We start from the raw sequence: 57,671 nt of genomic DNA, 5'->3' as shown, positions 1-57,671 counted from the left end.
AACCTGAATGTCTGTCGAACTTTTTAATAAACTTTTATGCTCTGCTTCCACGTCCGTCTGGTAGATTGGCAAAGCTGTAGTCGTTTTTCCTTGTCTAATAATGCTAAGTTCTTCCTTGCTAAACTTTTGGCCAAAAGCTATATTAAGGCTTATTAGCAGACTAAATAATAAAAATCTCATCATATAAAATTGGTGTATTAGAATTTTGTTTTTTTAAAATATTTAAAATTAAGAATTTATCCATGACAAAATCAAAAAAACTAGAACAAAGCCTATTTCTAAAATCAAGAAATTAAACTTAAATTTGTATTTAGATAAATTAGAACATGAACCACAAACTAAATAAAAAGGTACGTTTCGAAGATTTGGGCACTCGAGATTATATGCCAGCTTGGGATTACCAAGAGGAATTGATGAAAGAAAACCTCGATATCAAAGTAAAAAACAGAGATACCGCACCTGAAGAACAAACAGAAACCAAGAATCATTTACTTTTTGTTGAACATCCACATGTCTATACTTTAGGAAAAAGTGGTCACGAGGAAAACATGTTGGCCAATGCCGAAAAACTTAAAGAAATTGAGGCTACTTATGTAAAAGTCAACCGCGGCGGCGACATTACCTATCACGGATTCGGGCAGATTGTAGGTTATCCGGTTTTGGATTTGGAAAATTTCTATACAGACATCCACCGTTATATGCGCGATTTGGAAGAAGTTATCATCAGAACAATTGCAGAATATGGACTTCACGGCACGAGATCGGAAGGCGAAACTGGCGTTTGGCTAGACGTCGGAAAACCTTACGCCAGAAAGATTTGTGCCATGGGCGTGAAGGCATCACGCTGGGTAACCATCCATGGATTTGCGCTTAACGTCAACACCAATATGAAGTATTTCGATTACATCGTACCTTGTGGAATTACCGACAAACAGGTAACTTCTCTTAAAAACGAGCTGGAACACGAAGTCGATGTGGAAGAAGTAAAACAAAAAATTAAAAAACACTTCGTGGAGGTTTTCGGTTGCGAATTGGTTTAAAAAACAAAAACGACTTCTATTCTGAAGTCGTTTTTATTTATAATGTATTAAATGTCTAAACCGTCATTCCAATATCAATACCTTTGATTTTTCTGTAAAGATCCGTTGCGTAATTATCCGTCATCCCAGACACAAAATCGAGAACGCCCAAGACTTTGTCATAAGCACTTCCCTCTTCATAGACAAATTGTTTTGGAATAAGTTTCAGTGCCATTTTATCATAATTTTTACGCGCTGGTTTTTCTAAAATAATGGATGGAATAAAATGATCCAACAACTCATACATCACATTGTAACCCGCATTTTCTATTTCGATAACGGCTTTATGGTTGTAAATTTTATCAATGGAAAAACGTTCGATTTCTGTTAAAGAAGAACTTTCTTGTTTGAAAATATCCAACAAAGCCATGTCCATATTGCCCGCAATAATCTTATCAAAATTCGACTGATAAACCGAAACCGATTTATTAATTAAAGAATTAATGACTTTTGCTCTTAGATAAGAAACACGCTCATTTGGGTTCGAAATAATATCGAGTTTGTCCTTCACGCGTTTCAGATCGTCAGGATTTACAGATTTTATCAAATCAATAAACAATTCTTCACAATCTTTGGAGTTAACAATTCCCAAACGGTGTGCATCTTCCATATCGATAATGCTGTAACAGATGTCGTCCGCCGCCTCTACCAACCAAACAAAAGGATGTCTTTTGTGGATAATAGGCTCGTCGCTTTCGCGTTGCATTCCTGTAGATGTTGCAATATCTAGAAAAGTGGATTTTGAGTTTTGGAAGAAACCAAACTTCTTACGATGGATAATTGTTTTTTTTCTTGCAATCGCTTCGCAAGGATATTTGGCAATACTCGCTAAAGTAGAATAAGTTAACTGCAGCCCGCCTTCATCTTTGCCTTGCTGTTGATGTGTCAACACGCGAATGGCATTGGCATTGCCTTCAAAATTGACAAGATCTGCCCATTCTTTTTCATTGAAAAGCGATTTTATAGAGGTTTCATTTTGTTCAAAATAACTGGCAATAGCATCTTCGCCAGAATGTCCAAAAGCGGGATTCCCGATGTCATGGCAAAGGCAAGCTGCCGCAATAACGTCACTTAGTTGGTATTGGTAAAAGTTGGTCGAAACCTCCGACAGATCGTTTTGGTATTTTTTTGAAATAAAATCGCCAATCAAACTTCCCAAACTACGACCAACCGAGGCAACCTCCAGAGAATGTGTCAAACGGTTGTGTACAAAGACGCTTCCTGGCAGAGGAAAAACTTGGGTTTTGTTTTGCAATCTTCGAAAAGCCGACGAAAAAATAATACGGTCAAAATCTCTTTGGAAATCTGTTCTCGAAACAAAATTCGATTGGTGATTCCCTGTACGCTGGTTGGTAAAAAGTTGGTTAAGATCCATAAGGCAAAAATACAGAAACCTCTTTCAAAAAGCTAAGAATGTGTTAAAATTTAATTCATTTAAAAATAAATCCCTATCATTGTAGCCCTAAATTTAAATTTATGAAAAAGTTTTATGTTTTAGCAGCACTTTCTGTTGCAAGTTTAGCATTTTCGCAAAATGCAATTTCTTTCGAAGCCGCAGAAGGTTTTGCATTAGGTGATATCAATGGACAAAATGGTTGGGAGGTAACACTTAATAATGACAATCAACCCATTGCTAATCAAGTCATCTCTAACGAAAAAGCAACTCAAGGACAAAATTCTGTAAAAATCGCAGTTGATCTGAATGAGGATTTCGGGTGGTTTCCAATTTATGGTGTTGCAAAGCAACTTGATAATGAATTCACATACAATGCTCAAAAATCTTTAACTGTAGAATTCGACACTTTTATCACTGAAACTGATGGTTCTACATTCGAATTTGGAGCTTGGGGTATTTCGGGTGAAGAATTTGTTCCGTTATATTTTTATTCTTTCAATTACACTGGAAACTTAGAAATCGTCAATAGTATTGATTTTGATTATGATAATGCTAACTTTACATGGGAAGCTAACAAATGGTATACTTTAAAAACTGAGATTACCCCTTCGGAGATAAAATACTATATCAACGGGGATCTTGTACATACGGGCTCCAACTATTCTAATGTAAGTGCTTTAGGCTTTAATTTTTTACATGATAACTTTGATGGTGCGGCATACATTGACAATATCAAAATCAATAATGTTGATCTAGCAACGTATGAAGCACAGGTTTCAAAATCTTTAAAAATTTATCCTAATCCTGCAAAAGATGTTGTAACAATCGAAACTAAAGAGAAAGTTGAAACTTATACTATCTTCAATATGGCTGGACAAAAAGTTCTTTCTGGAACAACGTCTGGAACAATTAATATTGAATCTTTATCAAAAGGCAACTACATACTAAATGTAAAAACTATCGATAGCAAATCCCACTCAAGCAAGTTGATTAAAAACTAAAATGAATAAAGGCTGTTTCTTTTGAGACAGCCTTTTATGTTTATCAAACAAATTTAAATTAGATCAATCGAATTTGTTTGGGTGCAATTTTTTAATATCATCTACCGTTCCCAATACTTTTTCTTTTAAAGTATCTTGGTAGTTTTGTATTTTCTTAGCAATATTTTCGTCTGCTGCGCCTAAGATTTTTGCGGCCAGAATCCCGGCATTCAGCGCGCCATTTAACGCGACTGTCGCTACAGGAATACCGCCTGGCATTTGCAAAATTGACAATACAGAATCCCAACCATCTATAGAATTGCTGGACAAAATAGGAACGCCGATTACGGGAAGTGTGGTGCAACTCGCGACCATTCCTGGCAAATGTGCCGCGCCACCTGCGCCTGCGATGATGACTTTCAGGCCACGTTCTTTTGCGGTTTTTGCATAATCGAACATTCTTTCTGGTGTTCTGTGCGCCGACACCACGGTCAATTCGTAAGGGATGTCTAGACTTTGTAGGAAGTTTGCGGCTTGCTCCATAATTGGAAGATCGCTTTGGCTTCCCATAATTATTCCTATCATGTTTAATTTTTATTAGAACGTCAAAGATACAGAAATTGCAGAATGCTTACATCAATTGCTCTACGCCAAGTTTTAATTTGTTGGAGATATGTAACAGTGGTAGCACATTTTGTTTTCTGGTAATAAAAAACTGGTAAGAGTCGCCCAAAGTATTCATTTGCATAAGTTCAAAACCGCGTTCCGCTAATGCTTTTTGGACATAAGGAAATAAATCGTCACCATAAGTTTCTTCGGGATATTGGAACGTCCAATCTTCTTCATTCAAAATATGGGCAACTATGTCTTCCAAATCTTCGGGATCGAATTTCCAATCGCTATGCCATGTATTATCGTCATTAAAAAATTCGAATCTCAAAGGAAAATAAGCGTCATCGTAATAAGTATCTTCTTCAAAAAGTTCCGACCAATCTTTCGTCCATTGCTCATAAAACTTTTGTGCCTTCTCCTCGACATCTGCTAATTTCCAAAAATTAAGATAATCCAAAGCTTCTAAAAAATCTTTCTTTAAAACCTCAGATGACAACAAAGCTTTTGGATGCTTCTTCAAAATTTCAGAATTTATTTCCACTTCGGTTTTAGTAGCCAGCGCCGCGACAAGTTTCTCTAATTCTGCAATATAAAATTCATCTTTTAAGTCAGGATTGTTAATATTTACTAAAAATTGAGCGTCCAACAAATCACTAATTCTGTAATCAAGCCCTTTTGAATAAAAAATTCTAAAAGCATTAACTTCCTCGGCTTCGTTTTCGCAAACAAAAAATAAATAAAAACTGCATTTTATACTTTTAAAAAAAGATTTTTCTTCGCCTGTTGGAGGAACATAATAATTGAAAATCATCAAATTATATTGTTCATTAACTTCGATATCCCGATTAATATCGACTGGACTGATTCCCGCTTTTTCGTGGAGCACATTTAGTAATTCATAAAAATTCTTGAAGCCGCGTTCTTTCAAAACTTTTTTATCATCATCAGAATCTTCATAAGAACCTGGGAACTCATACCAAGTCATTTCCGATTCTCCTTCCTGCCCATCGACTAAGACTACTACAGGATTTTCTTCATTTTGAAGGTGGTTAAATAAATTCTTAAATGTCTGAAAATCAAAATCAAACTTCATTTTATTTTTTCGTTTAAATGGATTCCACATATTAATATAAAGAACTTTAAATTTAGAATTTTTAACTGATTTTATCTAGCTATCTTACACCTGAAAGTTTTAGAAAAAATTAACATTATCTATAATTCTTTGTAACCTCCCATCTTAAAAACTATAACAAATTAATAATAAAAAAAGATAAAAATATTAGTACGTAGGGGAATTAATCTAGTTGTTGTTAGAAGATATTACCGAATGTTGAAATTCGAAAAACTTTCCGTGGTTTATGTACGGTGTTACTTTTTTGGCTGTTTTTCAGCATTGCCATATCAAAACACCACAATGTTTAGGCTCTATTTTCCAAAGACCAGAATCGAAGGCTTTACATTATGCGAAAGCTGTGCATGCCTATAATTATTCGGATTTATCTTTATTTAATCGCAATTAAAGATTACATCAAATTTTCCAAATATTCTTTTAAAACCAAAGGATGACCATGTTTTTCATCTTTGGCAGCGTAAACTAATGTTACAATTTCTTGTTGTTGTAAACGTTTTAGAAAATCTGGACCAAAATTATTGTCTTGAAGTTCTTTTAAATATTTTTCAGAAAACGCTTCCCAATGAGAAACATCGTGATGAAACCACAAACGCAATTCTGTAGAAGGTGCCAAATCTTTGTTCCATTCATCAATATAGGCACGTTCTTTAGACATTCCTCTTGGCCACAATCTGTCCACCAAAACTCGATAACCATCTTGCGGTGAAGCATCTTCGTAAACTCTTTTGAGAAGAATTTTCATGATTGTTTAATATTTATTCTTTTTTGTAAACAGCTTTTCCATCAATGTATAAAGTAGATTCCGAAGAATTATATACATATTTTCCAGTTGTAAAATTTCCGTCTTGAATTTTATTCAAAATTACATTCGGTTTATCAGATAAAAACAATTCAGCTTTGGATTGATCATCATTAAAAACCAAAAATACACTGATAACAGCTTCATCTTTTTGAAAATCAATAGGATTCAGTCTTGTTCCTTCGTTAAAAACCTGAACACAATTTTGTTTCAACTCGCTCCAAGTTTGTCCTGCAGAAGCTTTGCAACCGTGACTATCTTTATCGTTTCCTATCATTTTTGGTGTACTACAAGCAGCTAAGCTTCCTAAAGCCAACATCAATACAAGATTTTTCATAACTCGTTTATTTTTTTTAAGTATTCAAAAATAATACTAATTAATCACCAACCTATAACAATTGAACTATCAAAAAATAAAATTTACTTCCAAAATTCGTCCTGATAATCATCTTTTTCCTGAGAATGAATTTCTTGTAAAGCTTTTCCAATTTCTGAAAGTTGATTTTCATTGAGGTTTTTCTCCAAATGCGGAAACCATTCTCGTTCTTCGAAACGGATATGCTTTTCTAAAACCTCAGCGAGATTTTCAAAATGGGAAACTTCATTTTCGTTGACAATTTTCTGAACCAAATTTTTAATTTCCAAATGTTCGTGGGCAATACGCTCCGACCTTTCGTCTTTTAAATAAGGAAAAAGGATTTCTTCTTCCTCACGGAAATGTTCTTTTAAATTGTTATTCCAAAAATAGTCGATATATTTTTTTATACGTTCTGCATCAATATTTTTCTTTAAGCCTTGTCGGATTTTCCATGAACAAAGCAATCCAAAATGATGGTCGCGAGACAGCTCAACGATGTTTTCGTTTCTTTTCATTTTTTTTAAATTTTATAGAATTAAAAACCCCATCATTTCCTAAAAAACGATGGGGTAACAAATTAAATTTAAATTATCTTTTTTCTTTATTTGACCAACCGAATTTTAATCCGATGATGAAAATTACGAGTAATAATTCACCCAAGGCCAGTAAAATATCTCCTGGAACACGCATCCATCTTAGGAAATGCATGATTTCGGTTTGCATAAATTCTGCGGAACGTGCGTACCAATATCCTTCTTGAATAGAAGCTACCGCCTGCATAATTCCGATTGGGAGAATACTAATGGTAGTCATCACAAACAATCCGATATTTGTCAGCCAAAATGCCCATCCAATTAATTTATCATTCCATTCTCTATCTGGGTACAACCCTCTCAAGATGAAAAGCATTAAACCAATTCCTAGAATTCCGTACACTCCAAATAATGCGGCGTGACCGTGAACTGCGGTGGTATTTAAGCCTTGAATATAATACAATGCAATGGGTGGGTTAATGGCAAATCCGAAGATTCCTGCCCCTAAGAAGTTCCAAAAACACATCGCGATGAAACAATAGATTGGCCATTTATAAGCTTTAATCCATTTTGTAGATTTTGAAATTTGATAGTTATGATAAGCTTCGTAACCAATTAATACCAAAGGAACAATTTCTAATGCACTGAAAGTAGCTCCCAAAGCTAAAACCGCTGTTGGTGTAGCACTGAAATACAAATGGTGGAACGTTCCCAAAATACCTCCTGCAAGGAAAATAATGGTGGAGAATAATACCGAAACTGTTGCCGATTTAATTCTTAATAAACCTAATCTTGTGAATAAGAATGCTGCTACAACGGTCGCAAAAACCTCGAAGAAACCTTCTACCCAAAGGTGAACCACCCACCATCTCCAATATTCTGCAATGGCTAAGTGCGTTTGTCTTCCGTACATTAATCCAGATGCGTAGAATACTGCAATAGCAACAGAAGCAATTACGAATAAGGTAAGCATGTGGCGGTTTTCATCTTTGCGTTTTAACGCTGGCATCAAAGCTCTCAGCATTAAAATTAACCAAAGAACTAAACCAACCAGCAATAAAATTTGCCAAACTCTACCCAGTTCAATATACTCATATCCTGCATGTCCCCAAAGGAAATTATCTACATATCCTAATTTTTGCATCACACCAAACCATTGTCCCGTTAATGATCCAAAAACAACAATTAACAACGCTCCGAATAGAATATTGACACCTAATTTTTGATATTTTGGTTCATAACCAGAAACTGCAGGTGCAATGTACAATCCTGTTGCCAGCCAAGAAGTTGCAATCCAGAAAATAGCCAACTGAACGTGCCAGCTTCGGGAAACCTGTTGCGGCAAAATTTCATCCAAAGGAAGTCCATAAAATGCGCTTCCTTCCACACCATAATGCGCTGTTACAACGCCCGCCAACATTTGAACAAGAATCAATAAAGCAACTACCCAAATATATTTTAAAGTAGCACGCATGGAAGGCGTAGGCTTCATATTTCTCATTGGATCTTCCAAAGGAAGTACTTCAGATATTTCTTCTTCTCTGTTTTTAGCATGATAGAAAACCAAAGCGCCAACACCCACTAACAGCATTAAAACACTGAAACCAGACCATAAATGCAATGAACTAGAAGGAATATTCCCTACCGTTGGATCGTGTGGCCAGTTGTTGGTGTAGGACACATCATCGTTAGGACGATTGGTGATACACACCCAAGTGGTCCAAGAGAAGAAGGCGTTCATTTTGTCCATTCTTTCCTTGTCTTTCACGGTATTTTTCGGAATCGCATAATTATCACGAAGTTCAGCCATAGAAGCATCATCCATGAAAAGTTTGGTATAATAATCTGCTAATTTTGCTTGAACTTTAGCACGTTCTGGTGAGAACGTAATGGTATTCGTAGTTTCGTCTAAAGTATTGGTACGAAGCTCTTTTTTAAGTAAGTGTTGATACTTCACTTGCTCCTCATCGGGAAGGTCTTTGTAAACTTTTCCGTCTTTAAGAGCCAATTCATCAAGAAGAAGCAAGGATTCGCGGTGAAGATAATCGGCGTTCCAGTCGGGAGCGATATAAGCCCCGTGTCCCCAGATACTACCAACAGTTTGTCCACCAATAGATTGCCAGACATTTTGACCATCTTTAACATCTTGTCCAGTGTAGAGTAATGTCCCGTCTGTGGTAACCACTTTTTCTGGTACTGGCGGCACTTTTCGGTAAATATCGACGCCATAGAAGATAAGCACGGCAAAGGAAGCAATAATGACAAATGCTAACCAGCCCCATAGTTTTTTAGGTGTCATAGTTTTTATTTTTTAGTTAGCTACTGAAAACTGTTTTTCAAGTTCTATAGATTTTGGAAAAAGAATATTATTTTCTAAATGAATATGCGTATGCAAGTCGTTTTCAAAATCTTGAAGCATAGCAAAAGTGACACGATAAGTATTACAAGCATCTGCTGGAGGTGTATAGCCATCCGTTAATGTTGCAATTTTTTCTAATCTTTCTCCTTCTACTGTGTGCTCGTGCTTCATCATTTCTACAGGATTTTCTACCGTTCCGAAATGAGGTTGTTCAATAGCTTGACCAGAAATTTTTGCATTCACCATTTTTCTAATGAAAGGGAACAAAATCATTTCTTCTTTCTTTAAATGCGCTGCTAAATCTTGTGCAGAAGCATTGAAAAGATTGGTTATTTCGAACAATTCTGGGTGTCTTCCACCGTGTACTTTACAAAGTTTGTCTAAAAACTGTTGAATAATGGGTGTTTTTTCCTCTACATAACGGTGGTGTGTTTTTTCCACATAATCCGCTAATAAATCCAAAGGCCAAGATTTAAAATCGATGCCAGAAGCGCCTGCTTTTGGAAGGCTTTCCAATTCAGCATAAATTTTATTTTGGTCTAAATCTTTTTTCTCACAAGCTTCTTCGATGGTTCTGCCACCTTTGCAACAAAAATCGATACCATACTTTTTAAAAACAGCTGCTGTTCTAAAATCTTCAGCAACCATATCCCCTATTAAATCTGTTTTTGTGTTCATAATAAAATACTTTTTTATCCTTTATTGTTGTAAAATTTTTTAAGCGAAAAAAGCTGCTCTAGATCTTAAAAAATAAACATAGTTGGAGTATGTTAACCTAAAAAACCAAGTTCTAGAACAGCTAAGTTAATTATTTTTTTTGTGATAGAATATATTTCACCATCAATTTTGCGTTTTCTGGACTTAATCCTGCGTGAGGAGTCATTGGGATTTCCCCCCAATTTCCTTTTCCTCCTTCAATAATTTTATTGGCTAACATATCGATGTCGGCTTCAGTATATTTAGCTGCGACATCATGGTAAGAAGGACCTACTAATTTGGAATCTATCTTATGACAAGACATACAATCTGTTCCTTCCACCAATTGTTTTCCTTCTTCTTCTGGTGACATTGCTACAGCAGCTTCTGCTTTTTCAGTTGGTTCTTCTAACATAACGTTAGATTCTTGTTGGGGTGCTTCTGCAACAGTCGCTTCTTTTTTTGAACAAGACACAATAACTAAAGATGCTAACATTCCTGTTAAGATTAATTTTTTCATGACGTTTTTGTTATTATATGTTACTATTTAATTTTAATTATTCAATTCTTTTTTAATGGCATTTACTGTATTATCGATATCGATATTAAGACCTTCTTTTTGATGAACCAAAAGTCCATCTTTTGAGTAAACGCTGATGATATTGGAGTGCGAAAAATCTAATGGTGAAATTTGTTTGTATTTCATCGCCAACACGTTGGCAAGTTCGCGGGTATTGGCTTCGCTGCTTCGTAAGAAAAGCCATTGTTTTCCGTCTAGCTTATAAGTTTTCAAAAACTCTTGCATTTTTTCTGGTGTATCATGTTCCGGATCAATAGAAATAAAAACATAGCGCAAATCATCTGGATTTTTGTGAGCTACCTTGGCTTCAATTTGTTTCATGTCTAAGGTTAATTTCGGACATGCCGTTTTGCAAGAGGTGTAAACCATGACCATTGTAAGAACTTTACCCTTCAAATCTTCCAGTTGAATTTTTGTTCCGTCAGGTTGCTCCCATTTTGAACTTAAATTGAAAATAGAATTGGGATCTAAGTTTTCAGTTTTTTGCTTGCTGCAGCTTCCCAAAATAAGGACTGAAATACAAGCTATTGCGATGGTTTTAAATATATTTTTCATGATTTCTTACTTTTCAATATTATCTTTTGCACAACGGAATCCGAGGTTGTTAACCGTATAATTGGCTTGCATACTTCCTCGCATTGCAAAGCGAACAAAGGCTGCATAATTCCTAAGATCTGAAGAGGTTACCGACGCACCTGCACAAAACAAAGTTTCGTTGGCGGCATTGTCTTTTCGGGATTCTCCTGTAATCATCACCGAGCTGAAATCTTCTGTCCATTCCCAAATGGTTCCATACATATCGTAAATTCCCCAAGCGTTTGGTGCATGCTGTTTTACAGGTTTTTTATACCACAATTTTTGTTGATAGAGATTCAAAATCTTCACTGTAAAATCAGGATCTTCGGTTGCATCTTTTAGATTTTCGCTGGCTCTGGCTGCATATTCCCATTCATCTACTGTTGGTAATCGTTTTCCGACACTTTCGGCGTAAGCTTTTGCGGCGTACCAAGAAACATTGGTAACTGGTGCATCGGGACTTACATCGTCTGGCAACTCATAATCCCCTTTCCAATGATGGAGATATGTGCTGTCTGCATAGAGTTTAATAATTTTACTTTTGACCCATTGAGGATTCGCTTTTAAAAATTCTAAGTATTCATTGTTAGTTATGGCTGTTTCGTCCAGATAAAAGGATTTCACGTAGGTTAGGCTATCGTTTTCTTTTCCAACAAATGCTTTGTAGTAACCGCCGTCAATTTTTTGCATTTTTTTATGGCTGGAAATGAATGCCAACTTAGGCTGCTCTTGCTTTTGTTGTGAAGATTTAGACGACTCTCCGCAAGAAAACAATAACAAAACAAATACTATGTAAATCCAATTTTTCATTTTAAAAGTGAACCACTCAATGGTTATCAAAAGTTTAAAAAACTATTACTATGGAACTATTTATTTGATTTAAAAACCTTATGGTTGTCTGGCCCAGTAATTTTAATTTTACCCAAAGCGCCTTTGTTGAAAGCTCTGAAAATAGCGTGGTCAACAATCACATATTCACCAGGAACAGTTGCTTTAAACTCTGCAATGGCAGCGCCTCCAGGAGGAATTACAGTAGTTTGCACGTTTTCATTAATTAAGCTTCCACCTTCAACATATACTCTATCGAAAATTTCCCCGATTAAATGGAAAGAAGACGTCATGTTTGGACCACCGTTTCCTACAAAGAATCTTACTGTTTCGCCTACTTTGGCTTCCAATTCTCCTTTACCTAGCAAAGCACCTGTATGTCCGTTGAACACTACATAATCTGGATGTTCTGCAATGGCTTTATCCATATCAAATTCTTGCAATCCTTTGTCTCCAAATTTTCCTTTGGTATAGAAATCACCTTGCATAATGTAGAATTCTTTATCCACTTTTGGAAGACCTCCTTCAGGTTCAATTAAAATCAAACCATACATTCCGTTGGCGATGTGCATTCCAACGGGTGCAGTGGCACAATGGTACACATACAATCCAGGATTTAAAGCTTTAAAATTAAACACCGCTTCTTTTCCGGGTGCCACGAAAGTAGCTTCTGCACCACCTCCAGGACCATTTACCGCATGAAGGTCGATATTATGAGGGAAAACTGAGTTTTCATTATTTTTAAGGTGAAATTCAATTTCGTCACCTACTCTTGCACGGATAAAACTTCCTGGAACCGAACCACCGAATGTCCAGAAATTGTATTGCGTTCCGTCCGCTAACTCTCCTGTTTTCTCAATAGTTTCAAGACGAACGATGAGTTTTTTGGCAGCACGATCTCCGATGGGAGCAGGAACGTTGGGAGCTTCTGTTAATTTTGCTTCTTCTGCTTCTCCTGCAACTGCGATATTTTCTGTATCGGCAGATTTCGAAGATGGGCCTGATGTATTCTCTTTACATGCATTAATCGAAAGTCCTGCAAGTAAAATGGCTAAGGGGAAAATGTACTTTTTCATGATGGTTTACATTTAATAGTGAACGGTTGTAATTTTTATTTTATTTATTTGAATTAAGCTTAATAAAGGATAACTGAACTTTAATTTATTTAATTAAATACTATAATATATTTTTATCTTTTTTAATGTAAAAAATAGATTTCTCTCTATCTTCTTAAAAATATTTTCTGAGCTTCTAATTGGCTAACAAAATCTCCAATTTTCATTTCATTCAGCATATTTTGCAAATTATTTCTGATATGCCTAAACTCATTATGAACTGGACAAGGATGCGATTCTGAACATTCTTTCAATCCTAAGGCGCAACCTGTAAAAATTTTGTCACCATCCATTTCTTTTACAATTTCTGCTAAAGAACGGTTAAGACTAATACTATCTAAATAAAAACCGCCTGTTGGTCCTTTTGCAGATTGTACGAAACCTTTTCTGCTGAGATCCTGCAATATTTTTGCGATAAAATATTCAGGAGAATCTATTCCGCTTGCAATATCCTTAATACCAATTCTTCCGCCATCTTTCGTCTGCTGAGTGATGTAGATTAAGGCTCTCAAAGCGTATTCACAAGTTTTGGAAAACATATTCTTTCTTTTTTCTATGACAAAGTTAAATCTAATTCTCCAATAAAAGATAAAAAACTCTTTTATTTGGATATGACTTTAATCAGCTTTATTTTTTGCGGGAATAATATACTTCACTCCCAATTGGATATTGGCCAAATTAGCTTCCATATTGAAACGATTTTTACTAGCATCGCTCTCTTTATAATTCGTATTGAAATATCCAATTTCACCGATACTTGCCGCAATTTTCCAACGTGGACTCAAAAAATAATCAATTCCGGGTTTTATACTTACACCAAAACTAGAATACGAATTTTTGCTTTGTGCATCACCTACTCCATTGTTAGAAATTGTTGTGTGTTTTACATTTCCAAATTCTAAAGGAAAATCTAATTGACAAAACAAACTGAATTTAGAATCCAGAACCCAAAATTTTCTAAGAGAAGGTGTCACAACGAAAGCCGAAGTTTTATTTTCTAAACTAAAAACATCCAAGTTTGCATTCTGAGATTGCGATTTGTCGATGTCTTGCTTATAACCTGCACTCAGCACAACTGCCCAATTGGGCGCAAAAAAATATCCATAAGTCGGCAAAAACTTGTAGGATTCCATACTGCTGTTTTTAGAATGATCTTTGGTGTTTGAATAGCCTATTTGTCCAGAAATAAACTGAGTCCCTTGCGGAACTTGGGCACTTGTCATTCCGAAACACAAAAAACCTGATAAGAGAATGATACGTTTCATGATTTTGAATTTTTAATGATTAAATTTTAAAAACATGTAAATCTAAATAATAAAAGACTAAAAGGTATTTTATTTTAATATGATAAATTTCAGCCTGTATAAAATGTGCTATTAAAATTTCAATATTTTGAATAAAACATCTTAAAGCAATAATGTAAAAAATTAATAATCAAGGCTTTATATTTAATATTCAACAAATAACAATTCTATATTTAATAATGTAAGATAAAAGTCATATTGAAATTATTGAGAATTGAGGCTACATTTGGGTTATGAAACTTTGGTTTTCCATACTATATTCTAGCTTGATTTTGCTTTGCAGCAGCCAATCTGCATTGCTAGAGTTAGATTATGCCATTAACCAAGATTTCTACGAATTGCATTGTGAGAACAAAGACCAACCAGAGCTCGATTGTCATGGAAAATGTCAAATATCACAAACCGAAAATCCCAATATTGCCAATTCGCAACTTCTGAAAATCTGTTTCGATTACAGTTTTATTAGTCCAAAAATCATCAATTTTGAAGAAAAAGTTTCTTTCACTTTACAAAATCGTGATGTAAATATTTTCCAAAACCAAATTTATATTTCTCCATCTTTTGAAATCGCGGAAGAACCGCCAACTGTATAGACTTTTTCTAAGATTTATTAAGCTTGGTTTCATATATCAAGTTCCGTTTAATTATTAATAAATTAATCATGTCTCATACAATTATAAAAGCTTTTCCGAAGATTAGCCTAGGTCTTTTTTGCAGTATTGCTAGCCTTAATTTTCTTCATGCACAACAAAATGACAGCCTTCAAATACAAAATATTGAAGTCGTAAAACTCACAAAATTCACATCAAAAAACCATCAAAATTCTAAACAAATCAAGGTAAGTTCCAACCAACTTTTGGATCACGATGCGGGAAATTTCCTTAAAACGCTTCCAGAGTTTTCGGGAGTTAAAAAAGCCGGAAACTTCGGCACAGATCCCGTTTTGCGTGGTTTCAAATACGAGCAACTCAATATCGTAACAGATGGCTCCACCTACGCGATCAACGCTTGTCCGAACCGCATGGATCCTTCTATTTCTCAGATTAATATGAATACCGTAAAAGAAGCGAACATTTACAAAGGTCCTTATCAATTTCGTTTTGGTCCTGCGGTGGGCGGCACGATTAATTTTATATCAGAAAAGCCAAAATTCACCGACAGTTTAAAATTTAGAAACCGTTTTTCTAGCAGTTACGACAGCAATGGCAGCATTTTTAAAAATGAATGGTTAAGTCAATTAACTTCAAAGAAATTCAATCTTGATATTTTCGCCAGTTACAACGATGGCGACAGATACAAAGATGGCAACGGCGACGAAGTTCGAGCAGCCTTCAAACGCTATTCTGTGGGGACGAAAGCACAATATCAATGGAATGAAAATAATGTAAGTAGCTTGAATGTAACAACCAATCAAGGAAGAAATGTAGAATTTGCGGCTTTAAAAATGGATCTTATTTATGACAAAACTTGGATGGCGCAATTGCAACACAAAACAAATTTTAGAAATTCAGTTTTAAAGGAAATTTCTTACGCTGCCTACCTCACAAATGTTGACCATTCCATGGGATCGCCCAACCGAAATATGGTGAGCAATGTTTCTTCTAAAACTTATGGCGGACGTATAGAAAGCTTTTGGAAAAAATTGACTTGGCAACTTTTTTCTGGTCTTGATGTTAAACATGAAGAGGCAAAAAGTCTTTCTATGACCTCGAAAATGCCAATGATGCCACGCGATGGAAGCAGTTGGCAAGATTCTCATATCAATCAATTAGGTTGGTTTAATGAGTTTACTAAAAGCTTTGGAAATAGCAAACTGACCGCTTCTTACAGAATGGATTACAATACTGCAAACGCCGAAGATTTGTCCAAATTATTTGAAAGACTGTACGGAAAAGCCGATAGCGAGCAGATTAATCATAGTTTTAGTTTAGGTTTTCAAAAGCAATTGGCCTCGCATTCGGATTTTGCCATTTGGGTGGGACGTGGACAACGCAGTGGAAGTTTAACAGAGCGTTTTATCAATCGTTTTGCGGTGGGAAACGACAGTTATGAAGTGGTAGGAAATCCGCATATAAAACCCGAAACTAATAATCAGGCGGACATTATTTATACGTTTCATACCGATAATTTTCATTTTCAAGCGGACGTTTTTTATGCTTTGATGCAAAATTATATTGGCGGCGTTCTTAGAAGGGACTTGATAACTGGATCTATGCAAAATCCGACCGTGCGACAAATTCAGAATATTAAAAAAGCCATGAAAGCAGGTTTTGAATCGAGAGCACATTGGCAATTTTTACCTAATTATAAAACCGATTTGGCAGTAGCTTACACCTATGCAGAAGATTTGGAAAAGAAAACGCCATTGGCAGAAATTGCTCCAATTAATGTAAAATGGAATCTGGAAGCGCAATATTCGAAACTTATTTTAGGATTAAATTATCGATTTTCTGGAAAACAAAATCGCATTCATCCAGAGTTTGGAGAACTGAAAACCAAAGATTTTTCGGTGTTTGATGTGTATTCGAATTTTAAATTAAATTCAAACATTCAATTCCAATTTGAAGTTAGCAATTTGTTTAATCACGCTTATGCGGAACATCTTTCAAGAACTTTGAGCGACAATACGCAACAACGGATTTTAGAACGCGGCCGAAGTTTTAATTTGGGTGTTTTCCTCAACTTTTAAGCTTACAAATAAAAAACGAGTTCAAACATTTTTTGAACTCGTTTTTATTATTTAGAATTTTATCTAAGCTTTTACCCTAATCATTGTTTTAATCTGAATCAGTTTTTCCAACAATTCTTCACGAGAATTCGCCAAAACATTGATATGTCCCATTTTTCGTCCAGGTTTTGTTTCCGTTTTTCCATAAAGGTGAACATAAGTTTTGGGCATTTTGAGAACATTTTCCAAGCCTTCATAGATGACTTTTCCTGAAAAATTGTCTGCACCGACAAGGTTTAACATGCCCGAAAAACCAAACGTGTCTGTATCTGCCAAAGGCGCATTGGTCACCACGCGGTACATCTGCTCAAACTGAGAATTGGCATTTCCTTCTTGACTTTGATGTCCCGAATTATGAAGTCTTGGCGCAGTTTCGTTAACCCAAACTTTGCCTTCCGTGTCCAAAAACAACTCGATGGCGAAAAGTCCTGGCGAATCGACAACTGCTAAGAATTTTTCAGTAATCGCTTCTATCTGCCTTGCTACATCGTCGCTAATGTTGGTTGGACAAATATTAAAATCCAGCAAATTCAATTTTGGATCGGCAACCATTTCTGTTACGGGAAAAGTTTTGGTTTCACCATTCTCATTTTTAGCCACAATTACTGATAATTCTTTATCAATATCGACCAATTTTTCTAAAACAGAATCTTCCACCCAAAGCTTTGCCAAATCGTTAGCATCTTTGATCAGCTGAACCCCTTTGCCATCATAGCCTCCTGTGTTAAGCTTTTGCACGAAAGGAAAAGGCATTTTTATTTCATCGGACGTGCCATCCATAATTTCGAAATCTGGCGATGGAATGTCATGTATTTTGTAAAATTCTTTTTGAAGAATTTTCTGCTGAATGGTTTTAATAATTTGAGAATTAGGAACCACTTTTACACCTTGTTTTTCCAATTCTTCCAGAGCAAGCGCATTAACATGTTCTATCTCTATGGTGACAACATCTTTATCTTTTCCGAAATCCAAAACCGATTGATAGTCATTAAAACTAGCTTTCGTGAAATAAGAAATATTGTGGCAAGGCGCATCAGCAGAGGGATCTATAGTATAAAATTCGTCATCATATTTCAAAGCATTCTGTATAAACATACGTCCCAGTTGTCCGCCTCCAAGAATTCCGATTTTCATTTTACTTTTTACTTTTTATTTGATTTAAAAGAATTCTTAAGCTTTTTTGACAAATTCTGACTTCAGAGCCATGGATCCGAAACCATCAATTTTGCAATCGATATTATGATCGCTATCTGGATTAAGACGGATATTTTTCACTTTAGTTCCTGCTTTCACAGGTTTTGGAGCACCTTTTACGGGAAGATCTTTTACAACAACGACAGAGTCTCCATTTTGTAATTCGTTTCCATTGGCATCGAGAATTTTGCTTTCAATATCAATTTCTGCGGGATCCCATTCGTGGAAACATTGTGAACAAGTCATAAGATTTCCGTTTTCATAAGTGTACTCCGACTGACATTTTGGGCAAATATGTGTATCGCTCATTTTTTAGAATTTTAAAATTTGTAGCCCAAATATACCGAAGAAAAACAAGAACCTAAAGTTTCCCTGAGAAAAATCCCGATTATCTTGTAAAAGCAAAGCATTAGAATTATATTTGTGGCATGACGGAAATCATCATTTTATTCTTAGGCGCGGTCGCAGCAGGACTTTTGGGATCGTTAACAGGATTAGGCGGCGGCGTCATTATTATCCCGCTTTTAACATTAGGTTTCGGCGTACCTATGCATTATGCGATTGGCGCTTCTTTGATATCAGTCATCGGAACATCTTCTGGTGCAGCAGTAGCTTTTGTAAAAGAAGGTTTTACAAATATGCGGATTGGGATGTTCTTAGAAATTGCCACAACCGCGGGCGCTATTTTGGGAGCTTTGGTATCAGGAATGTTAAATCCCAATACCATAGGAATCATCTTCGCAAGTATTTTGATTTTAACAGTTATTCTAAATCTTAAAGGAAAGCCCGATCATCAGGAACCACTTATCGAAGGCAGTCTAGAACACAAACTAAAACTTTATGGCACTTTTCCTGATAAAGGCGTTATCAAAAAATATTCGGCGCGACATACAATTCCAGGATTTTTTATGATGATGTTCGCAGGTGCTATGTCTGGACTTTTAGGAATTGGCTCTGGCGCGTTGAAGGTTTTAGCCATGGATAATATGATGAGATTGCCCTTCAAAGTTTCTACCACGACGAGTAATTTTATGATTGGGGTAACGGCTGTAGCTGGTGCTTTAATATTTTTTCAACGTGGCGAAATTATTCCTGTAATTGTAGCGCCTGTTCTTATTGGCGTTGTTGTAGGAAGTTTTATTGGTTCTAAAACTTTGATGGTTTCTAAAACTAAAAAACTGAAAACTTTTTTCGCGATTGTCATTACAATTTTGTCAATATATATGATGTATAACGGTGTAACTAATAATTTTAAATGAAAAAAGAATTTACAGACATCGACCTTAATCGTTCTGTTGGCAATCTGCTCCGTCTTGGGGTAATTTTGTCAGTTATAACTTCATTAATTGGTTTTATAAAATTGTATCTGGAAGGCTTCAAAATGCCAGAAAATTATAAAGATCTTAGCACGCCAACAGATCATGTATGGCAAACTTTCTGGACATCTTTAACCAATTTTGAAGGGATTGGCATTATCCAACTCGGAATATTAATTTTAATTCTTACACCGTTGATGCGAATTATTTTTGCGCTAATCGGTTACTTGAAAGAGAAAGATTATACTTACGTTATTATTTCGGCAATCGTTCTCTGCATCATGATTATTAGTTTTGTAAGTGGATACTCCCATTAAAAACTTGGATTAAAACTGCATCACATCTTTTACAACGCCACCTTTTTGGGTAAATTGTAATAAATCTTGATTGATGAAATTTTCAATTTTGTCTTGTTGCAAATCGTTCGGGAATAACAAATGGACATTTGCCCCTGCATCTAGGGTAAAAAATAACGGCAAACCAGTAATTCTACGGAAGTCCCAAATTCTATTAATGACTTCTAAAGTCCCCGTTTTCATCAAAATGAAAGCAGGATCGCTCATCATCATCATCGCGTGAAGCGTTAAAGCCTCGTGCTCTGTTAATTTTATGAACGCTTTCAAATCCCCAGTTGCTAGAATACTTTTCAGTTTTTCAAAATTTTCGTGCGCTTCTTGGAAACGTCTTTCTGCATAAGGATTGGTAGTCATCAAACCATGTCCAACCGTTGAGGATACGCTTTTTTCACCTTCATGAATCAACAATACCCAATCATTAAAATTTTTGAATATTGGATGGATTTCTTCATTGGGATATGCCACTGCAAATAGATCAGAACTCGTCGCAAGTTCCTGCGTTTTTCCCCAAACAACTAGTCCGTTATACAAGCTACGACAAGCACTTCCGCTTCCTAATCTTGCTAAAAAAGACGCTTTCTGGATTTTGAATTCTAATGAATAAGCTTCTGGATTAAACACTTCATCCAAAGTTATCAAGCATTTTGCAATCGCACCAAAACCTGATGCAGAACTTGCAATTCCCGAGCTGTGTGGAAATGTATTTTCGGTTTTAATAGTGTATTTTCCTTGAAGAATCCACGGAAGATAAACTTCAATACTTTTAAAATATTTTTCGATTTTTTCAGCGAATTTTTTCTCTTCGTTTCCTGATAAAAAAGTCTGAACAGAAAAAGCTTCGCCAGCCACAAACTCCATTGAGGTATTGGTTTTGCAATGATTCAAAGTATAACTAATGCTGGGATTAGCTGGAATTTGATTTTCATATTTCCCCCAATATTTAATAATCGCAATATTCGAAGGACAAGATTCTGTCACGTTTTGGTTAGTAATTTTAAAATCTTTATTTCCTAAAAATTGGCTTTCCACTTTTTCTATTTTATTTTAATTATTGATTTTTCTTATCGTTGTATTGTGGCTCCGACTTCGTAAAGTCAAACTAAAATTAGTTATACATTTTTTCGATAAGCTTGCTGTATTTTTCCAAAACGACTTTTCGTCTTACTTTAAGAGTAGGAGTCATCTCTCCCAAATCCATTTGAAAATCTCGCGGTAATAATGTTATTTTTTTGATTTTTTCGTAATCCGCCAAATCCTTTTGAAGCTCATTAATTTTTGAATTATAAAATTCAATAATTTGGGGATTTTCAATTAGTTCTTCGTGAGACGAGCATGTAATATTTTGCTGTTTTGCCATGTCATCCAAAGTCTCAAAATTCGGAACAATAATCGCGGTTACATACGAGCGTCCTTCCGCAACAAGAACTGCTTGCTGTACAAAAGCATCGTTGGTCAAAAGGTTTTCGATAGCTTGTGGCGAGATGTATTTTCCGTTGGATGTCTTCATCAAATCTTTGATGCGGTCTGTAATTGTTAAATTTCCATCTTTGTCAATCGTTCCGCAATCGCCCGTGCGGAACCAGCCATCTTCTGTGAAAACCGCTGCTGTCTCTTCGGGACGGTTGTAATAACCTTTCATAATACCATTGCCTTTTGCAAGAATTTCTTCGTTGTCCCCAATTTTAAGTTGAACACCAGGCAAAGCACGTCCAGTTGTTCCATAAACAAAGTTGGTTAATGGATAAAGCGCCAAAGTTGCCGTAGTCTCTGTCAAACCGTAGCCAATGGTTAAATGAATGCCCAACGCGTCAAAAAACTTCGCAATCTCAGGCGATATCGAAGCGCCACCACATGGCATAAACCAAAGTTTCCCACCTAGTTGGTTTTTAATTTTTTTGAAAACTAAGCTGTTGGCAACATTATATTTTACAGACAATCCCAATGGAATTGACTTTTCTAATCGTTTTAATTCGTGATATTCTGCCCCAATAGCCAATGCCCAATTGAAAATCTTCTGTTTGGCTGGTGAAGAATTTTTGATGGTTTCCTGAATTTTAATGTAAATTTTCTGATAAAATCTAGGAACAGAACACATCATCGTTGGTTTTACAATCGGAAGTTCTTCTGCAATCGTTTTGGTATTTGTCAAAAACGAAACTTTAGCACCACCATACAAGGATAGCAATGTCCAGCTTCTTTCAAAAACGTGTGTTAATGGCAAAAATGCAAACGAATGTTCGTCCTCGAAATTTTTAAATTTAAAAAATTCAAAATGGGCATCAAAAGCTTTCACAAAATTAGAATGCATCAACACAACTCCTTTCGGAACGCCAGTTGTCCCCGATGTGTAGATAATGGTTGCGATATCGTCTTCTGCCATATCTTCGATTTCCAATTGCTCGCTGGCTTTTAATATAAACTTCTGAAGATGAAAACTCTGGTCATGGATAAGACGTTCGTAGGTTTTGGTAACAATGATTTTTTCCAAATTTGGACATTCTTCCAACATCGCAATAGCATTGTCATATTGCTCTTTGTTGCCCGTTAAAATCATTTTGGCACCACTATCCTGAACCACGTATTTTGCCTGATCCTTCGTATTGGTCGCATAGATTGGCACCGTAATCGCACCTATAGCGAGAATTGCCAAATCCATCGTAATCCACTCTGCTGAGTTGTCGGAATAGATTGCGACGCGATCTCCTTTCTGGATGCCAGCCTCCTTCAAAGCATTTGCGGTTTTGAAAACCACCGTTTTGAATTTCCGCCATGTAATATGCGACCAACCGGCGCCACTTTTGAAGCCAATCGCTTGTTTTAAAGGATAGTTTTGTGCATTCGTTATTAGGAAATTCGCAATATTCATCGTTGATCTTGTATATAATTTTTCAAATGGAAATCGAGGCTTTCCATGACTGGAATGAATTGATAGTCCAATTGTTTTTTAATTTTTTTGTTGCTGATTTTGGATTCGGAAGTTATGGCTTCTATGTTGACTTTATTGGCCATTTTAAGGCTTGGTATAAGCCATCCTAAAAGAAAATTAAGCGCTTTTCCAATATTTAAAATCGATTTAGAAATAATGCTAACGGACGATTTTCCAACGGTGTGCCGTACTTTATTTGCAACAATTTCGTTTTTAACATTTTCTGAAACCAAAGCAAATCTCTCACTAAAAACATTAGAATCCATCAGACAAATGGCAATATTAGCAACATCGCGAACATCGATATAAGCCGACGAACCTTCTGTAGAAAAATTTGATTTCGCCAATTGTCCAAACATCTCACCACTACTCGATTTCCAGTTTCCAGAACCTATGATAATTCCTGGATTGACAATCACCACATTAAGGCCTTCTGCCGCGGCACGCCAAATTTCCATTTCAGAAAAATGCTTGGACTTGGCATAAGAAGAATGCTCGAACTTAGAGTTATAATCGCAAGTTTCGTCCTGAAAACCATCTTCATTAAAACCATCCAAAACTGCGATGGAACTCACAAAACAAAACTTCTCAACCGAAGAATCTTGAGTGGCATACAAAAGATTTTTGGTGCCTTCGATATTGGTTTTGTACATTTTGTCGCGATCTTTCGGATGAAAGCTGACTTTTGCAGCACAATGATAAACTTCGGAAACTTGTTGTAGACTTTGCTCTAAAGAAAAAACATCATTAAAATCGGTATCAATCCATTCAATTTGATTAAAATAAAATTCGGGCTGCTCTGTGTAAAACTTGAAAGAGTTTAACACGTCTTTTGTATCGCTATTAGGACGTTTTGTAGCTCGTACTTTTCTACCTTGTTTCAGAAGTTCCAAAACAATAACGCGCCCCAAAATGCCTGTTGCTCCCGTTACTAAAATAAATTGATCTTGTGGATGTGCCTCCAATCTGTTGTTATTAATTAATCAAATCCCGACAAAGATACGCATTGAAAACCTAAATAAAAACCTCTTATTCTCCAAATAAAAAAGTCTTAACCGCCGTTGCAAAATCCACAGGATTATTCGCTTGTACCCAATGTGCCGCATTGGCAATTTCCGCCAAACTAGAGTTCGGGAATTGTTGCTTGATTAAAAAATCATCTTGAGGCAAAATATAATTGGATTTTGACCCTTTAATAAATAATGTTGGCCCGTTGTAAACACCGAATTTAATAGCATTAGAAACAAATTCTGTATAGTTATCTGCTAAAGTCTGTAGGTTAAAACGCCAATCCAATTTTTTGTCATCATTCCAATACAAATTCTTCATCAAAAACTGAATAACAAAAGTTTCTGGGATAAATTCTTTAAGAACATCTTCCACATCATGACGCGATTCCACTTTAGAAAAATCAACCGTTTGTAAGGCTTTTATAATACCTTGGTGATGTGGCGGATAAGCTTTTGGCGAAATATCAACAACAATCAATTTCTCAACTTTTTCAGGGAAATTTATCGCACATTGCATCACGGCTTTTCCTCCTAAAGAATGCCCTAGCAGATAAGCTTTTTCGATATGATGCGCTTGCATGTAATTAATAATATCATTCGCTAAATCATCGTGTGTCATCGACGGCGAATGAAAACTTCGCCCATGATTTCTGAGATCCAACAAATGCGTCGGCATTAGTTCTCCAAATTCTTTTCCAAAACTTCCCCAATTGTCTAACATCCCAAACAAACCATGCAATACCAAAAGCGGCGTTCCAGATTTGTCTTCTCCATATATTTTTGAATGTAAAATTTCCATTTTTTGATTTTAAATTTTTGATTCTGAATTTCAAAACCGAATTTTCAACTTCTAATTTCTAACTTCTAACTTCTAACTTAACAATTTACCATTTCGCCAAACGCTTCAGATATGCTTGTATCGTGTTTTCTAATCCCATGTACAAAGCTTCAGAAATCAAAGCATGCCCGATAGATACTTCTAAAAGATTCGGGATATTATCTGAAAAATATTTTAAATTTTCTAAACTCAAATCATGTCCAGCATTGATGCCCAAGTTATATTCGGTTGCTTTAACAGCCGTTTCGTAATAATCTTTAATTGCAGCTTCTTTATTTTCTAGATAATGCTTTGCATAAGCTTCGGTATAAAGTTCGATACGCTCGGTCCCTGTTTTGGCCGCCCATTCCACCATTTCTGGATTTGGATCCAAAAAAATGGATGTACGGATGCCCGCATTTTTAAACTGAGCAACAATATCCGTCAACTTATCCAAATGCGTTTTGCAGTCCCAACCAGCATTAGAAGTTATAGCATCATCAGCATCGGGCACTAGTGTTACTTGTTCTGGCTTCACGTCCAAAACCATTTTGATAAAGTCTGGATGCGGATTACCTTCGATATTAAACTCTGTCGTCACCAAAGGCTTTAGATCATAAACATCTTTTCTCGTGATGTGTCTTTCGTCTGGACGTGGATGAATGGTGATGCCTTGCGCGCCAAATTTTTGAGCATCCACCGCAATTTGGGTAACACTTGGCACATCGCCCCCTCTAGCATTTCGCAAAGTGGCTATTTTATTAATATTGACACTAAGTTTTGTTGTCATTTTAAGTTTAAAATAATTAAGATTAAATTTTATTGACTTGCATAATTTCTAAACCGAAATCCTGAGCACCTACCAAAAGATGATCAAAAATATCGGACTGTACACGCTCATAATCCGCAAGATTCGAATAAATAGTAAAGCAATAAATCTCCAATGGAAGACCTTGCGGCGTATTTTCTAGTTGTCGAACGAGGATAATTTCTTTCTGTTCGATATCAGGATTATGCTTGAGATAAGTTTCGACGTATTTTCTAAAAACACCAATATTTGTTAATTGTTGGCGGTTAAGATCATTTTCTGGATTATGATAATCATTAAGTTCTTTGGCGATTTCGGAACGTTTTAATTTGATATAATCAGCAATTAAGTTTACTTTTTCTAAACGATCAAGATCTTCTTCTGACAAAAAATGGAAAGATTTAATATTAAAAATCATTGAACGCTTTATACGACGAAGATTACCTTCGGTCATTACTTGATAATTTCGAATCTCTGTGGTCATCAAATCGTAAGTCGGAACTGTAGAAATGGTTTTATCGAAGTTCAAAATTTTAGTTGTCAGTAGGCTTATTTCCATCACATTTCCTTCGAGGTTATATTTTGGAATTCCGATCCAGTCGCCTACTTTCAAACTTCTGGAAGTTGCCACATGGATTCCCGTTACAAAGCCCAAAATGGTATCTCTAAAAACCAAAACCAACATCGCAGTTATCGCCCCTAGACTTCCTAAGATAGTCCCCGAACTGATATTGAAAATAATTTTTATCGCAATAAAAAGCAATACAACGCCTCCAAAAATCTTTAGCGTTTGAGAAATTGCACGAAAAGCGATCAACTTGTAACTGTCTTTGACTAAGATATAATAATTTTCGACGGCGTTATAAAGTCGAAGCCCTAGTCCTGCGATAACAACCACTTGGCCGACATCCACAATCTTGTCCAAAACCCCCTTGGTGATCCTGTGCATACCTGCGTAAAAAATCGAGTCTAAAGCAAACGTACAAAGCCCTAAAGCAATAATATGTGCAATAGAATTAAAAAACTTCGCCTTGAATAAGGAATAAATAAATGGATATTTTTCGGGCTTCGAAAAATAGTTGGACACCAGTTTAAAAGCCAATTTTATTAAAAAATCCATCAAAAACAAAAAGCCCAAAAGAACCAAAATCTTGCAGGTCACCTGAAAAATCCAAGCGATATCTCCGCGGAAATACTGATCAAAAAAGACATTAATCTGATCACTGATATTTTGCAAAAAATCTTTGGTATCGTCCAACTCATCTTTCATATTGACAAAATTAACAATTTATTTTTCACCTAACCGAAAATCCTTACTTTTATATAAAATATAAAAATATGGATGTTGGACTGATTAGCTTACTTAGTATCATTTTATTAATTATTGGGCTTCTCGGCACTTTTTTACCAGTTTTACCTGGTTTGGTGGTGAGTCTTGCTGGACTTTTAATTTTTAAATTCGGGACCGACTCAGAAATGCCAATGTTATATGTTTGGATTTTTTCGGGTTTAACGATTATTTCAGGCATTCTTAATTATATCATTCCTGCAAGAACCAACAAAAAATATGGTGGAACACGCTGGGGAAGCATTGGCTCCTTTATCGGAACTATTGCTGGTATATTTTTAATCCCTATTCCTTTTGGCTTTCTTATTGGGATGCTTTTAGGCGTTTTCCTTGGCGAACTTTTGCACGACATCAGCGACAAGAAAAAAGCTTTTAATTCTATGAAAGGTGCTTTCATCGGCTTTATATATGGCGCAGGTTTTAGCTTTATGATTGGATTGGCCATGTTTTTGGTAGTACTTTATTATACTTTCTTTTAAATAAAATAAATTATGATACGTCCCACGATTATTACAACAATGATTTTAGCAAGTTTACTAAGCTGCGAATCACAAAAAACAATGGTGCAAAATAATGATACACCAAAGCAAACTTCACAAAGCAATATGTATAAAAATGTAGAAATTCTGCAAGGAAAAGACACCCAAATCGCCGATGGAAAAATCAATATTACTTTTAAAGAAATTATAGAAGATAGCCGATGTCCAGAAGGTGTAACTTGTGTGTGGGCTGGCGTTGCCATTGTCGAGATCGAAGTGATGACACCATCGTCGCGCCCAAGAACGATACAGTTGGCAACTATGGATTTGCCTAGCCGAAATCTGAAAAACACAGAAAATGTCTATGGTTATAATTTTACTTTAAAATCGGTAAATCCCTATCCAAAAGAATCAGGAAAACAAAATGAGGCACAAAAAAACATTTTAATCGACATCACAAAAACAGAATAAAACTACCAATTAATTGACGATTTTGAATGCTGTTCAAGATATTGATTAATTCTAGAAAAAGGCTGACTTCCAAAAAAACCTCGATGTACCGAAAATGGTGACGGGTGTGCGGATGTCAAAATAAAATGCTTGGCAGGGTTGATTAAGGCTGCTTTTTTTTGTGCAAATGCGCCCCAAAGTACAAATACAACATGCTCACCTCGGTCCGAGATTTGTTGAATAATAAAATCTGTAAACCTTGACCAATCTAGGTATTTGTGAGAATTTGGCTCATGCGCTTTAACCGTTAAACTTACATTCAGCATCAAAACACCTTGTTTTCCCCAATCCTCAAGATCGGTTCGGGAACGTTCAATGCCGAGATCCGATTTTAGTTCGAGAAAAATATTTTTAAGCGAAGGTGGTGCTTTCACACCTTCTGCAACAGAAAAAGACAAACCATTGGCCTGGCCGTCATTATGATAAGGATCTTGGCCGATAATTACAACTTTTATAACATCAAAAGGCGTCACCTTCAAAGCTCTAAAAATTTGATTTTTCGGAGGAAAACATTTATTAACACTATATTCATAGGTTACATTTTCCCATAATGTTTTAAAATACCCGGTTTCTTTAATTGGTGCTAAAACTTCTTCCCATGTCATTTCACAAAATTAAAGCGAATAAATTACTTAAACAAACTACTTAAAAATTCATTTTGTATAATTTTTGATAATTTTAAACAAAACAAAAACATGCTAAAAGATTTTTCGAGTCTTGCTAAAGACATCAACATACCGACCGAAAATTTAAAAAAATTCGTGCAGGATTTTGAATTAAGCCTCAGTTCTGTAATAACGAACGAAATGAATGTCACCCCAGAATTCACAAAATTTGTCAAAGAGCAAAAAGATTTTCTTTCCAAATACAGCGAAGATTTAGAAAAAGAAAAATCAACCGAAGACATTGCCAACACGATACAAAAACCATCTAAAGATGTTGAAGACCTCATCAAAAAAGAATATACAAACATTTTTGACAATGGACCTTACAAAACCTCGATTTCCAGTTTTAATATCGATCGAGAATTGGGTGGCGATTATCGATTCGTTTACGATTATTTCGGAAAAAAATCGCCTTTATGTCAAAAGGATTTTATCGGTTACAGCGATTTGTATTTTTATATTATAGACATGCTAGAACCCTTTACAGATGAAAACCAACTCAACAATTGGGGAATCCATCGCGCTGCGGGCATCATCTTGTATGGACCTCCAGGAAGTGGCAAAATATTTTGGGCAAAACGTATTGCAGATATTATTAAATATAAATTTGAGGCGATCCGAAAATCATTTTTAAAAACCAACTTTTTCGACCACGAAAAATCAGACTTCAACGACTTTTTGGTATCGATCATGAAACAGAAAAAAGTCTTATTATTTCTTGATGATTTCGATGTTATCATGGAAGAAAAAGAGGAAAAAGAAGATTATATCTGGGAGCTTAAAGAAACAAAAAATATTATTCTCCATACCATTGACAAGTTTGAGAAAGAACAAATATTAATGATTGGCGCGGCAAAAAACGTATCAGACATCGATCCAGAAATTCTAGCGCCTGGCCGATTTGACATGATGATTCCGATATTCCCACCCAATCCACAGGAACGCGCCGAAATGATTTTGTATTATATGTTACAAAATTTAACGCAAGATGCCACACTTTTAGAAGTTCTGAAATTCAACAAAGCAGACCAATTACCCTTCTGGCGAGAAAGCGCACAAAAGATGAAAGCTTTTTCAAATACGATGATTATCGACTTTACCCAAAGTTTGAAAAAGAGAATCCGAAATCTTTATCTTAAAAAAGAAGTTATAAGTTTAAAAATTGACCAAAGCCTTCTGGATGCCGCATTGAAAGAAGCGGCAGGCAAATTAACCGAAGAATACCTCAACAGCGTTCTACTTTTTTTAGAAGAAGTCAGCATCAACTCGGAAGAAGAATTTTACAAGAGAATTGTAACACTTAAAGACGAACTTCAATTTTACATAAAAAAAGAAGAGCCTATGCGAAGCATTGGATTTAATAAAGAACATCCAGACAATAATTAGTTGGCCTAAAATTATTATTTGTAGCTCTTAATGTCTAATTTTGCAAAACAAATTTTCAAATTCCAGTGATTAACAACGACCAAATCAAAGAAGTCAACGCAAGAATTCAAGATTTATACAAATATCTTCAAATCGAAAAAAAGAAAATCGAAATCAGCAATGATGACGAAAAAACTGCTGCGCCAGAATTTTGGGACAATCCAAAAGAAGCAGAAGTTTTTTTAAAACAACTTCGTTCCAAAAAAAAATGGGTTGAAGATTACGAAGATATTTTCACCGAATTTGAGGATTTGCAAGTCTTATTAGAATTTGCAAAAGAAGATCCTGAAAGCGAAAAAGAATTGGACGACAATTTCCCAAAATTGGTTGAAAAAATCGAAAACCTTGAATTTAAAAACATGCTTTCTAACGAAGGCGACGAACTCTCCGCAGTACTCCAAATTACATCTGGCGCAGGCGGCACAGAGAGTTGCGACTGGGCGAGCATGCTGATGCGCATGTACATCATGTGGGCAGAAAAGCAAGCTTACAAAGTCAAAGAACTCAACTTCCAGGAAGGCGACGTAGCGGGTATCAAAACAGTGACTTTAGAAATCGAAGGCGAATTTGCTTTTGGCTATCTGAAAGGTGAAAACGGCGTCCACAGATTGGTGAGAATTTCGCCATTCGACAGCAATGCCAAACGTCACACCAGTTTTGCTTCCGTCTATGTTTATCCTTTGGTGGACGACACTATAGAAATTAATATTAACCCAGCAGATATCAGTTTTGAAACCATGCGATCTTCTGGTGCTGGTGGTCAAAACGTTAACAAAGTAGAAACCGCAGTACGACTGCGCCATGCACCAACAGGAATTATTATAGAAAATTCCGAATCGCGCTCCCAGCTTCAGAACAAAGAAAAAGCCATGCAGCTTTTGAGATCGCGTCTTTATGAAATAGAACTCGAAGAAAAAATGCGCGCCCGAAACGAAATTGAAGCCAATAAAATGAAAATTGAATGGGGAAGCCAAATTCGAAATTATGTAATGCATCCATACAAATTAGTAAAAGATGTACGGTCTGGTTACGAAACTTCTGATGTAGAGTCGGTTATGAATGGAAATATTACCGGTTTTCTAAAATCCTTCCTTATGGCGGAAGGCCAAGCAGAAACTGACGAAAATCAGTTTTAAGAGCGATAAATTTTAACTAAAATTAACGCCCTTATTAATAGATAAAATTAATCATTTAAGTATATTTGTGCCACAAAAATTATTATGGAACACTTCGAAAGTTGGAAAGATTTATTAAACCCTGAGTTTTATATCAAAATGGGTGGATTTTGGCTAATATTATTCATCGTTTTTGCAGAAACAGGACTTTTCGTTGGGTTCTTTTTGCCAGGGGATTCTCTGCTTTTTGTATCAGGGATTTATGCCGTTGAAATTATTAAAGAAACTTTTGGCGGAACTGGCAACGATCTTCTGGACACGACCATCCTTGCAAGTTGTATTTCTTTAGCAGCTATTATCGGTAACGAAGTTGGATATTTTTTCGGTGTTAAAACTGGGCCTGCTTTGTACAAACGTCCGGACTCGATGCTTTTTAAGAAAAAATATCTTTACCAGGCACACGATTTCTTCGAAACACACGGAAGTCTTGCGGTGATTATGGCGAGATTCTTACCTGTGGTGAGAACCTTCACCCCTATCGTTGCAGGAATTGTAAAAATGGATAAAAAACGTTTTTTAATCGATAACATTATTGGTGCTGTACTTTGGTCATTTAGTTTGGTATTTGCCGGACATTATTTGGACAAATTTTTCAAAGACCAATTGGGAATAGATTTGAAGTCTCATCTAGAATGGATCATTATCATCATCGTTTTGATTACAACGCTTCCGGTGGTTATTAAGTTCTTTTTTGGTGGACCAGCAAAAGAACCAAAAGGTCCTACAGAATAAATTTTAATTAAAAATATCATCAAAAAGAATCTCGATCGGGATTCTTTTTTTGTTACAAAACTTTATTTTTCTATATTCGAAAAAAGAATACAAAACATCTCAATATGCAAACACTTGTTTCACAAGCTTCCGAAGCTGAAAAAGCGGAATTTTACAAAAAAACTTATGGACACGTCGCTTTGGCGATTTTAATTTTTATTGCCGTAGAAAGCTTTTTAATCAATATTGTTCCTGAACAATATATCATAGCTATGGTTTCGGGAAAATTCTTATGGTTATTTATCTTGGGTGCTTTTTGGCTAGCATCTATGTTGGCTAACAAATGGACTTTGTCCCAAAGTCGTTCTACCCAATATTTAGGACTCGGTTTTTATATCGTCTTAGAAGCCCTTATTTTCCTTCCTTTAATCTATATCGCTGTCGCCTATACAGGTCTCGAAGTAATTTATCAAGCTGCAGTATTGACTTTAGCATTATTTGTTGGATTAACCGCTTATGCTTTTTTTAGCAAAACCGATTTTTCTTTTCTAAGATCAATTATTGTCATCGGTGGATTTGTGGCTTTAGGATTAATCGTTGCGGGCGCAATTTTCGGTTTCAATTTAGGATTGTGGTTTTCTGTTGGAATGGTTTTAATTGCCTCTGCCAGCATTTTGTACGAAACCAGCAAACTAAAAGATGTCTATGCTACCAACCAATATGTTGGCGCATCCTTGCAACTATTCGCATCTATTATGTTACTATTTTGGTATATTTTAAGAATTTTGATGAGTAGAAAAGATTAATCAAATCGCTATATAAAAAAGAAAAGGCTCAGATGTTAAAATCTGAGCCTTTTTGGATTTAGTAACGTTGGAAAAACCATAACCTCTTGTCCAAAATTTTTCATAACTCTTTCTTCTATATTGGGAAGCTCACTAAGTAAAAAATCGGATCGCAAATCACTATTAGCAAACACCAATAACAGATTGGTATTGCGCCCCTCATTAACCATATCCGAATGGACTTCTGACAAAATATACTTGTCAACATCCATAAGATTTTCGATCATCGTATGTAGCTCATTCACACAATAATCATCCCATTCTGTAATTCTGTTTTCCGTGGTGTGAAAAGTAATACTTAAAATACTCATTTATTTGATTTTGATTAGATAATTAGTTGAATTCTGTAGGCAATATTAGGCAAAATTTTCGTATTTTAGCAGATGCGTTTGCTAATAAAGATTTTTAGCAAAAAAGTATTTAAAAACAAATTTTAATTAAAGAAAAATAGGGAATTTTCCCGATTAATTTTAAAGAATATAGATGAGATCAGAAGGAGAAAAGTTAATTCCTATCAACATTGTTGATGAAATGAAAACATCTTACATCGACTACTCGATGTCAGTAATTGTCTCGAGAGCTTTACCAGATGTAAGAGATGGACTAAAACCTGTACACAGAAGAGTCCTTTATGGGATGTATGGTTTGGGCGTTTTTTCCAATAGAAAATATTTGAAATCTGCCAGAATTGTTGGGGATGTTTTGGGTAAATATCACCCACATGGCGACAGGTCTGTTTACGATGCGATGGTGCGTATGGCACAACCTTGGAGTCTTCGTTACGAGCAGGTTGATGGGCAAGGTAACTTTGGGTCGATGGATGGTGATCCACCAGCAGCAATGCGTTACACCGAAGCAAGACTGAAAAAAATCTCTGACGAAATTCTTGCTGATCTTGATAAAGAAACGGTTGATTTCCAAAACAACTTCGACGACTCTTTGCAAGAACCAACAGTTTTACCAACCAAAATCCCTAATCTTTTGGTTAACGGGACATCTGGTATCGCCGTTGGTATGGCGACCAATATGGCACCCCACAACTTAACAGAAAGTATTAATGCCATCTGCGCATACATCGATAATCGTGAAATCACAATTGATGAATTGATGAAACACATCATCGCACCAGACTTCCCAACAGGAGGTATTATTTATGGTTATGATGGTGTAAAAGAAGCGTTCCATACTGGTAGAGGTCGTATCGTAATCCGCGCTAAAGTAAGTTTTGAAGAAGTAGGAAACCGTAATGCAATTATCGTTACCGAAGTTCCTTACCAAGTTAACAAGGCCGAAATGATTGCACGTACTGCTGAATTGGTTAAGGACGAAAAAATCCCTGGTATCTACGAGATCCGCGACGAGTCTGACAGAAATGGTCTACGCATTGTTTACGAACTTAAAAATGATGCTATTCCTAATGTCGTTCTCAACCTTCTTTACAAATACACAGCATTACAAACATCGTTCAGTGTTAACAATATTGCGTTAGTTAAAGGTCGTCCAGAGCAGCTTAATTTAAAATCGATCATACTTCACTTTGTAGATCACAGACACGAAGTGATTGTAAGACGTACTGAATACGAACTGAAAAAAGCACGTGAAAGAGCGCACATTTTAGAAGGTTTCATGAAGGTTATTGCAACCAAAGAAAGCCTAGATAAAGCCATCGCAATCATTCGTAACTCTGCCAATCCACAAGCTGCAAAAGAAGGATTAATCGAAGCTTTTGAACTAAGTGAAATCCAAGCACAAGCCATTCTTGATCTAAGACTTGCACGTCTTACAGGTATGGAATTGGACAAAATCCGTGATGAGTACGAACAAATCATGGCTTTCATCCACGACTTGGAAGATATCTTAACCAACGAGCCGAGAAGATACCAAATCATTAAAGATGAGCTACAAGAAGTTAAAGAAAAATATGGCGACGAAAGACGTTCAGAAATCGATTTCTCAGGTGGCGAAATGTCTATCGAAGATCTTATTCCAGACGAAAAAGTTGTATTAACAATTTCCCATGCTGGTTACATCAAAAGAACTTTACTTTCAGAATACAAAGTACAATCTAGAGGTGGCGTAGGTAACCGTGGCGCAACAACACGTGATGAAGACTTTCTAGAGTACATCGTGTCAGCAACCAACCACGAGTATTTATTATTCTTTACAGAAAAAGGAAAATGTTTCTGGCTAAGAGTATTCGAAGTTCCAGAAGGTTCAAAAACGGCAAAAGGTAGAGCTATCCAAAACCTTATCAACATAGAGCCGGACGACAAAATCAAGGCTTATATCCGTACCAAGGATTTGAAAAACCAAGACTACACAAGCCAGATGAATGTTGTAATGATTACGAAAAACGGAACTATTAAGAAAACATCTTTGGAAGCTTACTCACGACCAAGAACCAATGGTGTTAACGCTATTGAAATCCGTGAAGACGATATGCTACTTGGTGCAAAATTGACCAATGGAAATTCTGAAATCATGATTGCAACAAAAGCTGGTAAATGTATCCGCTTCCCAGAAGAAAAAGTAAGAGCTGTAGGTAGAACATCTATTGGTGTTAGAGGTATCGATCTCGCTGATAAAGATGAAGTTATCGGGATGATTGTAGTTAACGACTTGGAGAATGACACCGTATTAGTAGTTTCAGAAAAAGGATATGGTAAGCGTACCGCAGTGGAAGATTACCGTATAACCAACCGTGGTGGAAAAGGTGTTATCACCCTTAACATCACTGAAAAAACTGGGGATCTTATTGCGATACAATCCGTAACAGACGAAGATGGATTAATGATTATTAACCGTTCTGGTGTTGCCATCCGTATGAATACTTCAGAACTTCGTGTTATGGGTAGAAATACACAAGGTGTAAGACTTATCAATCTTAAGTCTAATGATGAGATTGCGGCTATTGCAAAAGTCGAAATGGACAAAGATGTAGAAGACGAAGGAGAAATATCAGAACATGAAGAAGTAAAAGATAACTCAGAAAACCCGACTAATACAGAAAGCCTAGACAATATAGAAGATAACAATAACGAAGAATAAATTTTAATATAATCATATGAAAAAACTATTTTTAAGCTTAACAATTATAGCAGCCTCGCTGTCTTATGCTCAAAAAAAGGAAATTTCTAATGCTGTTAAAGCGGCAGATCAAGGTGATGCCAATACAACTGCCTCAGAAATTTCTAAAGCAGAAGCTATTTTTGGAGATAAAATTTATTTATTAGAACCGTCTTTACAAGAACAATACTATTATGCAAAAGGTTTAGGTCTTGTAAAATCTGGAAAAATTGCAGAAGGCGCACAAATTTTGTCAAAAATAAGTGATTTAGGAAAAGCAACAATCTACACAGGAAAAGACAATGACAAGAAGAAAGTCTATTTTGTAGGTAAAGAAGCAGCTGACAAATTTGGAGCTGAACTTTCTCTAAAAGAAGAAAAATACACACCTTCTTTGGCTAGCAAACTAGGAAATCAACTTAACGCTTCTTATCAATCTACAAACAAGCAAGCCTACGATTTATACCAAGCAAAAGATTTCGCTGGTGCTGCTAAGTTGTTCGAAGAAGCTTATTTTTTATCCAAAGCCGCTGGTGCTGAAAATCAAAACCTGTTGTATTCATCAGCTGTTGCCTATGCTCAAGGAAATAAAAAAGAGGAATCTTCTAAAATTTTTGATCAGTTAATTGCAATGAATTTTACTGGTGTAGAAACTATTTACACCGCAAAAAGCAAAAAGTCAAACACGATTGATAATTTAGATAAAACCACCTTCGATCTTTACAAAAAGATGGGAGCTACGAGCGATTATACAGACTTCAAAGAAGAGAGAACAGCAAGTAAAGAAGAAGAGATTTATGATATCCAATCGGCTTTATTAATGGAGTTAGAAAAATATAACGAAGCTATTGAAGTTACGCAAAAAGGATTAAAAAAATTCCCTAATAATGCTAAATTAGCAAATACGCTAGGACTCGCTTATTACAAAGCTGGCAAAACTGAAGAGTTCGTTACAAGTTTAAAATCTCAAATTAGTAAAAATCCTAACGATGCTATTGCTTATTACAATCTAGGGGTTATCTATAGCAAAGATCCAGCAAAACAAAAAGAAGCTGAAGAAGCTTTTAATAAAGCAATCAGCATAGATCCTACTAATAGAACAGCCTTTACCAATATGGTATATTTAATTATGGGAGATGACGAAAAAGCAATTAACTCTTACAACGAATTAAGAAAAGCCAAGAAAATCGATGAAGCTAATAAAGTAATGGAACAAAGACGTGCAAGATTTGCAAAGGCTATTCCATACGCGGAAAAAGCCTATGCATTAGACCCAAAAGATGCTGACATGGTTTCACTTCTCAAAGCCTTTTACAACGCAACGCAAAACACTGCGAAATTTAATGAGTTCAAAGCTAAAGAAGCAGAACTTAAAAAATAAAAAAATTGGGAGCCTCGGCTTCCAATTTTAGTATAACAGAATATTTAAACTATCTTTGTAACTAAGATTATTAAAACTAAATAAATGAAATTTTTTATCGACACTGCCAACTTAGAGCAGATTAAAGAAGCTCAAGATTTGGGAATTTTGGATGGTGTTACAACCAATCCTTCGTTAATGGCAAAAGAAGGAATTGCTGGTAAAGAAGCTATCAACAAACATTATGTGGATATCTGCAACATTGTAGATGGTGATGTATCAGCTGAAGTACTTTCTACAACTTATGATGAAATGATCAAAGAAGGAGAAGAACTTGCGGCATTACACGAAAGAATCGTTGTTAAAATCCCAATGATAAAAGATGGTGTAAAAGCTTTAAAATACTTCTCTGATAAAGGTATAAAAACCAATTGTACATTAGTATTCTCAGCAGGTCAGGCTTTGTTAGCAGCTAAAGCTGGTGCAACTTATGTATCGCCTTTCTTAGGAAGATTAGACGATATTTCTGTAGATGGTATCGAGCTTATCCAAGATATTAGAACAATCTATGACAATTATCTTTTTGACACTCAAATTCTAGCAGCATCTATCAGAAACCCTATTCATATTATTAATTGTGCTAAAATAGGTGCTGATGTTATCACTTCGCCAATAGCTTCAATTCTTAATTTGTTGAAACATCCTTTAACAGATAGTGGACTTGCGCAATTTGTAGCAGACGCTAAAAAAATGGGATAATTAATCCTAACATTGATAAAAAAAGCCAAAGTTTTGAACTTTGGCTTTTTATTTATTAAAAACTTAACTCGATGTTATTATTATCTTTTTTAAGATCTTCTTTCATTTTGACTTCGCGCTCTTTTATCCATTTTTTATTATCGCCTTCTGCACCCATCATAACAACAGCACCCATCGTTGCTTGTTTCAAACCTTGTGTTGGATCTTTTGCATAATCGGCTAACAACTTTTGATATTGTTTTAAACTAAGCGAAATTTCATTTCTTGGTTTTCGAACCGCACTAAATTCCTCAGAACTCAGATTCTTAATACCTTTTAATTCTAAAATATGAGATTGCGTTTGGTCTTCAATTTTAACAATAAGTCCTGGTAGTCCAGCAAACTTGTAAGGCCCATCCTGCAACGGAATTTCTGTCGCGAACCAAGCCTTCCAATGTCTTCCACCAAAATCCAAAGTCGCCTTTTGCGTTTGCCACTTCCCTATTTGTTGTTTTTCGGGGAGAATGTTCCAATTCATTTTTCGATCCTCAAGAATTTTGTAAGCATCCATTCCAATTCGTGTATGTAATTCTGTTCGGAAATCTGGATAAGTTTTTGAAACCGAATAACGTTCTGCATCTACTCTCATATTTGGTTTGATGTTAATAACGCCCGTAGCTTTCAGCTGCATTTCCAGATTGGCCCGAACTAAAGAATCTGAATGAAAAGCTGTATAACTATAATAATTGGAAGCTTCTTTCGAGGTGTCGAGGTACATTATTTCGGTGCGCTGACTGGTTTTGTTCGTAGAATCTTTTATTAATTTGTATTCGTAAATGTAGCGTTGATTTTGAGAAAGTAAATTTAAACTCATCAAAAAACTAAAAGCTAAGAAAACTGATTTCATGTATTCTGTAAAATGGGTTAAAAAAAGCCCCATTTAAAATTAACTAATGAGGCTGATTATTGTAAATTTAATGTGATTATTTGGTTTCGATTTTTATTTCACCTTTGTCATTGTACTTGTTGACGTTCACACTTTTGATATCTTTTGGACTTATTTTGTCCATTTCAGATTTAGAAACTTCTTTACCATTTATAAAAAACTTCATATCTCCGGAAGTATAATTTCTAAAATCGCTGCCATTAATCTCAGATTTGCTATCATTTTTATTAATCGAAATACCGTTATTAAATCTCGGAATTGTCATGGCCTTAGCATTAGAAACAATCCAAGGACGATCAACAATCAAATTATTAGCACCAAGTTCTTTACGTTTTTCGTTGAGTTTTTTCTGAAGTTCTTTGACTTCTTTTTTCCGCTTTTCGTACTGACGTTTTTCTTTTGGCGTCATTTCTCTGCCGAAAGCAACATCTCCAAAATTAATGTCTTTCAATTCAAAAGTTGGTAAGTCTTTTAATAATTTTTTAACTTCTTCATTATTAAATTTAAAATCATCAAAATTGATATCCTTCAATTCAAAAGCCTTTGCTAGATTAGCATCGTTAAAGAAATAAACATTGTTTCCGCTTTTTTTAGCTTCTTCAATTTTCTTTTTAAACTCCGAAGAATTGACGCGTTTTTCAATTTCTGAAGCACGTTTCTCCATAGCCGCCACTTTCTTTTTCCATTCTGGAGAGTTATATTTGGCTTCCATCTCAGCCGCACGTTTCTCCATAGACGCCACTTTCTTTTTCCATTCTGGAGAATTGAATTTGGCTTCCATCTCCGCCGCATTTTTTTCTATTGCTGCCACTTTATTGATCCACTCTGTTGAGTTATAAAAATCATCGATTTGTTTTCCGTATTCGTCAGATTGCTTCAAAAGATTTTGATAACGCTCAGAATTAATAATATTATCCGCTTGCAGATTTAGAAAATCAATTTCTTTTTCTTTATCAACAAATTCTTGCGTATCGGTTTTTTTATTTTTAATCAATTCGTTAATCGCTTTATTTTTATCAGCTATTTTCTTATTGATATCCGCAATCATTTGATTATCCTTAGAAATCTGTTTTGTGGTTTCTGTCAATCCGTCATGGGCTTGGTTAACTTTGTCGGGCAAGATGTTGGTCTCCACTACAATGGCTGTATCTTTTTTAATTTGGTCAACAGCTTTATCAATTTGTAGATTGGTTGTTTTAATTTCGTTGTTTTTCGCATTTACGAGGTACGCGAAAGATAGCATAAACAGTAGCGGCAAAGCAAAAATCCTGCGCGCATAACTGTATTTGGTTTTACTTTTTGTAAGCATTTTTAATCTTTTTTTGAGGTTAGATGATAAAAATGGACTTGTAGCTGGAATTGTCGTTCCCGGGAAGTGACTTTCCAAAAGCATCTGCGCAAATGCTTTGGTGTCAGAACGTTTTACAGCTTTGTTGTCCGCTAAGTATTCGTGTATAAGATTGATTTCTCGGTTGATTATGTAGAACAAAGGATTCATCCAAAATATAGATTTCGCAATTTGCATGAAGAGTTTGTCCCAAGTGTGTTTTTGTTCGATATGGACCATTTCGTGTTTTAAAATCTGTCGTCCAACAGCAGATTCCATTTGGATAGAATTTTTCCAAAATAGATTCCTAAAAAACGAAAATGGTGCTTCTTCCAAATTGGTTTGATAAAACTTAATGCCTTGCAATTCCTCATGAGGAAAAGATTTTTTGATATGATTAATTCTTAATAAACCTAAAAGAAGTTTTGCTAAAAATAGGATTGAAACCAATCCAACAATAGCATAAAAAATTTGATAAATACGGAAACCATGTTCTGTAGAAGTTGTTTGAGATTCTTGTAAATTTTGTATTAAAAACATTAATTTCGGGTTGATATCAATGGTAAAGTAAGACAACTTTAACAACGGCAAACTGAAACTAATAAAGACCGTCAACAAAAGATAAAAACGATTGTAATGATGAAAGGTTTTATCTTTCAGAAACCACAGATAATAAGCGTACATCACCGCAGAGCAAACCATCATCTTGATGAGATAAAGTAAGAAAGCGTCCATTAGTCCTTGTTTTTGAGTTCGTCTAACAGGTGTTCTAAATCTTCAACACTTATTTCGTTTTTTTCAACCAAAAAAGAAACCGCGTTTTTGTAAGAACCTTCAAAGTAGTTTTTCACCAGACTTTTGATGCTTCTGCCACTGTATTGTTCCTTGGTAATCACTGCAAAATATTCGTGTTGACGTCCGTGGGTTGTATAATCGACAAAACCTTTCTCCAACAAAATCTTCAAAATGGTGGACACCGTATTGGTATGCGGTTTTGGTTCTGGAAAAAGTTCCAAAATATCTTTTAAGAAACCTTTTTGGATGTGCCACAAATATTGCATTACTTGTTCTTCGGCTTTTGTTAATTTATTCATAGTCAGTTCTTTTAAAAGTCAATCAATCTTATATCACTAATTTCTTAGTAATACAAATGTAAACTAATTTTTTATTCGTACAACTATTTTTATAGTTAAAGCTTGTTAATTTTTTTTAACCCTATTTAGAAGGAAATACAAAAGCATACTTCGAACATCAATTATTTTATTAAAACTCTATAAATCAATAGTTTAAATCTTAATATTATTTAAACAAAAATGGATTAGAAATAAGAAAAATATTTATTCCTGAATTAATAGATTTTGATCCAAAGCTTTCTGCAACAAAATATCAAAAGCCTCGCCCATTTCGTCGGACGCTTTTTTGATGGCATCTTCCAACATATTACGGACCTGATTTTCTTTAACCTTGGCTTCTGTCCAGCTTTTCCCGGAAGTATGCGTGTTAAGTATAAAAGGCATAATACGATCTATCGAACAAGCAAAAATAGCATCTGGCGTTTTTTCTTCCTCGAATTCTATCCAGAGATTGTAAAACTCATCTGCTAAATGTTCTCCTAAAATGCCAAAAATCTTGCGAGCAGCAATTTTCTCACGTTCGAACTTGCCTTCCATGACATTTTCATCAAACAAAAAAGTATCACCAGCATGGATCTCCACAAGATCATGAATTGACAACATACGAATCACCCGCAGCAAATCGACATTTCCCTTGTCTTTCGCATAAGGATAAAGTATCTGCGCAAGAATCACGATTTGCCAGCTGTGCTCTGCCGTGTTTTCCCGCCGCGAATCGTCAGCGTTATAATTTCTTCTGTTAACATTTTTGAGTGCGTCAACAGCTAGGATAAAGTCTATTTCTTTTTGTAATTTCATTTTTTTTATAATTCAGTTCCAACTTCAATTTCGTACGGCATTTTTCCTTGTTCAAAAATCCTTGTAAGATGTGTACCTTCTACTGTTATCTTGTCTCCTACACGACGAATCCAGTTGCCTTCGCGAAGTCCGACAACTTTCAAATCGTTTTGTGTTAAAAATTCGAGGATACGCGTTTCTCTGGTTTCACCATTGTGATGCAAATCTGGATTTGGATCCAAATAATGTGGATTGATGTTGAAAGGTACCAATCCCATACAGTCAAAACTCGATGGATAGACAATCGGCATATCGTTGGTTGTTCTCATATTAACACCGCCAATATTGCTTCCTGCGCTACAACCTAAATAAGGCTTTCCTGATTCTACATTTTGCTTAAGAACGGACATGAGGTTGTTTTCATGTAAGTTTTTTACCAACAGAAAAGTATTTCCTCCTCCAGTAAAATAAGCTTGGGCGCTATTAATGGCTTCGATTTTGTCATTAAACTCGTGAAGTCCTTTTACTTTTTTACCAATCGTTTCAAAAAAAACAGCGGCCTTTGCAGTGTAATCTTCATGCGATATTCCACCTGGACGGGCAAATGGCACAAAAAGGATGTCGGTGACATCTTGATAAAGCTGTTCTAATTCTGATCTTAAATACTCTAAATATTCGCCTCCATACAAGGTTGACGTCGATGCTAATATAATGTTCATTTTTATTTCTTTCTAAAATGTAATTTCTTGTTTCTTGTTTCTAATTTCTTGTTCCTTGTTCCTTGTTCCTTGTTCCTAGTTCCTAGTTCCTAGTTCCTAGTTCCTAGTTCCTTGCACAAATTTCGGGAATATGATTCAATTACATCAGGAATATTTCACTTTTCGCATAAGGGATGGAAGCGGCATCCTTTTTTGGAACGAGGCGGCGGAGCGAAGCGAAGCCGACCGAGTGACAAAAAAGATACAGCGGACAGCCCGACCGAGTGAGGAACTGGAGGCGCGGCGTAGCAAGCGCCGGAAGTTACCGAGCGAGGATATGCCCAAAAAAATAAAAGCTTCGAAAATGTTTCGAAGCTTTTATTGCTATAGTTTAAATTCTAATTTCACATTGAAGAATCGTCCTGTCAATCGAACCGGAACTGGATAATATCCCGTACTATTAACATCGTTAATCCATTGATTAGCAACTGTATTATTAATATTAAAGGCATTGAAAATCTGAACACCCAACGTCAACTCGCGGAAGTTAGACCAAAATCCGCCAACCACTTTATTGTCTTTTTGATCTATAAATACTTTTGTCAAACCGATGTCAACACGCTTATAAGCAGGTAAAGTTCTTTGATAATTATAGGCTGCCAAATAGTCTGGTTGTCCATTATCATCAAACATTACTGGAGTCCCAGAAGGTAATCCGCTAGCATACGTCAATGTCAAGTTAACCCGCATACTCGGGAATTTTGGCATATAATCTTGATAGAATAATGAAAATCTGAAACGCTGATCTGTTGGTCTTGGAATGTAACCTTTGTTATCAATATTTTCATAAACCCTAGCATAACTTGCGGAAATCCACGAGTCAACCCCTGGCACAAACTCACCGAACAATCGCGTATCTAGACCATAAGCATAACCTTCCGCATTGTTTTTACCAGAATAACGAATTCTTACATTATCTAAATAATAAGGAATCAAATTATCAAATTTCTTATAATAAGCTTCTGTTGTCAATTTGAATGGTTTTGAATCGCGGTTGCTTCCCAAACGGAATTCGTAGTCGTTGCTTAAAATAATTTGGTAAGAACGTTGTGCTTTGATGTCTGAGTTAAAATCTCCATTAAGGTCTTTGATCTCTTTATAGAAAGGCGCTTGGTAATATACACCTCCGGTTAACTTAAACAACATGTCCATATCCCAATTCGGTTTTATAGCAAACTGTGCTCTTGGACTAATCAAGGTTTCTTTATTAAAACTCCAGTTTTGCATTCTCACTCCAGCATTGACAAATACTTTGTTGTCGCCCCAATTAAATTTTTGAGAATATTGTGCATAAGCCGAAACTCTCGTCGCATCGATATTATTAGCGCCTGCGATAAGGTATTTTAGTTTTAATGAAGATGCATCCAGACTTCCTGGAAGTACAAAATCTCTCGGCACATTATAACCTAACGAGTCCACCAATTGCCATTCGTTGGTATTGTCTTGTAATTTTTCTTTTTCGAATTTAACGCCAACTTCAAAATCGGTATTCACATTTGGGGAAAAACGTGCTTTCGCCTGCGTGCCCATTGTGCGAACTCTCAGATCATTTCTGGCATGATCGATTTGTCCTCCCGCATCGTAAGTTGCCACTGGATCACCAGTTTCTGGATCGAATGCTTGCAACATATATCCCGAAGCAATGCTGTAATATTCGCGCTCACGGTTTTGATAAGCAAAAGCATCAATCCCAATATTCCATTTTTTTGTAGGTTTATAGTTAAGGCTCAAAGTTCCCATCATATTTTTATACTGGTCATCTTCTTTACCGTTGTAACCCACCGTCAAACGAATTGGTTGTAATAATGATCCAAAATCAACATCTTTTTGTTTTGGAATCATCTCGTAATCGTTTTTAGAAAAATATCCTAAAAATGATAATTTTAGTTTGTCATTAAAATCATAATTGATGTAAGACTGTATGTCCATATATTGTGGATTGAAGTCTGTATCTTCATTTAGCGTATTCAATACCAAATTGGTATTTCTATAACGTCCACTTACCAATGCAGAAAACTTTTTATCCTTGCTTGCACCACCAACGGTCAAACGTCCACCAATAAGCGATGCTTCTCCAGAAACCTCGAATTCTTTCGGTTGTCTGTAATAGATATTAAGCACAGACGACATCTTATCACCATAGCGCGCTTCAAAACCTCCGGCAGAAACATTAAGAGATCCCACCATATCAGGATTGATGATACTCATCCCTTCTTGCATAGAATTACGAATCAAGAAAGGTCTATAGATTTCGACATCATTGATGTAGATTAGGTTTTCATCGTAGTTACCACCACGCACCATATATTGTGAACTGAGCTCTGTATTGGAGTTGAATTGGGGTAAAGTTTTAATCAAACCTTCGACACCTCCAGAAAGCGAAGCTACAATTTGAGCTTCACGAGGCGAAATTTCTATCGAGCTAAGATCATTAGATTTTGGTTTAACTCTTTTTTGAAACACCACTTCTTTGATCTCATTAACCTTATTAACAGGCAAAAACAAAATATTTAAATTCTGCGTTTTTGGAGAAGTCGGGATACTTTTAGTAAAAGATTTGAAATCTTCTTTCTCAACAGAAAGGCTTGTAACCTGGTCTGCTAAAGGAATTTTAATAAAACCCTTGGTATCGGTTTGGTATTCTTGATTGTTATAAGTGACTTTTGCTTGCCCAACTGCGTTACCATCTTCGTCCAAAACTTTTAAATTAATTTGAGAGAAAACAGCCAAAGGCGTCATCAAAAGAAATAAGGAAATATAATTTTTCAATGCTTCGTTTTTTTGGTCGTTAAATATACGATTAATGTTGAGTATTTAAAATCTAAAAACGTGTAATAGCATAAAAAGATTGTCTGGTAAAATAATTTTTATAAATCTTCTTGTCATAAAATATCATGTATGCTTTTTTGAATGGAATTAATAATGCTAAACTATATTATCTAAACAAAAAAGTCGGAAGATTGTTCCCCCCGACTTTGACTTACAAAAAGTCTATTTTATTAAAACTAAATTTCTTTAAAATTAATATTCAAACAAAACACTTCCCCAAGTAAATCCACTTCCGAAAGCTGACATACATACCAAATCGCCGCGTTTCATACGACCTTCTTGGATAGCCTCGCTTAGAGCAATTGGGATAGAAGCCGCCGTTGTATTTCCGTATTTTTGAATATTAATAAACACCTTTTCGTCTGGTAATTTTAACAATTGCTGAACATATTGCGCAATACGAATATTAGCTTGATGTGGAATTAATAAATCCAAATCGTTTAATGTTTTTCCAGCTTTGTTAAGTGCTTCTAGGATACTTTCTGGGAACCTTGTCACCGCATGTTTGAAAACGAAATTCCCATTCATCACAGGATAAAGATCTTCCGCAGTAATAGCGTCTGGTTCTGTTAACAATCTATCCGACCAGCCAAATTTGGATCCCGGGAATTTAACAGCCAATTCTTCCGCATATTTCCCTTCCGAGTGCATGTTAACAGCCAAAATACCTTGAGCATTCTCATCTTCTGTTGCCGATAAAACCACCGCGCCAGCGCCATCTCCAAAGATAACCGAAACGCCACGACCACGATCTGAAAAATCCAAACCAAATGAGTGAATTTCTGCGCCTACAACCAAAATATTTTTGTATGTTCCTGAAGCGATCAAGGCATTGGCAACACTCATTGCATAGACAAAACCCGAACATTGGTTTCTGACATCCAGTGCGCCAATATTATCGCAACCTAACATTTCTTGCAACAACACACCATTTCCTGGAAAAAAATAGTCTGGAGATAAAGTTGCAAAAATAATATAATCGATATCTTTTGCTGTAAGATTAGCATTTTTAATAGCAATTTCTGAGGCTTTACAACCTAAAAAAGCGGTTGTTTCTTCGCTGTCATTTCTATTCTTACGGTGACGTCTTTCTTTAATACCTGTTCTTTCGGTAATCCACTCATCATTGGTTGCCATTAACTTTGACAAATCATCGTTGGTTACTATATTTTCAGGAACGTAATGTCCTACACCTATAATTTTACTTTTAAACATGTTTTAAGTTTATAAATAGTTATGCAAAAATAATATTTTATTTATTACATAATAACTTATTTATAATTTAATACCAATATTTACATTTTATAAAATTAAAAAACCAATTCTAGCAAATAACACACACATCATACAATATAACCAATATTTAATTAAATAAATGATAATTATTATCCTTTACATAAAAACACCAATTTTTACAAAAAATATTTAGCTTTGCGCTATGGCAATTGAAAGTATTTTAAAAAACGAATTTTGTGAATGGCTCGATGTTGAAATGGCAACCGAAGAAGATTTAGCTTTTCTGCACAATCGTTATCACATCAACAATCTCCTTTTAGAAGATACTATAGACCCGAATCACCTTCCTAAATATGAAGAAGTTGATGAAGTAAAATTCTTCTTGATGCGAGAAAACACCGACCTTGAGCGCCAAAGCCTGAACTCGATAAGTGATGTAAGTACCAAGCTGAGTCTTTTTGTATTACCGAATCTCATCATCAGCGTGCATCGTATGAAAAGCAAAAGCATCCGCGAAGTGGTCGAAGAAATTGAGAAAAAACCCGAATTAAAAAATACAATAAAACCCGATAAACTCTCACTAAAACTTGCCCTGCAAGTCATGAAAACCTACGATGACGAAAGCCAGCATTTGCTGGAAGTTCTGGACAATATGGAAAACGAAATTTTTCTTAAAAACTCCAACCAAACCAATCAAATTCGTCGCCTGTACAAACTAAAACGCAAATCGGGACTCAACACAAGAATCTTAAATATTTCGTCGGAATGGATTAACAAATTTCATACTTTGGAATTGGAAGATGTGGAAGTTATGGACCTTGTGGACAAGCAGAAAGATGCAATAGCAGATTTTGACCACCTCAACGCGCAAACTACCAACTTGATATCGATGTTTTTGGCATTGTCCGATCAAAAAGCCAATCAGGTGATGAAACTTCTTGCCATGTTTTCGGTTTATTTTTTGCCACTAACTTTCATTGCAGGATTGTACGGAATGAACTTTGAAAATATGCCAGAACTCAAGAATCCTTACGGTTATTTTGCAACTTTGAGCGTGATGGCTTTTATTGTTATTGTAACATTTATTTATTTCAGAAGAAAAAAATGGTAAACCTGTTGATTTACCATTTTAATTATAATAATTGAATTTGCAATCGCATTATTTCACTTTCTTCAAATCCAAATCGCCAAAGTCAAAACTAAAATCGGTAACATCAGAAATCGGTTTCATCGTTGCGGAAGTCGCTTTTGCATTTTCATCAAAATTTAACACAAAAAATGCGTCTGCATCGTAACTTCTGTCGTCCCATTTGACCACAAACGTATTATTATTGTAAGACAACAAATCGCCTTTCAAACGCGGAGAAGACTTGCAATACAATCGGTATTTTTTGCCTTCTTGTTTTATTTCAACATCACCAAACCACGCATCTCTATAGGTTCCTACAAACTGTTCTGATTTTAGAATATTTGATTTTTCAGCAACTTTAACCTGATCATACACCTCTTTCTTTTGTTTGTTAAAACGTTCTTCAGCTTTTTTCATTCTTTCAGAATAAGTTTTGAGCCAATTACGATCCTCAATACCGAGATAGCTATCTTTAATAGCATTGGTTACCGTAGAAAATGCGGCGCCAGATTGTTGATTGGTCAACACCACAACACCGAGTTTTAATTCTGGGATTAAAGTAAACAAAGTTACCGTCCCAATAAGTCCACCACTGTGCTGAACTTGTAATTTGCCTTTAACATCCGTCAAAAACCAACCCAATCCATAACCATAAAATTTGGAATCATAAGGATTTTTGGGTGCCACTTTATCTGAAATTTGCAAAGACCAAAGCTCATGCGCATTTTTCTCAGAAACCAAACGTTCTCCGTTTTTCATAACAAAATTATTCAACAGACAATCTGCCCACGTCGTCATATCTGTGATGTTACTCATGATACCGCCTGCTGCATTGGCTGTTTCGTTCCAATCATGCGGAACCGCAATGGCTTTTCCGTCAACTGGTGCGTGGGCATCGATTATATTTGATGAAGATTTTGCTCGATTATAAGATCCAAAACTAGAAGTCATCCCGACTGGTTTTAGAATTTTTTGCTCTATAAAATCCGCCCAAGAAAGTCCACTAATTCTTGTAATAACTTCTCCAGCGACAATGAACATAATGTTGTTATATTCAAGTTTTGTTCGGAAAGAATGATCTGGTTTCAAATACCGAACATTGTGCACAATATCTTTGATTGTTTGTGTTCCGCCTTCTGGAAAAAACATCAAATCGCCTTGTCCTAGACCAAGTCCAGTGCGATGGGTAATAAGATCACGAATCGTAATTTCTTGCGAAACATAAGGATCATACATCTGGAATTCTGGGATAAATTTGGAAACTTTGTCGTCCCAATTCAATTTACCTTCATCAGCTAAAATAGCCAATGCTGTTGCCGTAAAACCTTTAGAATTGGAAGCAATCCCCACCAAAGTGTTGCTATCCATAGGAAGATTATTCTTCAGCGATCGTACACCGAATCCTTTAGAATAAACCATTTTACCATCTTTTACAATGCCGACAGACATTCCTGGAACATCGAAAGTTTTGATGGTGTTTTTGATAATTTCGTCTAGCTTGACTTCTGGCAATTGCGCCCAAAAAGAAGACGTTGCCAAAACGAACATTAGCATAAATCTTTTCTTCATATTTAATAAATTATGAAGTCAAAGATATTGAATAAAAGCTGTAAAATAGAGACTTTCTCTTTCGAAAATACCGAATTGCTAAAGCTTAATTGGTTCTAAAGCTTTTGGAAGATAAGAATTGGGAAAGATTTGGCGCGCTTCGTTAGTCATTACTGTAAGATCATCATAACGATTTGAAAAATGCCCCATAATCAACTTACTGACTTCTGCTTTTTTCGCAATTGTAGCTGCTTCTAGTGCTGTTGTGTGGCCTGTATAATCTGCCATTTCTTTCAGTTCGTGAAGAAATGTTGATTCATGATACAAGACATCAACATGTTTTATAAGAGGAATAATATCTTCTTTATATCTTGTATCACTACAAAAAGCATAAGAAACCGAAGCTTTGGGATCAGTTGTTAATTCTTGATTTGGAATTACACTTCCATCTTCGCAAACGAAATCTTTTCCATTTCTAAGATTTTGATAATCACAAATTTCGATTTCCGAATATTGCGAAATAGCATGCATATTAAGATGGCGTTCTTTTGGTTTTTCCTTAAACAAATAACCATTGCAATAAATACGATGGTCCAAAGGAATTGTAAAGACTTCTACTCTTTTGTCTTCATAGATTTTTTCGGAAACTTTTTTGTCCAATTCATGATAAATAAGCTCGAATCCACGGTAGGTTTCTGTGATTGTAAAAATCGTTTCCAACATTTTCTTGATACCTTTCGGCCCGTAGATATGCAAAGGATTAGTTCTTCCCAAAAGTCTGAAAGAAGCGATTAATCCTGGCAATCCAAAACAATGATCACCATGAAGATGCGATATAAAAATATGATTAAGTTTTGAAAATCGAGCTTTAGCTTTCCGTAATTGCACTTGCGTTCCTTCGCCACAATCGATGAGAAACATACGCTCTTCCATCTCCAAAAGTTGTGCTGTTGGTGAAGAATTAATCGTCGGAATTGCGGAATTAAATCCTAATATGGTAAGATAAGTGCTCACAAATTTTAATTACAAAGGATTAACAGAAAGGTAGTCCAAAAATTTTTTAAGCGCTTCGCTTCTGTGGCTAATTTTATTTTTTTCTTCTGTCAGCATTTCAGCAAAAGTGGTATTATGATTGTCTGGCATAAATATCGGATCATAACCAAAACCGCCACCACCAAAGGCTTCTTTTGTCAAATTACCATACACGCGTCCTTCGAAATAATGTTCGCCAGTTTCGTCCATCAAACACAAAACAGTTATAAAATAAGCACGTCGATTGGTCTCTTCTTTCATTTCTTCCAAAACTTTTTTGATGTTTTTTTGAAAGTCATGATCGCCTGCATAACGCGCCGAATAAATTCCGGGGCGACCATCTAATGCTTCAACCACCAATCCACTATCATCACCAAGGCTTGGTTTTCCAGTTTTTTCAAAACAGTATTTTGCTTTAATCAGTGCGTTTTCAGCGAAAGTGTTTCCGTCTTCAATAATTTCTTCATTAAGATTATAATCGTTAAGACTTAATACAAAATAATCTGATCCTAATATTTGTTGAATTTCTTCTTTTTTGTGAAGATTATGGGTAGCTACCAATATTTCCATCGTGCATAAATTATCCTTCAAAGATACTAGCTTTTCTTTTAAAATAAACATTTAGAGCCAACATAAAAACATTAAAAATCCCTGCACCAATCATAAAACTATAAATCGGATCAATAGAGAGAATGGTTTGTGATGTTTCCGCGCCATACTTCATCATTAGCAAAGCTGAAATAAGATTATTAAAAGCATGCAAAAGTATTGGCAACAATAACGACTGCGTTTTTTCATAGATTAATCCCAAGACAAGTCCCAACAAAAAAGCCCCTACAAACTGCCAGGGATACACATGAAAAGCACCAAAAACAAAAGACGAAATCAGAATTGCAACTCGGGGATTAATCCCATTTTTTACAATAGATTTTTGAATAACACCACGGAATAATACTTCTTCTAATATCGGTGCTAAAATAACCGTTAACAAAATCATCGTAACATTATCCATTGCCAACGACGACATTTGCATTACAAAACTTTTGTACAATTCTCCAAAAACAGGACCTGTTGTTGGCACAAAAGTCACCAAAGATTCTGCCATCAACATCATCCCAAACATACATGGAAATGCTAATAAGTACACTAAAAAAGAATTCTTTTCAAAATCAAATTGTAGTTTTAGCTTGTGCGGTTTTAGAATAAATAAATAATAAAACAAAACTGGGAAAGCCATGCTGACACTATAACCAACAACCATAAATACAGGCGATGCCGCATAGTCGATATGTAAAAAATATAGACAAGCTACGCCCAAAAGAGCGATTATCATTTGTCCAGCCAAAAGTCCTAAAAACAAAATGACGGCGGCAAAAAAATTAAATGGCAGTATCGTAGATTTCATCGTTATTTCAATTCTTTAAAATAATAAAGATTTTCGTTCGGGAACAATTCGGGGTGGAAAATATTGATATAATCTTTCAAAACCAAATCGGCGCGCACATTTCCACTTTGGAAATAATCGTTTGCCAATCCATGTTCGCGATTGTTTATCATGTATAATTTTCCGTTTTGGAACACCTTCATTTTAGCATAATTGGCGTTGATATTTAGCATTGCTTTTTTACTTTGGTAAGACCCAATATTAACCCAATATTTTGCTTGTTCTGCTTTTTTGAAAACCTCTTCAAAACTTAACGGAATTGCATTGACTTCCTGATTATCCGACAAAATATAATTAGTATTGGCATCTTTAAAATAAATAGCTGCAGATGATTTTCCGCCAGGCAAAAACCATTGATTGCCGTAGATTTCGTTACACAAAACAACGGGTTGTTCCGTCGCTTGTTGCGCTAGATTTCGCAGTTGATGATAATCCTCCTCTATCTTTTTATAACGTATTTCCGCTTCTTTTTTAACATTAAATAACTCTCCAAAAAGCAATAAATATTTACTCTTACTTAATGGAGACGTTTCCAAATATTCGTCTAGGAAAATAACTTCGATGTTTGATTGTCTCAAGATATCATAAGTATTTCCGAAACTCGGAACGTAGTTGGTAAAAACCGCGTCGGGCTGCAAAGCAATTATTTTCTCAAGATCATATTTTTGTTCATTTCCTACATTTGCTATTTTACCCGTTTCAACTTTATTTCTGATACTATCATCAAAAATATACTCGGGACTAGAGATTCCAATGATTTTATCAACCAGATTTAACTCCGAAAAATAACCCAAAAGCGAAGAATTGAGAAGAACCACTTTTTTTAAACCTAATTTTTCTGTGTCGATACGATTTTCGAATTTTCCAGTTTTAATAACCAAATCTGAAACTTCGTAGCGATAACCCAATCTGTCTGAAATAGTTATGAAATCACCCAGTTGTTTTTCATTTTTTTTCTGACAAGAGATAAGAAATAAAAAACAAAATAAATTTAAAAAAATTGCTTTCATATTTCAAAGTAAAGAAAATATTGCTATATTTGCAAACCGAAATACAAGGCCTCGTGGCGCAACTGAATAGCGCATCTGATTACGGCTCAGAAGGTTACAGGTTTGAATCCTGTCGAGGTCACAAGACCGACATTTGTAGATTTTACTCTCTTATGTCGGTTTTTTTTATTTCCTAACCCATTGTTATACTGATAAATACATTGAGCAACTATGTTCATTTTAGGTGTTTGAAAACTTTTTCCGTCAAATTCGACTTTTTGGGGAAATATCAAACACCCTATCGTCCTTTTTGTTTGCAAATCGCCCTGCTGATAGAGGTTTACAAGATTTTCCATTGAATCTAATGCATTTTCTATTTTTGTCTTGATGTCAAGTTCTTTGCTTTCTGCAACAATGTGCTGAAGTTCCAATTCCAACTGTTCAATTTGGGTTTTTGTGAGATTTTTTATCTCTTTATAGTCATCCTCATCCAATTTATCAATTAGATATTTATCTCTTGCATTGGCCACTTTTTCATTAAGCAAATTAATCTCTTTTGAAATAGATTTTCTTTTCGAATCAATATCAAAAGTGAATTGTTTATAATTGTCTAAAAGTATTTCTTTCATCAAGTCTTTGATGATTGGATTGTACTCTAATTTTGAGATTTCTGTTTCAAAAAGTTCATTCAATTTATCAGAATCAAATCTAAAACCACACTTGTAATGACAATGATAGTAGTAATACGTTTTTGATTTCCCTTTAGCACCACTTGCAGTAAGGTTCTTGCCACATCTTGGACACGTAAGAAGACCTCGAAGCGGAAACCTCTCATTACCTAAAACCCTCCCTCCAGGACCTTCTACTTTCCTTTTCTTGTCCATTATCTGCTGAACTTGATAAAAAAGTTTTTCACTTACAAGTGCTTCATGTTTCCCATCAGTATAGTAAGCCTCTTCTTGCTTATAGTCCTCTATATATATTTTACCGCAATAGACAGGGTTTCTCATAGCTTTCGCAAATGCACTCCGTGACATTGATACACCATCTCTTTTATTCATTTGCAGTCTCACGTGGTCAGCTGGAGTATGTCCTTTTGAAATCTCATTAAATGCCCAGACGATATTTGATGCCTCTGGTTCTTTTATAGCAATGTATTTTTTACCATCTTCTTGACTTCTATTTATATAACCGTAAGGAGCGATTCCCATTAATCGACCCTCTTTTTTTGCTCTTCGCATTCCGTGGAAAGTATTCAAAGCTCTTCGGTCATTTTCTACCTCAGGAGTCGAAAGATAGATTGCCAGCATGAGTTTATTTTCAGGAACCGACATATCCAAAGGCTGTTCAATAGCCTGAGGAACAATATGATTTTTTTGCAGTAAACTTATCATTTGATAAGCATCCCCAGTGTTACGACTGAAGCGATCCCATTTAGTAAATAAAACTAAACTGCTTTTATGACTTTTTCTCTTAATCTCAGTGAGATATTTTTTCCATTCAGGACGTTCAAAACTTTTAGCTGAGTGATCTTCATAGATAACCCTATTAATAGCTATATCGTGGTTAGCACAATATTTTCTTAATCTTTCATTCTGATCTCTTTGTGAATAACCTTTTTCAGCCTGTTCATCGGTTGACACCCTTATATACAAATCTGCAATAATCATAATTGTATTGATTTCGTTAAAATTTAGTTTAGGAAGCATCAAAGAAATTGTGATGCTATAGAAATTCATCATTCCGATATACAGCTAAGATACAAATTATCAATCAGATGTAAAAAATTCTTTGAGCGTAAGTTTTACGATAGTATATAAAAATTCCATAATTTCTTCTGCCTCATCTCTATTTATTTCATAACCAGCCTTATTAAGCAACTGCAAAGCTTTTTCCGGTGGAATTTTCTTTAACTGTATTGTTGGAATGTATGTATCGATTTTAACTTTTTGGATGTTTTGTTCCTTTGATATTTCTCTCTTCATGACAATCTTATTGAGAATTGTATCTCAATAATTGTAATTTAGAAAAGCAGCTATATCACTTTATTTTTACTTCTTTGTAAGTCATGAATTGGCTTTATTTTTCTAACATTTTTAAATTATAATATTTTTTAAAAGTAAGAGTTCACCAAAATTTATAAAAGAACAGAAAGTAAATTCTACAAATATTTATTGAGATAATATTGTAATAAATATTTTCCATAATAAACCGGTAAAAAGGCAGCTAAGGTATATAGTTCATCCAATTCTTAATTCCAGCCAAAAGACTACGGCATAAACGGTTTCCTCCCTAAAGGTACCCTCCAATTATTCCGTTTCCTCTTGGCTTTTCCTATTGCCCTATAAGATTATCTGCTTTCTTTTTTCCGGTTTTTCTTTTGAAAAATATTAAGCGAAGCCTTGCGAGGCTTTTAGAGAAAGGGCGGAGAAGAGATTGTGAACAAAGCAAAATGTACAATCTTAAAAAAGCAATGTTATGAACATTATCGGAAGACTGACAAGAGATGCGGAGGTCCGTACACTGTCAAACAAAAAGCAAGTAGTAAATTTTTCAGTTGCTACCAATGACAATTATCGCAATAAACAAGGCGAACGAATTGAGCAAACAGCATACTTTGATTGCTCTTACTGGATTTCTCCAAAAGTAGCTGAGATTCTCACTAAAGGGGTATTAGTAGAATTAAGCGGAAGAGCTTACACAAGTGCATGGATTGGAAAAGATGGGGAAGCACACGCAGGATTAAATTTCCATACCTCACAAATCAAATTTCATGGAGGAGTAAATAAGTCAGATGCTACTAAAACGGCTTCTAAAAACAGTCCTAAATCAGCAAAGACTAAAGCTCAAAAATCAACGTCAGACAAAAATGAAAAGGATGACAATTTACCATTCTAAAAATATTCTCAAACATTTTTCTAATTTTTAAAATACAAACATAATGGCACATAATTTAAATTTCAACAGCAGAACAGGAAAATATTCATTTTTCACAGTTAAAGAAAAAGCTTGGCACAACTTGGGTCAATTGGTAGAAGAATATCCCACAAGTGCAGAAGCAATAAGATTTGCAGGTCTAGATTACAAGGTCGAAAAATCTGCATTGTTTACAAAAGGTTCAGGCATCATTGAAACAGATGATAACATCATTATGAATGATTCTGAATTGGAAGTTACTAATTATTTTGCAAATATCCGAACAGATAATAATACTGTTTTGGGTGTAGTGGGAAAAGATTACCAAATTGTACAAAACCGTGAAGCGTTTTCTTTCTTTGATTCTATTGTAGGTGGTGGAAATGGTATTTTATATGAGACTGCAGGAGCTTTGGGAAATGGTGAGCGTATTTTTATTACCGCAAAACTTCCCGACTATATCCGAGTTGGAAACGGTGACGATATTACAGAAAAATACATTTTCTTGACAACTTCACATGATGGGAGCGGAAGTATTACCGCCGCTTTTACACCTATTCGTATTGTTTGTCAAAATACTCTAAACGCATCTCTTAAAAATATGAGCAATGTCATAAGAATCAGACATACCGCAGGAGCTAAACAACGTTTGGAAGATGCTCATAAAGTTATGGGATTAGCCAATACATTAAGCACTCAATTAGAAGAAACATTTAATTATTGGGCAAAAATTAAAGTCGGTGACGATGAAATGAAAAAATTAATTCAGTTGGCACTCTGTCCCAATAAAGAAACTTTAAAACATCTGCAAAAAGGAAATCTTGACGAGCTGTCAACTGTTTTTAAAAATACTGTTGATGATGCTTTTGCCTATGCAATGATGAGTGACACTCAACAAATGGAAACCACAAAAGGGACTTTATTCGGTGCTTATAATGCGGTGACAGGCTTTTATCAGAATGTAAAAACCTATAAAGATGATGAAGCTAAACTAAAGTCTATTGTTATGGGTGGAACAGCTCAAATGAAATCACAAAAAGCTTTTGAACTATGCGAAAAGTTTGCAGGTTTTGGAGCTGATTCAATTTTAGTGAACTAATTTTTTAATCACTGCAATTACGGGAAAAACAAATCTCTGCCGTAGTCAGAGTACAAAATATGAAATTCAATATCGTAAACGAAATAAAGTTAAGCTATTCAAGAAAAGGAAATTGTGAAAGATTAATTACTACTTCACGGGATGCGGTCAAAATTTTTAAAGAGCATTTTGACAGTGATGAAATGGATTACCGAGAATCTTTTTTTGCCCTTTACTTAAACCAAGCAAACAGAGTTTTAGGAATAAAGAAGATTTCAGAATCTGGAATATCTTCAACGATTGTTGATGTCAGAATCATTATGCAAGCAGCACTTTTGTGCAATGCATCAGGAATTATTTTAGCACATAACCACCCATCGGGAAACTTGAAGCCATCTCAGGAAGATTTAAAAATGACGCAGAAAATAAAAGAGGCTGCACAGTTTTTAAATATTCAATTGCTCGACCATTGTATATTAAGCTCTACAGCTTACATATCATTTGCAGATGACGGACATTTGTAATTAGTAAAGAAAAACAGACGGCAGAAAATTTTGCCGTCTGTTTTATTTTTTCGAGACACTATCCTATAAAGTGTGTAAGTTAAAAAGTTGGGCTTAGATTTTATAATCTGAGCCTTTTTTCAAAAATAAGCATAAATTGGTTAAGAACAATACCCCAATTATGAATAGGCATTGTCCATTT

At 35.4% G+C, this 57,671-nt stretch carries 58 protein-coding genes and 1 tRNA gene (1 of these 59 running past the window's edge); 20 read left to right on the top strand and 39 right to left on the bottom strand.

What is annotated here, in order from left to right:
- On the bottom strand, positions 1 to 183 hold the 5' end (the start) of the coding sequence (def, locus tag ACVFVN_RS13040; protein WP_456235604.1) for a peptide deformylase. The gene continues 444 nt to the left of window position 1, outside the view; 183 of the gene's 627 nt are visible here — the first part of the coding sequence; its start codon is at positions 181 to 183; its stop codon lies beyond the left edge, outside the window.
- Between the two features lie 143 nt (positions 184 to 326).
- Here def and lipB point away from each other — a divergent pair, with 143 nt between their 5' ends.
- Positions 327 to 1,040, top strand: coding sequence for a lipoyl(octanoyl) transferase LipB (lipB, locus tag ACVFVN_RS13035; RefSeq protein ID WP_165130544.1), 714 nt, complete (start codon positions 327 to 329; stop codon positions 1,038 to 1,040).
- 55 nt (positions 1,041 to 1,095) lie between these two features.
- On the opposite strand, the gene dgt is transcribed toward lipB, so the two are convergent.
- The gene (gene dgt / locus ACVFVN_RS13030; protein WP_456235603.1) at positions 1,096 to 2,454 is read right to left on the bottom strand and encodes a dGTP triphosphohydrolase; all 1,359 of its coding nucleotides are present in this window, start codon (positions 2,452 to 2,454) and stop codon (positions 1,096 to 1,098) included.
- Positions 2,455 to 2,555: 101 nt separating this feature from the next.
- On the opposite strand from dgt, the gene ACVFVN_RS13025 reads away from it, so the two are divergent.
- Positions 2,556 to 3,476 (top strand): T9SS type A sorting domain-containing protein, encoded by a 921-nt coding sequence (locus tag ACVFVN_RS13025; RefSeq protein ID WP_456235602.1) that lies wholly within the window; start codon positions 2,556 to 2,558, stop codon positions 3,474 to 3,476.
- A 63-nt stretch (positions 3,477 to 3,539) separates the two neighbouring features.
- Here the strand turns inward: ACVFVN_RS13025 and purE are convergent, their stop codons facing one another.
- The 13 genes from purE to ACVFVN_RS12960 all read right to left on the bottom strand — a co-directional run bounded on the left by purE (position 3,540) and on the right by ACVFVN_RS12960 (position 14,308).
- The gene (gene purE, locus ACVFVN_RS13020; RefSeq protein WP_456235601.1) at positions 3,540 to 4,040 is read right to left on the bottom strand and encodes a 5-(carboxyamino)imidazole ribonucleotide mutase; all 501 of its coding nucleotides are present in this window, start codon (positions 4,038 to 4,040) and stop codon (positions 3,540 to 3,542) included.
- 46 nt (positions 4,041 to 4,086) lie between these two features.
- A complete protein-coding gene (locus ACVFVN_RS13015) occupies positions 4,087 to 5,160 on the bottom strand; it encodes a DUF6630 family protein (protein WP_456235600.1) in 1,074 nt (357 codons plus the stop codon).
- Between the two features lie 430 nt (positions 5,161 to 5,590).
- Positions 5,591 to 5,944, bottom strand: coding sequence for a DUF488 domain-containing protein (locus tag ACVFVN_RS13010; protein ID WP_456235610.1), 354 nt, complete (start codon positions 5,942 to 5,944; stop codon positions 5,591 to 5,593).
- A 10-nt stretch (positions 5,945 to 5,954) separates the two neighbouring features.
- Complete coding sequence (locus ACVFVN_RS13005) at positions 5,955 to 6,335, bottom strand: hypothetical protein (RefSeq protein WP_456235599.1); 381 nt, start codon at positions 6,333 to 6,335, stop codon at positions 5,955 to 5,957.
- Between the two features lie 83 nt (positions 6,336 to 6,418).
- Positions 6,419 to 6,871 carry a hemerythrin domain-containing protein gene (locus ACVFVN_RS13000; RefSeq protein WP_456235598.1) on the bottom strand — a complete coding sequence of 151 codons (453 nt, stop codon included), beginning with the start codon at positions 6,869 to 6,871 and terminating at the stop codon, positions 6,419 to 6,421.
- A 73-nt stretch (positions 6,872 to 6,944) separates the two neighbouring features.
- Entirely contained in the window at positions 6,945 to 9,188 is a 2,244-nt protein-coding gene (locus ACVFVN_RS12995; RefSeq protein ID WP_456235597.1) for a nitric-oxide reductase large subunit, read from the bottom strand.
- Positions 9,189 to 9,200: 12 nt separating this feature from the next.
- Positions 9,201 to 9,926, bottom strand: a complete 726-nt coding sequence (gene ric, locus ACVFVN_RS12990) for an iron-sulfur cluster repair di-iron protein (RefSeq protein WP_165130528.1) — start codon at positions 9,924 to 9,926, stop codon at positions 9,201 to 9,203.
- 130 nt (positions 9,927 to 10,056) lie between these two features.
- Positions 10,057 to 10,464 carry a c-type cytochrome gene (locus ACVFVN_RS12985; protein ID WP_456235596.1) on the bottom strand — a complete coding sequence of 136 codons (408 nt, stop codon included), beginning with the start codon at positions 10,462 to 10,464 and terminating at the stop codon, positions 10,057 to 10,059.
- Positions 10,465 to 10,497: 33 nt separating this feature from the next.
- Positions 10,498 to 11,079 (bottom strand): SCO family protein, encoded by a 582-nt coding sequence (locus ACVFVN_RS12980; RefSeq protein WP_456235595.1) that lies wholly within the window; start codon positions 11,077 to 11,079, stop codon positions 10,498 to 10,500.
- A gap of 6 nt (positions 11,080 to 11,085) precedes the next feature.
- Entirely contained in the window at positions 11,086 to 11,790 is a 705-nt protein-coding gene (locus ACVFVN_RS12975; RefSeq protein ID WP_419309886.1) for a formylglycine-generating enzyme family protein, read from the bottom strand.
- Between the two features lie 176 nt (positions 11,791 to 11,966).
- On the bottom strand, positions 11,967 to 13,004 hold the full coding sequence (gene nirK, locus ACVFVN_RS12970; protein ID WP_456235594.1) for a copper-containing nitrite reductase: 1,038 nt from the start codon (positions 13,002 to 13,004) through the stop codon (positions 11,967 to 11,969).
- A 146-nt stretch (positions 13,005 to 13,150) separates the two neighbouring features.
- Positions 13,151 to 13,582, bottom strand: coding sequence for an RrF2 family transcriptional regulator (locus ACVFVN_RS12965; protein WP_165130511.1), 432 nt, complete (start codon positions 13,580 to 13,582; stop codon positions 13,151 to 13,153).
- Positions 13,583 to 13,660: 78 nt separating this feature from the next.
- Positions 13,661 to 14,308 carry an outer membrane beta-barrel protein gene (locus tag ACVFVN_RS12960; RefSeq protein WP_456235593.1) on the bottom strand — a complete coding sequence of 216 codons (648 nt, stop codon included), beginning with the start codon at positions 14,306 to 14,308 and terminating at the stop codon, positions 13,661 to 13,663.
- A gap of 272 nt (positions 14,309 to 14,580) precedes the next feature.
- Here ACVFVN_RS12960 and ACVFVN_RS12955 point away from each other — a divergent pair, with 272 nt between their 5' ends.
- The gene (locus ACVFVN_RS12955; RefSeq protein ID WP_456235592.1) at positions 14,581 to 14,940 is read left to right on the top strand and encodes a hypothetical protein; all 360 of its coding nucleotides are present in this window, start codon (positions 14,581 to 14,583) and stop codon (positions 14,938 to 14,940) included.
- A 68-nt stretch (positions 14,941 to 15,008) separates the two neighbouring features.
- Positions 15,009 to 17,036 carry a TonB-dependent receptor domain-containing protein gene (locus ACVFVN_RS12950; RefSeq protein ID WP_456235591.1) on the top strand — a complete coding sequence of 676 codons (2,028 nt, stop codon included), beginning with the start codon at positions 15,009 to 15,011 and terminating at the stop codon, positions 17,034 to 17,036.
- Between the two features lie 63 nt (positions 17,037 to 17,099).
- Here ACVFVN_RS12950 and ACVFVN_RS12945 read toward each other — a convergent pair whose 3' ends face one another.
- Complete coding sequence (locus ACVFVN_RS12945) at positions 17,100 to 18,209, bottom strand: 5-(carboxyamino)imidazole ribonucleotide synthase (protein WP_456235590.1); 1,110 nt, start codon at positions 18,207 to 18,209, stop codon at positions 17,100 to 17,102.
- Positions 18,210 to 18,245: 36 nt separating this feature from the next.
- Entirely contained in the window at positions 18,246 to 18,578 is a 333-nt protein-coding gene (locus ACVFVN_RS12940) for a zinc ribbon domain-containing protein YjdM (protein WP_456235589.1), read from the bottom strand.
- Between the two features lie 119 nt (positions 18,579 to 18,697).
- Here ACVFVN_RS12940 and ACVFVN_RS12935 point away from each other — a divergent pair, with 119 nt between their 5' ends.
- On the top strand, positions 18,698 to 19,528 hold the full coding sequence (locus ACVFVN_RS12935; RefSeq protein ID WP_165130499.1) for a sulfite exporter TauE/SafE family protein: 831 nt from the start codon (positions 18,698 to 18,700) through the stop codon (positions 19,526 to 19,528).
- Positions 19,525 to 19,902, top strand: a complete 378-nt coding sequence (locus ACVFVN_RS12930) for a DUF1634 domain-containing protein (protein ID WP_165130498.1) — start codon at positions 19,525 to 19,527, stop codon at positions 19,900 to 19,902. Before ACVFVN_RS12935 ends, ACVFVN_RS12930 begins: the two co-directional genes overlap by 4 nt.
- A 9-nt stretch (positions 19,903 to 19,911) precedes the next feature.
- On the opposite strand, the gene ACVFVN_RS12925 is transcribed toward ACVFVN_RS12930, so the two are convergent.
- The 6 genes from ACVFVN_RS12925 to ACVFVN_RS12900 all read right to left on the bottom strand — a co-directional run bounded on the left by ACVFVN_RS12925 (position 19,912) and on the right by ACVFVN_RS12900 (position 26,772).
- Complete coding sequence (locus tag ACVFVN_RS12925) at positions 19,912 to 20,970, bottom strand: diphosphomevalonate/mevalonate 3,5-bisphosphate decarboxylase family protein (protein WP_456235588.1); 1,059 nt, start codon at positions 20,968 to 20,970, stop codon at positions 19,912 to 19,914.
- A gap of 76 nt (positions 20,971 to 21,046) precedes the next feature.
- Positions 21,047 to 22,807, bottom strand: coding sequence for an AMP-dependent synthetase/ligase (locus ACVFVN_RS12920; RefSeq protein WP_456235587.1), 1,761 nt, complete (start codon positions 22,805 to 22,807; stop codon positions 21,047 to 21,049).
- On the bottom strand, positions 22,804 to 23,832 hold the full coding sequence (locus tag ACVFVN_RS12915) for an NAD-dependent epimerase/dehydratase family protein (protein WP_456235586.1): 1,029 nt from the start codon (positions 23,830 to 23,832) through the stop codon (positions 22,804 to 22,806). Before ACVFVN_RS12915 ends, ACVFVN_RS12920 begins: the two co-directional genes overlap by 4 nt.
- 64 nt (positions 23,833 to 23,896) lie before the next feature.
- Complete coding sequence (locus ACVFVN_RS12910) at positions 23,897 to 24,676, bottom strand: alpha/beta fold hydrolase (RefSeq protein ID WP_456235585.1); 780 nt, start codon at positions 24,674 to 24,676, stop codon at positions 23,897 to 23,899.
- A gap of 85 nt (positions 24,677 to 24,761) precedes the next feature.
- Complete coding sequence (locus ACVFVN_RS12905; protein WP_165130494.1) at positions 24,762 to 25,484, bottom strand: pyridoxine 5'-phosphate synthase; 723 nt, start codon at positions 25,482 to 25,484, stop codon at positions 24,762 to 24,764.
- A 22-nt stretch (positions 25,485 to 25,506) separates the two neighbouring features.
- Positions 25,507 to 26,772, bottom strand: a complete 1,266-nt coding sequence (locus ACVFVN_RS12900; protein ID WP_165130493.1) for a mechanosensitive ion channel family protein — start codon at positions 26,770 to 26,772, stop codon at positions 25,507 to 25,509.
- 68 nt (positions 26,773 to 26,840) lie between these two features.
- On the opposite strand from ACVFVN_RS12900, the gene ACVFVN_RS12895 reads away from it, so the two are divergent.
- Both ACVFVN_RS12895 and ACVFVN_RS12890 read left to right on the top strand, forming a co-directional pair.
- Positions 26,841 to 27,329 (top strand): DUF456 domain-containing protein, encoded by a 489-nt coding sequence (locus ACVFVN_RS12895; protein WP_456235584.1) that lies wholly within the window; start codon positions 26,841 to 26,843, stop codon positions 27,327 to 27,329.
- A gap of 12 nt (positions 27,330 to 27,341) precedes the next feature.
- A complete protein-coding gene (locus ACVFVN_RS12890) occupies positions 27,342 to 27,800 on the top strand; it encodes a hypothetical protein (RefSeq protein WP_165130491.1) in 459 nt (152 codons plus the stop codon).
- Positions 27,801 to 27,802: 2 nt separating this feature from the next.
- On the opposite strand, the gene ACVFVN_RS12885 is transcribed toward ACVFVN_RS12890, so the two are convergent.
- Positions 27,803 to 28,444 (bottom strand): uracil-DNA glycosylase, encoded by a 642-nt coding sequence (locus ACVFVN_RS12885; protein ID WP_456235583.1) that lies wholly within the window; start codon positions 28,442 to 28,444, stop codon positions 27,803 to 27,805.
- Positions 28,445 to 28,534: 90 nt separating this feature from the next.
- Here ACVFVN_RS12885 and ACVFVN_RS12880 point away from each other — a divergent pair, with 90 nt between their 5' ends.
- The 4 genes from ACVFVN_RS12880 (at position 28,535) to ACVFVN_RS12865 (ending at position 32,621) form a co-directional block, all read left to right on the top strand.
- On the top strand, positions 28,535 to 29,890 hold the full coding sequence (locus ACVFVN_RS12880) for an AAA family ATPase (protein WP_456235582.1): 1,356 nt from the start codon (positions 28,535 to 28,537) through the stop codon (positions 29,888 to 29,890).
- 65 nt (positions 29,891 to 29,955) lie between these two features.
- Complete coding sequence (prfB, locus tag ACVFVN_RS12875) at positions 29,956 to 31,065, top strand: peptide chain release factor 2 (RefSeq protein WP_165130488.1); 1,110 nt, start codon at positions 29,956 to 29,958, stop codon at positions 31,063 to 31,065.
- A gap of 84 nt (positions 31,066 to 31,149) precedes the next feature.
- Entirely contained in the window at positions 31,150 to 31,836 is a 687-nt protein-coding gene (locus ACVFVN_RS12870) for a DedA family protein (RefSeq protein WP_165130486.1), read from the top strand.
- A 104-nt stretch (positions 31,837 to 31,940) separates the two neighbouring features.
- On the top strand, positions 31,941 to 32,621 hold the full coding sequence (locus ACVFVN_RS12865; RefSeq protein ID WP_456235581.1) for a Bax inhibitor-1/YccA family protein: 681 nt from the start codon (positions 31,941 to 31,943) through the stop codon (positions 32,619 to 32,621).
- A 35-nt stretch (positions 32,622 to 32,656) separates the two neighbouring features.
- Here the strand turns inward: ACVFVN_RS12865 and ACVFVN_RS12860 are convergent, their stop codons facing one another.
- Entirely contained in the window at positions 32,657 to 32,971 is a 315-nt protein-coding gene (locus ACVFVN_RS12860; RefSeq protein WP_456235580.1) for a DUF4286 family protein, read from the bottom strand.
- A gap of 172 nt (positions 32,972 to 33,143) precedes the next feature.
- Here ACVFVN_RS12860 and gyrA point away from each other — a divergent pair, with 172 nt between their 5' ends.
- The 3 genes from gyrA to fsa all read left to right on the top strand — a co-directional run bounded on the left by gyrA (position 33,144) and on the right by fsa (position 37,845).
- Positions 33,144 to 35,708: a DNA gyrase subunit A gene (gyrA, locus tag ACVFVN_RS12855; RefSeq protein ID WP_456235579.1), complete on the top strand. Its 2,565-nt coding sequence runs from the start codon at positions 33,144 to 33,146 to the stop codon at positions 35,706 to 35,708.
- A 16-nt stretch (positions 35,709 to 35,724) separates the two neighbouring features.
- On the top strand, positions 35,725 to 37,107 hold the full coding sequence (locus tag ACVFVN_RS12850) for a tetratricopeptide repeat protein (protein WP_456235578.1): 1,383 nt from the start codon (positions 35,725 to 35,727) through the stop codon (positions 37,105 to 37,107).
- Between the two features lie 84 nt (positions 37,108 to 37,191).
- Positions 37,192 to 37,845, top strand: a complete 654-nt coding sequence (gene fsa / locus ACVFVN_RS12845) for a fructose-6-phosphate aldolase (protein ID WP_165130476.1) — start codon at positions 37,192 to 37,194, stop codon at positions 37,843 to 37,845.
- A 55-nt stretch (positions 37,846 to 37,900) separates the two neighbouring features.
- Here the strand turns inward: fsa and ACVFVN_RS12840 are convergent, their stop codons facing one another.
- The 7 genes from ACVFVN_RS12840 to ACVFVN_RS12810 all read right to left on the bottom strand — a co-directional run bounded on the left by ACVFVN_RS12840 (position 37,901) and on the right by ACVFVN_RS12810 (position 46,809).
- Entirely contained in the window at positions 37,901 to 38,731 is an 831-nt protein-coding gene (locus tag ACVFVN_RS12840) for a GLPGLI family protein (RefSeq protein ID WP_456235577.1), read from the bottom strand.
- Positions 38,732 to 38,807: 76 nt separating this feature from the next.
- A complete protein-coding gene (locus tag ACVFVN_RS12835; protein WP_456235576.1) occupies positions 38,808 to 40,832 on the bottom strand; it encodes a M56 family metallopeptidase in 2,025 nt (674 codons plus the stop codon).
- Positions 40,832 to 41,191 (bottom strand): BlaI/MecI/CopY family transcriptional regulator, encoded by a 360-nt coding sequence (locus ACVFVN_RS12830; protein ID WP_456235575.1) that lies wholly within the window; start codon positions 41,189 to 41,191, stop codon positions 40,832 to 40,834. The genes ACVFVN_RS12835 and ACVFVN_RS12830 overlap by 1 nt, the downstream gene beginning before the upstream one ends.
- Before the next feature lie 243 nt (positions 41,192 to 41,434).
- Positions 41,435 to 42,028, bottom strand: coding sequence for an HD domain-containing protein (locus ACVFVN_RS12825; RefSeq protein ID WP_456235574.1), 594 nt, complete (start codon positions 42,026 to 42,028; stop codon positions 41,435 to 41,437).
- A gap of 5 nt (positions 42,029 to 42,033) precedes the next feature.
- Positions 42,034 to 42,726: a dipeptidase PepE gene (gene pepE, locus ACVFVN_RS12820; protein WP_456235573.1), complete on the bottom strand. Its 693-nt coding sequence runs from the start codon at positions 42,724 to 42,726 to the stop codon at positions 42,034 to 42,036.
- Positions 42,727 to 43,089: 363 nt separating this feature from the next.
- Positions 43,090 to 45,504 carry a TonB-dependent receptor plug domain-containing protein gene (locus tag ACVFVN_RS12815; RefSeq protein WP_456235609.1) on the bottom strand — a complete coding sequence of 805 codons (2,415 nt, stop codon included), beginning with the start codon at positions 45,502 to 45,504 and terminating at the stop codon, positions 43,090 to 43,092.
- A 282-nt stretch (positions 45,505 to 45,786) separates the two neighbouring features.
- Entirely contained in the window at positions 45,787 to 46,809 is a 1,023-nt protein-coding gene (locus ACVFVN_RS12810) for a 3-oxoacyl-ACP synthase III family protein (RefSeq protein ID WP_456235572.1), read from the bottom strand.
- Positions 46,810 to 47,032: 223 nt separating this feature from the next.
- Here ACVFVN_RS12810 and ACVFVN_RS12805 point away from each other — a divergent pair, with 223 nt between their 5' ends.
- Complete coding sequence (locus ACVFVN_RS12805; protein WP_165130462.1) at positions 47,033 to 47,941, top strand: CorA family divalent cation transporter; 909 nt, start codon at positions 47,033 to 47,035, stop codon at positions 47,939 to 47,941.
- 48 nt (positions 47,942 to 47,989) lie between these two features.
- Here ACVFVN_RS12805 and ACVFVN_RS12800 read toward each other — a convergent pair whose 3' ends face one another.
- From ACVFVN_RS12800 to ACVFVN_RS12780, 5 genes are all read right to left on the bottom strand, one after another.
- A complete protein-coding gene (locus ACVFVN_RS12800) occupies positions 47,990 to 49,528 on the bottom strand; it encodes a serine hydrolase (protein ID WP_456235571.1) in 1,539 nt (512 codons plus the stop codon).
- Positions 49,529 to 49,606: 78 nt separating this feature from the next.
- Positions 49,607 to 50,521, bottom strand: a complete 915-nt coding sequence (locus tag ACVFVN_RS12795; protein WP_165130458.1) for a ribonuclease Z — start codon at positions 50,519 to 50,521, stop codon at positions 49,607 to 49,609.
- 9 nt (positions 50,522 to 50,530) lie between these two features.
- On the bottom strand, positions 50,531 to 51,109 hold the full coding sequence (gene rdgB / locus ACVFVN_RS12790) for an RdgB/HAM1 family non-canonical purine NTP pyrophosphatase (protein ID WP_456235570.1): 579 nt from the start codon (positions 51,107 to 51,109) through the stop codon (positions 50,531 to 50,533).
- Between the two features lie 10 nt (positions 51,110 to 51,119).
- Entirely contained in the window at positions 51,120 to 51,944 is an 825-nt protein-coding gene (locus ACVFVN_RS12785; protein ID WP_456235569.1) for a CPBP family intramembrane glutamic endopeptidase, read from the bottom strand.
- 2 nt (positions 51,945 to 51,946) lie between these two features.
- A complete protein-coding gene (locus ACVFVN_RS12780) occupies positions 51,947 to 52,993 on the bottom strand; it encodes an ABC transporter substrate-binding protein (RefSeq protein WP_456235568.1) in 1,047 nt (348 codons plus the stop codon).
- Positions 52,994 to 53,040: 47 nt separating this feature from the next.
- Between ACVFVN_RS12780 and ACVFVN_RS12775 the strand changes: the two genes are divergently transcribed.
- Positions 53,041 to 53,114, top strand: a tRNA-Arg gene (locus ACVFVN_RS12775).
- Here ACVFVN_RS12775 and ACVFVN_RS12770 read toward each other — a convergent pair.
- Positions 53,080 to 54,642: a recombinase family protein gene (locus ACVFVN_RS12770; RefSeq protein ID WP_456235567.1), complete on the bottom strand. Its 1,563-nt coding sequence runs from the start codon at positions 54,640 to 54,642 to the stop codon at positions 53,080 to 53,082. The two genes, ACVFVN_RS12775 and ACVFVN_RS12770, sit on opposite strands and share 35 nt — an antisense overlap.
- A gap of 99 nt (positions 54,643 to 54,741) precedes the next feature.
- Positions 54,742 to 54,957, bottom strand: a complete 216-nt coding sequence (locus ACVFVN_RS12765; RefSeq protein WP_165130450.1) for a hypothetical protein — start codon at positions 54,955 to 54,957, stop codon at positions 54,742 to 54,744.
- Between the two features lie 493 nt (positions 54,958 to 55,450).
- On the opposite strand from ACVFVN_RS12765, the gene ACVFVN_RS12760 reads away from it, so the two are divergent.
- Genes ACVFVN_RS12760 through ACVFVN_RS12750 form a run of 3 tightly spaced genes read left to right on the top strand, consistent with a single transcriptional unit; the run spans position 55,451 to position 57,490 of the window.
- On the top strand, positions 55,451 to 55,870 hold the full coding sequence (locus ACVFVN_RS12760; protein ID WP_456235566.1) for a single-stranded DNA-binding protein: 420 nt from the start codon (positions 55,451 to 55,453) through the stop codon (positions 55,868 to 55,870).
- Between the two features lie 43 nt (positions 55,871 to 55,913).
- On the top strand, positions 55,914 to 56,987 hold the full coding sequence (locus ACVFVN_RS12755; protein ID WP_456235565.1) for a DUF932 domain-containing protein: 1,074 nt from the start codon (positions 55,914 to 55,916) through the stop codon (positions 56,985 to 56,987).
- Between the two features lie 59 nt (positions 56,988 to 57,046).
- Positions 57,047 to 57,490: a JAB domain-containing protein gene (locus tag ACVFVN_RS12750; RefSeq protein ID WP_456235564.1), complete on the top strand. Its 444-nt coding sequence runs from the start codon at positions 57,047 to 57,049 to the stop codon at positions 57,488 to 57,490.
- Positions 57,491 to 57,671 lie beyond the last annotated feature (181 nt).

Source organism: Soonwooa purpurea, assembly GCF_053891095.1.
This window is presented reverse-complemented; position numbering and strand designations above follow the sequence as displayed.

What these genes read in the sequence shown, in the direction of transcription:
- ACVFVN_RS12750 (WP_456235564.1), top strand. Translation starts at nt 57,047, where the DNA reads ATGAAATTCAATATCGTAAACGAAATAAAGTTAAGCTATTCAAGAAAA.
- ACVFVN_RS13000 (WP_456235598.1), bottom strand. Translation starts at nt 6,871, where the DNA reads ATGAAAAGAAACGAAAACATCGTTGAGCTGTCTCGCGACCATCATTTT.
- ACVFVN_RS12975 (WP_419309886.1), bottom strand. Translation starts at nt 11,790, where the DNA reads ATGCAAAAAATTGACGGCGGTTACTACAAAGCATTTGTTGGAAAAGAA.
- ACVFVN_RS12805 (WP_165130462.1), top strand. Translation starts at nt 47,033, where the DNA reads ATGGCAATTGAAAGTATTTTAAAAAACGAATTTTGTGAATGGCTCGAT.
- ACVFVN_RS13015 (WP_456235600.1), bottom strand. Translation starts at nt 5,160, where the DNA reads ATGAAGTTTGATTTTGATTTTCAGACATTTAAGAATTTATTTAACCAC.
- lipB (WP_165130544.1), top strand. Translation starts at nt 327, where the DNA reads ATGAACCACAAACTAAATAAAAAGGTACGTTTCGAAGATTTGGGCACT.
- rdgB (WP_456235570.1), bottom strand. Translation starts at nt 51,109, where the DNA reads ATGGAAATATTGGTAGCTACCCATAATCTTCACAAAAAAGAAGAAATT.
- ACVFVN_RS12755 (WP_456235565.1), top strand. Translation starts at nt 55,914, where the DNA reads ATGGCACATAATTTAAATTTCAACAGCAGAACAGGAAAATATTCATTT.
- ACVFVN_RS12955 (WP_456235592.1), top strand. Translation starts at nt 14,581, where the DNA reads ATGAAACTTTGGTTTTCCATACTATATTCTAGCTTGATTTTGCTTTGC.
- ACVFVN_RS12885 (WP_456235583.1), bottom strand. Translation starts at nt 28,444, where the DNA reads ATGACATGGGAAGAAGTTTTAGCACCAATTAAAGAAACCGGGTATTTT.
- ACVFVN_RS12825 (WP_456235574.1), bottom strand. Translation starts at nt 42,028, where the DNA reads ATGAAATTACAAAAAGAAATAGACTTTATCCTAGCTGTTGACGCACTC.
- purE (WP_456235601.1), bottom strand. Translation starts at nt 4,040, where the DNA reads ATGATAGGAATAATTATGGGAAGCCAAAGCGATCTTCCAATTATGGAG.
- ACVFVN_RS12815 (WP_456235609.1), bottom strand. Translation starts at nt 45,504, where the DNA reads ATGACGCCTTTGGCTGTTTTCTCTCAAATTAATTTAAAAGTTTTGGAC.
- ACVFVN_RS12850 (WP_456235578.1), top strand. Translation starts at nt 35,725, where the DNA reads ATGAAAAAACTATTTTTAAGCTTAACAATTATAGCAGCCTCGCTGTCT.
- ACVFVN_RS12810 (WP_456235572.1), bottom strand. Translation starts at nt 46,809, where the DNA reads ATGTTTAAAAGTAAAATTATAGGTGTAGGACATTACGTTCCTGAAAAT.
- ACVFVN_RS12900 (WP_165130493.1), bottom strand. Translation starts at nt 26,772, where the DNA reads ATGAAAGATGAGTTGGACGATACCAAAGATTTTTTGCAAAATATCAGT.
- ACVFVN_RS12895 (WP_456235584.1), top strand. Translation starts at nt 26,841, where the DNA reads ATGGATGTTGGACTGATTAGCTTACTTAGTATCATTTTATTAATTATT.
- ACVFVN_RS12995 (WP_456235597.1), bottom strand. Translation starts at nt 9,188, where the DNA reads ATGACACCTAAAAAACTATGGGGCTGGTTAGCATTTGTCATTATTGCT.
- fsa (WP_165130476.1), top strand. Translation starts at nt 37,192, where the DNA reads ATGAAATTTTTTATCGACACTGCCAACTTAGAGCAGATTAAAGAAGCT.
- ACVFVN_RS12945 (WP_456235590.1), bottom strand. Translation starts at nt 18,209, where the DNA reads ATGAAAATCGGAATTCTTGGAGGCGGACAACTGGGACGTATGTTTATA.
- ACVFVN_RS13005 (WP_456235599.1), bottom strand. Translation starts at nt 6,335, where the DNA reads ATGAAAAATCTTGTATTGATGTTGGCTTTAGGAAGCTTAGCTGCTTGT.
- ACVFVN_RS12830 (WP_456235575.1), bottom strand. Translation starts at nt 41,191, where the DNA reads ATGAATAAATTAACAAAAGCCGAAGAACAAGTAATGCAATATTTGTGG.
- ACVFVN_RS12760 (WP_456235566.1), top strand. Translation starts at nt 55,451, where the DNA reads ATGAACATTATCGGAAGACTGACAAGAGATGCGGAGGTCCGTACACTG.
- ric (WP_165130528.1), bottom strand. Translation starts at nt 9,926, where the DNA reads ATGAACACAAAAACAGATTTAATAGGGGATATGGTTGCTGAAGATTTT.
- ACVFVN_RS12835 (WP_456235576.1), bottom strand. Translation starts at nt 40,832, where the DNA reads ATGGACGCTTTCTTACTTTATCTCATCAAGATGATGGTTTGCTCTGCG.
- ACVFVN_RS12960 (WP_456235593.1), bottom strand. Translation starts at nt 14,308, where the DNA reads ATGAAACGTATCATTCTCTTATCAGGTTTTTTGTGTTTCGGAATGACA.
- ACVFVN_RS12880 (WP_456235582.1), top strand. Translation starts at nt 28,535, where the DNA reads ATGCTAAAAGATTTTTCGAGTCTTGCTAAAGACATCAACATACCGACC.
- ACVFVN_RS12870 (WP_165130486.1), top strand. Translation starts at nt 31,150, where the DNA reads ATGGAACACTTCGAAAGTTGGAAAGATTTATTAAACCCTGAGTTTTAT.
- ACVFVN_RS12965 (WP_165130511.1), bottom strand. Translation starts at nt 13,582, where the DNA reads ATGTTTTCCAAAACTTGTGAATACGCTTTGAGAGCCTTAATCTACATC.
- nirK (WP_456235594.1), bottom strand. Translation starts at nt 13,004, where the DNA reads ATGAAAAAGTACATTTTCCCCTTAGCCATTTTACTTGCAGGACTTTCG.
- ACVFVN_RS12985 (WP_456235596.1), bottom strand. Translation starts at nt 10,464, where the DNA reads ATGAAAAAATTAATCTTAACAGGAATGTTAGCATCTTTAGTTATTGTG.
- ACVFVN_RS12935 (WP_165130499.1), top strand. Translation starts at nt 18,698, where the DNA reads ATGACGGAAATCATCATTTTATTCTTAGGCGCGGTCGCAGCAGGACTT.
- ACVFVN_RS12780 (WP_456235568.1), bottom strand. Translation starts at nt 52,993, where the DNA reads ATGAAAGCAATTTTTTTAAATTTATTTTGTTTTTTATTTCTTATCTCT.
- ACVFVN_RS12930 (WP_165130498.1), top strand. Translation starts at nt 19,525, where the DNA reads ATGAAAAAAGAATTTACAGACATCGACCTTAATCGTTCTGTTGGCAAT.
- ACVFVN_RS12890 (WP_165130491.1), top strand. Translation starts at nt 27,342, where the DNA reads ATGATACGTCCCACGATTATTACAACAATGATTTTAGCAAGTTTACTA.
- ACVFVN_RS12840 (WP_456235577.1), bottom strand. Translation starts at nt 38,731, where the DNA reads ATGAAATCAGTTTTCTTAGCTTTTAGTTTTTTGATGAGTTTAAATTTA.
- ACVFVN_RS12765 (WP_165130450.1), bottom strand. Translation starts at nt 54,957, where the DNA reads ATGAAGAGAGAAATATCAAAGGAACAAAACATCCAAAAAGTTAAAATC.
- ACVFVN_RS12980 (WP_456235595.1), bottom strand. Translation starts at nt 11,079, where the DNA reads ATGAAAAATATATTTAAAACCATCGCAATAGCTTGTATTTCAGTCCTT.
- gyrA (WP_456235579.1), top strand. Translation starts at nt 33,144, where the DNA reads ATGAGATCAGAAGGAGAAAAGTTAATTCCTATCAACATTGTTGATGAA.
- ACVFVN_RS12865 (WP_456235581.1), top strand. Translation starts at nt 31,941, where the DNA reads ATGCAAACACTTGTTTCACAAGCTTCCGAAGCTGAAAAAGCGGAATTT.
- ACVFVN_RS12905 (WP_165130494.1), bottom strand. Translation starts at nt 25,484, where the DNA reads ATGACAACAAAACTTAGTGTCAATATTAATAAAATAGCCACTTTGCGA.
- ACVFVN_RS12770 (WP_456235567.1), bottom strand. Translation starts at nt 54,642, where the DNA reads ATGATTATTGCAGATTTGTATATAAGGGTGTCAACCGATGAACAGGCT.
- ACVFVN_RS12910 (WP_456235585.1), bottom strand. Translation starts at nt 24,676, where the DNA reads ATGGAAATTTTACATTCAAAAATATATGGAGAAGACAAATCTGGAACG.
- ACVFVN_RS12800 (WP_456235571.1), bottom strand. Translation starts at nt 49,528, where the DNA reads ATGAAGAAAAGATTTATGCTAATGTTCGTTTTGGCAACGTCTTCTTTT.
- dgt (WP_456235603.1), bottom strand. Translation starts at nt 2,454, where the DNA reads ATGGATCTTAACCAACTTTTTACCAACCAGCGTACAGGGAATCACCAA.
- ACVFVN_RS13025 (WP_456235602.1), top strand. Translation starts at nt 2,556, where the DNA reads ATGAAAAAGTTTTATGTTTTAGCAGCACTTTCTGTTGCAAGTTTAGCA.
- pepE (WP_456235573.1), bottom strand. Translation starts at nt 42,726, where the DNA reads ATGAACATTATATTAGCATCGACGTCAACCTTGTATGGAGGCGAATAT.
- ACVFVN_RS12950 (WP_456235591.1), top strand. Translation starts at nt 15,009, where the DNA reads ATGTCTCATACAATTATAAAAGCTTTTCCGAAGATTAGCCTAGGTCTT.
- ACVFVN_RS12785 (WP_456235569.1), bottom strand. Translation starts at nt 51,944, where the DNA reads ATGAAATCTACGATACTGCCATTTAATTTTTTTGCCGCCGTCATTTTG.
- ACVFVN_RS12860 (WP_456235580.1), bottom strand. Translation starts at nt 32,971, where the DNA reads ATGAGTATTTTAAGTATTACTTTTCACACCACGGAAAACAGAATTACA.
- ACVFVN_RS12920 (WP_456235587.1), bottom strand. Translation starts at nt 22,807, where the DNA reads ATGAATATTGCGAATTTCCTAATAACGAATGCACAAAACTATCCTTTA.
- ACVFVN_RS12940 (WP_456235589.1), bottom strand. Translation starts at nt 18,578, where the DNA reads ATGAGCGATACACATATTTGCCCAAAATGTCAGTCGGAGTACACTTAT.